The organism is Nocardia arseniciresistens (genome assembly GCF_046764875.1).
Taxonomy (GTDB): domain Bacteria; phylum Actinomycetota; class Actinomycetes; order Mycobacteriales; family Mycobacteriaceae; genus Nocardia; species Nocardia arseniciresistens.
This window is the reverse complement of the sequence record NZ_JBKORD010000012.1, coordinates 226710-284380: the sequence shown is the minus strand read 5'-3', so window position 1 is coordinate 284380 and position 57671 is coordinate 226710. Positions and strand designations below refer to the sequence as shown.

The following is a 57671-nucleotide window of genomic DNA, read 5'->3' as shown; positions in this document are numbered from 1 at the left end:
GCCCGCTGGCTGCAGTCTCCACCTCTGGATGCCCGGTTCGACATTGCGGCCGTGCTGCGTGGCGACCTCCCGTCGCCGGAGCCACGAACAGCTCCGGCCGCGGTGCCGGATATCGCAGCGCTGTATCCGTCCGTGCTGGTGACCCTGCCCGGATATTCCTGCGCGGCAGCGGGTTCCGGCGGCACCGAACCGGCGCTACTGCGGGAGACTCTGACCGCTGTGGACGCCTGGGCCGCAGCGCAGGGGGCGCGATCGGTGTCGTTCCTGTACATCCCCGAGCGGGAGGAACCACTGCGCCGGGCCCTGACCGAGTTCGGTGCCACGCAGGTGCAGCTGTACCCGACCTGCGTACTGCCGATGACTTTCGGCAGCATGGACGAATACCTGCAGCAACTGCCGCGCCCGCGCCGCAAGGGCATCGGGCGGCTGCTGCGCCGCCTCGCCGAGAAGGATATGACGGTCGGTGAGGTCGATCTGGCCGAGGTTCGCGACGACGTGCTGGAATTGCGTCTCGAGCTGCTGCGGAAGTACAACTCCGCCGCCGATCGCGATACGCAGTCCGCGGCGATGGATCGGATGCTCACGCACTATCGTCCCGAGGACATCGTGGTGACGGCGGTCCAGCGCGCTGGCCGGGTCGTCGGCTTCACCCACGGTCTGCGGAACGGAAACACGTTGCGGCAGTTGTGGTGCGGACACCTGCCCGAGGCGTACGGCGCCTATTTCGTGACGTGTTTCTACGCGCAGGTTCGTGCCGCGTTGGAGCGCGGCATCGAGCGCATCGACTATGGCACCCTCGAGTGGGGTTTGAAGACCGATCACGGCTCCCGGCTGGAGCGATTGGCCGGCTACACGTGGACGGTGACAGGCGATGGACGGTAGCCGACTATTCCTGTTCGGCCAATCCATCTCGCTGCTGGGCGACGGTCTGGCCGTGCTCGCCATTCCGCTACTGGTGTTGCAGCTGACCGGCAGCCCGGTGCTGTCGGCGCTGGCTGCCGCTCCGCGCGTGATCGGCTACCTGATCGCTGGGCTGCCCGCGGGCCCGCTGGTGGATCGCGCTGATCCGTGGCGGGTACTCATCGCCGCCGATGCGGTGCGGATGGCGGTGTTCCTGCTGCTGGCTGCCGCGGTGGCGGTGAGCGGATGCCCCGTCACGGTAATCCTCGGCCTTGCCTGCGTCGCCGGAGCAGCCGGGGTGTTCTTCGAGACCGCGCTGACCGTCGCGGTGCGGGACCTCTACACCGGACCTCGGTTGATGCGCGCCAACGGATTTCTGGAAACTTCCGGACAGCTCTCGCTCGTGCTCGGCCCGGCAACGGTGGGTGTGCTGATGGCAGCGGCAGGCCAGGAGGCGGCGTTGCTGGCGAATGCGGGAACCTTCGCGGTATCGCTGGTTACCGTATGGCGCACATATAGGCGGCTGCCGGTCGCCGAATTCGCCGGCACCACCACAACTGTGGGTGCGAAGCGTCCGGTGGTCCTCGGCGCGGGAGTTCTCGGGTCCGTCGGCGCCGAGTTCTGGAGCGGACTGCGGTATCTGGTGACCTCGCCAAGTGTCGCGAGCATCACGCTGCTGCAGGCGGTGACCTCCCTCGGTCTGGGGGCCGAAACGTTGATTCCGTTCTTCGCCCGCGAACGCCTCGACGCGTCCGCCGTCCTGGTGGGCCTCGCGGTGGCCGGAGGCGGCATCGGCGGGGCGCTCGGTGCGCTCATCGCGGCCGCCGCCGGGCCGCGCTGGTCGCCGGTTCCGATGTGCCTGACGGGGGTGCTGCTCATGGCCGTCGGGTTGGCGCTGGTGGGCCTCGCGCCGGGCGTGCTGTGCCTGGCGCTCGCCAACGCGCTGCTGGCGGGGGCGTCCATGGTGGTGGTCGTCGTGGTCCGCACGCTGCGCCAGCAGGTGGTGCCGCGGCCGCTGCTCGGTCGGGTTACCAGTGCGGCCCGATCGTTCGTGCTCGCGGCCTCGGCGGTGGGCACGATGCTCACCGGACTGCTCACCCGACTTTGCGGCGACAACCCCCGGCCGGTGTTCCTCGGCGCCGCAGTGTTCGTTGCGGTGTCCACCGCGCTTGTGTGGGCGGGTGTGCTCGGCCGTACCGCTCGCCGACTTGACGTGTTCGACAGGAGTAACCAATGCGCCCCCATATCCTCGTGATTCACCGCTCACGCGGTCCCATCGCCCCGTATCTCGAACGCATCGATCACACCACCCATAACGTGACCTACGTGTGCGCCACGCAGGTTCTGCACCGCATCCCGCAGCATGCGGCGGCCGAGGTCGTGGTCTTCGACGGCACCGAACCGGTAGCCGACGCGGTCCGCGGGCTCGCCGGCCGTCACGGTGTGCCCGAACGCATTGTGGCGATCAGTGAGACGGACCTGCTGACGGCCGCCCACCTGCGGTCGGAGTTCGGCATCGCCGGCGACCCGCCCACGCACGCACTACCGTTCCGGGACAAGCTGGTCATGTACGAGCGAGCCGCGGCGGCCGGGGTTGCAGTACCGGCATTCGCCGACGCACCGAACACCGCGGCCATATCGGTATTCGCTCGGCGAGATGGGTTTCCTGTGCTCGTCAAACCCAGGTTGGGCCTTGCCAGCCGCGACATCGTCACCCTGTCGTCCGCGGCCGATCTGGCCGATCTGCCCGATCTGCACGACGAACCCTTTCTCGTCCAACGCTTCTGCCCCGACGAGACCGGCTCGGTCGATGGAGTCTGGACCGGTACCGAACTCGGGCCCTGGCGCGGCTCGCGGTACTTCCACAACTGCCTGGACTTCGCCACCGGCGAGAACAGCTGGGGAACAGTCGAGATCGATGATCCGGCACTCAACGAGCAACTGGCGCCGTTCGCGAACGCGGTGCTCACGGCACTGAGCGCAGGTGTGCCGACGGTATTCCACCTCGAGCTCTTCCTGGGGCCAGTCGGCGCGCCGCGTCTGCAATTGCTGGAGATCGCCGGCCGGATGCCCGGTGCCGAGGCCACCCACCTCTGGCGGGAAGTGCACGGCTACGACCTGGTCGGCGCGGCGCTGGACATCCAGATGGGCCGTGCCCCGGACAACCGGCCGCTGCGGGCGGGGCAGGTCGCCGGACAGCTGCTGGTACGCCCTCCTATGCCGCCACCGTGTGTGGTGACCGCCACACGCCTCGAGGTCGCGCCCGGCCACGCGCCCTACCACCAGGCGATCCCGGCCGTCGGACAGGCCATCACCGAAACGGTCGGATATGTCGGCATCGGCGCAAGCTTCCGGTTCCGCGCAGACACCTCGCAGGCCGTCGCCGAGTCCATCCGACACACCCTGTCCGGGTTCCGAATGGACTGTGCCACCGATGAATCCGCCACGACAGCGGCACAACCGCAACGATCGTGACATCGATCCGAGAGAAGATGACCATGAAACTCTTCACGGGCGACCGGCTGGCGGGATTGGCCCGACGCCACGGGCTGCCCGACGATTACCTGCGGGACCTATGAGTCGTGTTGACTGTGGTGCCCTTCCGGGTCAACGATTATGTCGCCGACGAGCTCATCGACTGGTCCGCCGTACCCGACGATCCGATTTTCCGACTGACCTTCCCACATCGGGACATCTTGCCGCCCACTATATTCGCCGCCGTGGCGGAACTGCTGGACGCGGGGCGCCTCGCGCGATGTGCTCACCAAAGCGGCAGGAACGGCGCGGCACGCACTGAATCCGCGAGCTGCGGGAGCAGAACGCCCGTTTGAAGCGGCTTTTAGCCGATGCGGAGCTGGAGAAGGACGCCTTGGGGGAGATCGCCAAGGACGCTCCTATAGATGTCAAGCCGCCTGTGCTTGGCTTCGGAAGTCGGCGCGCAGGGCTCGGAACACTTCACGTGCGAGATATCGCTTGAGGCAGCGGATGATCTCGGGTTTGGTCTTGCCTTCGGCGGTGCGGCGGGCGACGTAGTCTCTGGTTCGCTGGTCGTAGCGCAGGCGCACGATCACCGCGGTGTGCAGCGCTTGGTTGGCTTGGCGGTCACCGCCGCGATGCAGCCCGGTGGCGGGTGGTCTTGCCGGACGAAGCGGGAATGGGTGCGACGCCGCAGAGGCGGGCGAAGGCGGCTTCACCGGTCAGGCGATCCGGGTTGTCGCCGATCGAAATCGCCAGTGCCGCAGCAGTATCCGGCCCGAGCGCGAACACGTGGAGAGTGTTCGGGGCGACCTGTTCGACCAACTGGTGCAGGTGTCGTTCGAGTTGGTCGGCTTGGTCTCGGGCCTCCCGGATCCGAGCGGCCAGTGAGCGCAGCGCCAGCTTGGTCGCCTGGACCGGGTCTGCGAGGTGGGTGGGGTCGGGCCGAAACGCGGCGCAGGTGGCTACCGGCTTGGCGCGGGACAGTCCGCGCAGCTGGCTGCGCAATATTTCCGGGCTGGTGGTGATCAGCCCGCGCAGCGCGTTCATCGCGGCGGTGGTGGCCTCACCCGCAGCGCGCGGACTGACTCGATCGCGCCGTTGCGCAGTTTCGGTGAGGTGACGCCGGATTCGTCGAGTAGCCGGCGGGCCGCGGCGTAGGCGTCGATGGTGTCGGTCTTGCCCTGCGCAGTCGCCGGTTCGGGCGCGGCACCTCAGCGACATTGTGACCGCGCTCGTGCAGGTAACGAGCCAACTCGACTCCATACGACCCGGTGCCCTACGACCTTGTCGCCGACGGCGCATAGCTCGTTCCCCGGCGCACATCTCACCGCGCCCGGATGGAAGTGCAGCCGAGCATGAAAATCCCTGCAGGCAACCTCAAACCGACAGACCGGACTACGCCCTCTTCTGTGATGAGCCCGCACTCCGTACCAGTTCCTGCCCGAAAACCATGCATGCCACCGCGATTCGCGTTCCGTTGCAGAGGACCGAACCTTTATCGTCACCACCATTCGGCCTATACACCGTCGACGTGCGCACCGACCCGGCGCTCACTCGCCGCCCCACCGATGCGGTCGGCACTTACATGCAGCTCGACGCCGCAAACGGTGTCCCAGCCGATTACCGTCCCACCCGCAGCCGGCCTTCTGGTTCCTGGTCGATCCATCAGTCAGCTACCTGACCTCGGTCGCGGTCCCGTAGCCGTGTTCCAATGCTCGTGGCGACCAGAGTCACACTGGTCTCATCGATCTCGGCGCGTGATAGCTCGGGTCAGCGCATAAAGTTCCGGGGTCGCGAGTGCGGTGGGCAGAGCGTCGATCGCCGCTTGCATTCTCGCGTCGGCATGTTTCTGGGTCTGGTGCACACCACCGGTGGTTGTGACGAGTTCGGTGGCGTATGTGATGTCCTCGGCGCCAAGGGGTTTACCGGACGCGTAGAGGTCTGCCAGTTCGGCTGCGGCGCGATGACCGGTCTGCAGGGCCGCGATTACGGGCAGCGTTCGCTTGCGTCGTGCCAGGTCGCTGCCGACTGGTTTGCCGATTACCGCGGCGTCTCCGGTGATTCCGATGATGTCGTCGGTGAACTGGAATGCCATGCCCAGTTCGCGGCCGAAGGTGTCGTACGCGGAGACGAGGCCGGCGCCGGCGCCGGCACAGAGTGCGCCGAGCGCGCAGGCGGCCCCCATCAGCGATCCGGTCTTGCCCATCGCCATGTGTAGGTACTCGTCAATATCAACATGTTTGCGAGACTCGAAAGCGTAATCCTCGAATTGTCCCCGGCACAGCTCGATAGCGGCGTCCTCGAGCCGGGCCACCGCCTGGCCCACCGCGAGCGCAGGGACATCCAATACCATGCGAATCGCCGACGCGTGCAATGCATCGCCGAGCAGTAGAGCTGCGTCGCGGCCCCAGACCTTCCACACGGTGGCGCGTCCGTGGCGGAGTTCGTCGGCGTCCATGACATCGTCGTGGACGAGGGTGAAGTTGTGCATCAGCTCGACTGCCGCTGCCGCGGGCGCTGCTGCGGCTCGGTCGCCTCGGCAGGCAGCGGTCACAGCGAACACCAGCGCGGCCCGCAGTCCTTTACCCGATCGTTCGTCGATCGGTCGTCCCTGCGGGTCCCGCCAGCCGAAGTGGTATCCGGCCATGAGTTGCATCGGTTGCGGCAGTTCGGATATCACCCGCCGCAGCAGCGGGTCACACGCCGCGCGGGCGGCGGCCAGGATGCTGGTGGTGTTGGGGTCCGGAACTGTGGTCTGGGGCACCGTCGTCATCGGTCCGGTCTCGATTCTCGCTTGGTAATCGGGACGCTGCGACTGATGATCCGGCTACGGGCCGGGGGACAGCCGGCGACCCGTTGTCTCGATCGCGGTGAGTGTACTGCGGGCCGAAGGTTTCTGCCGGTTTGCGGGTTGGCGACGGCGATGAGCTGGACCCGTCATCGGTTGGACCGGCGGGCCACAGCACCGGCTGCCGGGCTTCTCGGCGACGACCTCGGCCGGGCCGGACTCGCGCCTCCATGACGATTCGCACAGGTGAGCCCCAACAGAGTTGGGTCTGGCGGACATTCAGCTTTCGGTCATCGAGCGCGCTACCGTCGAGCGCCCTACTATGTGAAACCACCGACCGGGGGAGTACCCCGGCGTTCTTGCATCTTGGAGGAGGGCGCAATGCGCTCACCACGCACTGTGGCCAGTCACGTCGACAATGTCGTGATCATCGGCGCCGGCCTCGCCGGTCTGTCCGCCGCAGTCCACCTCGCCGGCGCGGGTCGCTCGGTCACCGTCCTCGAGCAGGGTGCGCAACCGGGTGGCAAAGCGGGCGTGTTCACCGCCGGCGGGTACTCGTTCGACAACGGGCCGACCGTGCTCACCATGCCGGACCTCATAGCCGATACCTTCGCGGCTATCGGCGAGAATCTCGGTGACCGGCTCGAATTGCTGCCGGTTCACCCGGCCTACCGGGCCCACTATAGCGACGGGTCGACGCTGGACGTACTCGCCGACCTCGATGCCATGACCGAGGAGATCACCCGCGTCTGTGGCTCCCGTGAGGCGGACGGCTATCGGCAATTCGTCTCGTTCCTGCAACGGCTGTATGACTGTGAATTCAGCGATTTCATCGATCGCAATATCGACGGGCCGTTCGATCTGCCGTTGCCAGCACTCGCTCGGCTCGCGGCGATGGGCGCGTTCCGGAACATGGACGCCAAAGTCCGCAGTTATCTTCGTGATCCGCGCACCACTCGCCTGTTCTCGTTCCAGGCGCTCTATGCCGGCGTCGCACCGCATCAGGCGCGCGCACTGTACTCGATCATTTCCTACCTTGACACCCAAGCCGGGGTATTCCTGCCCAAAGGTGGAATGCATGCTCTGCCCGTCGCACTCGCGGACGCGGCGTCCGACCACGGCGTGAGCTTCCGGTACGACACCGTCGTGGAGCGGATCGAGGTGTCGCTGCACGGACGGGCGCGCGCGGTGATCACCCAAGGAGGAGAACGTATTCCGGCCGATGCCGTCATCGTGACCGCCGACCCGGCGCTGGCGTTTCCCCGGCTCCTCGGCCGCGAGCCCCGCCGTCTGCGACGAATCAAATACTCGCCCTCGTGTTTCCTGCTTCTCGCGGGAGCCGCCGGGGGCGGCACCGGCAACCAGGCACCCGCCCACCACAACCTCCATTTCGGTGACTCGTGGCGGCAATGCTTCGACGAGATCATCCGGGACGGGGAGCTGATGAGCGATCCCTCCTTCCTGGTCAGTGTGCCCTCGGTCACCGACCCCGGGCTGGCCCCGGACGGATACGAAAGCTATTACGTGCTGTTCCCCACTCCCAATACTGCGACCGGGCACCAGGATTGGACCCGAGACGGGCCCCGCTATCGCGACCAGGTCATGAAAACACTGAACGAACACGGCTATACCGAGCTCGCGCAGCGTCCCCAATTCGAACACGTGCTCACACCGCACGATTGGCAGCAACGTGACTGCCCGGCCGGTACCCCATTCAGCGCCGCCCACACCATGCGCCAGACCGGCCCCTTCCGCACCCCGAACCTGGTCGGTGAGAACATTGTATTCGCTGGGGCGGGAACACATCCCGGCGTCGGCGTGCCCATGGCCCTGATCAGTGGTCGGCTCGCCGCCCAGCGGATCACCGGACGGTCGGCGGCGCGGACCGGTTCGGGCGTTCCTCGATGAACGCCACCGACCGCCGCCTTCTCGACGCTGCCGGAATCACCGAGCCCGCGCTCCGCGGCGCGTATGCCCGCTGCCGCCGCCTGCACGTCCGGTACGGGCGCACGTATTATCTGGCGACTCTGCTTTTGCCGCCATGGAAGCGGCCGTACGTGCACGCGCTGTATGGATTCGCCCGGTACGCAGACGAAATCGTCGACAGCGGGCCGCCCGACGCGCGCGCGGCCGAATTCGACGTCTGGTCGAAGCAGGTGCTCACACTGCTCGCCGACGGCACCGAAACCGACGCGGCTACCCCGGGTGATGAGGTCACCGCGGCGCTGCGGCATACCATGCGCCGCTGGGACATTCCGCTCGACCACATCCGTGCCTTCCTCGATTCGATGGCCGCAGATCTCACCGTGACCGACTATCCGACCTTCGAGGATCTCGCCGGGTACATGTATGGCTCGGCCGCGGTCATCGGCCTGCAGATGGTGCCCATCCTCGGACCGCTGTGCGATGAGGCCTATCCTCGCGCGATAGCCCTGGGCGAGGCCTTTCAACTCACCAACTTCATCCGCGATGTCGCCGAAGACCTCGCCCGCGGCCGGGTCTATTTGCCGGGCGCGGATCTCGAGCAGTTCGGCGTCACCCGTCATGATCTCGCCCAGTCACGGGTCAACTCGGCAGTGCGCGAACTCCTGCGGTTCGAAATCGACCGCACCCGAGGGATTTACGCATACGCCGTCGGCGGCATTCGAATGCTCGACCCCGCCAGTCGTCCTTGTATAGAGGTCGCGTATCGACTCTACGGCGGGATCCTCGAAGCGGTCGAGGACGCCGGGTACGAGGTACTCGACCGTCGCGTATCGGTGAGTCTTCCCACCCGGGTGCGGATCGCCGCGCCGGCTTATGCCCAGGCACGCAGGGCTTGGACGAGCAGCTCATGACCCGGACGGGGATCGGGGAAGAGGTATGACGTATCTGCAATTCTTGGCGATCTTCGTGCTGCCTCCCCTGATCGCCGTCGTCGCGGTCACGAGATACACACTGCGGCAACCCGATCGTCTCCGCCGCCCGTACCATGTCGGGCTACCGGTTCTCGCCCTGCTGGTGCTGGTGGCCTGGGTGTGGACGGCGCCGTGGGACAGCTGGATCATCCGAACCGGAGTCTGGACGTATCCGGAGGGCCGGGTCGTCGCCACCCTCGCCCGGGTCCCCTTCGAGGAGTACTTGTTCATGGCGGGGCAGACGTGCCTTGTCGGGTTGTGGACGCTGTGGCAATCCAGCCGCGTCGACGGACCCGTACCGGCCGTGGACTACGGCGCCCGCCATCGTGTCGCGTGGGCCATCGCATGGAGTGCGGTCGCCGGCGCCGGAGCCCTTGTCACTGTGACGAATTCACGCGGCCTCTACCTCGGTTCGATGCTGGTGTGGTTCGGTCCACTGTTGGCCGTCCAATGCGCGGTGGGAGCGGATCTGCTGCGAACACGGCGGGCCATTCGGTTGGGCACCCTGCTGCCGGTCGTCGGCTACCTGTGGGTCGCCGATCGGATCGCCATCGCCGCCGGAATCTGGCATATCTCGCCCGAATACACAGTCGGAATCACCATTCTGGGGCTTCCGGTCGAGGAGGCGGTGTTCTTCGCCGTCACGAGTCTGCTCGTCGTCAACGGTCTCGTGCTCGCCACCCATCCGGCGACGCCTGCGCGGCTGCGCGCAATTGCGCCGAAAAAGATTGTCCGTCAATAGATATCGAAGCGAGAACAGCACATGACACAGACGAGCCCGTACTACCGGGGAGCTTGGGAGCCGGTGGACAAGGAGATGACCGCGTACGACCTGCCGGTGCGCGGCACGATTCCACCACAACTCGACGGGCTGTTCGTGCGGATCGGGCCCAATCGGTTACCCGATGCCGGCCCGTCTCGCCAGATACTCGGATTCCTCGACGACGGAATGTTGCACGGAGTGCGTTTGGCCGACGGCCGCGCCGAGTGGTATCGCAGCCGGTGGGTCCGGTCCAAGGCCGTGACGAAGTCCCTCGGCGGGTCTCGCCCGCCCGGGCCGCCGCGTCGCGTGTGGAACGATGCGGTGAATACCCATGTGATCGCCCATGGCGGCAGCCTGCTGGCCCTGGTCGAAGGCGGATGTGTCCCCGCGCGGCTGTCGACCACACTGGACACCGTCGAGTACACGAACTTCGGCGGGACGCTGCCGCACGGATTCACCGCGCATCCCAAGCGCGATCCGGTCACCGGGGAGCTGTTCGCGATCGCGTACAACCCGATTCGGCCCTACGCCGAATATCTGATCGTCGACACGAACTGCCGGGTTCGCAAGGTGGAGCGCATCGACGTGCCGAAACGGCCGATGATGCACGATTTCGCGCTCACCGAGAACCATATCGTGGTACTAGACCTTCCGGTGGTATTCAAGCCGACGCGGATAGTTCTGGGGCGGGTGCCCTATTGCTGGGAGCCCAAGCACACCAGCCGTTTCGGTGTATTGCCGCGCGAGGGACGGGGGCAGGACATCCGGTGGTTCGAGGTGGCAGCGGGTTTCGTCTTCCACATTGTCAACGCCTACGAGGTCGGCCCGAAGGTGACTGTCGAAGCCATGCGGTACGACCGCATGTTCGACGACGCCCCGCCCAATCCGATCGCCCGAGGAGCCGTGTATTGGCGCTGGGTGCTCGACCTGGATACCGGCACGGTAACCGAATCCCAGATCGACGACCGCTACGAGGAGCTGCCGTCCCTGGACGACAGGCGAGTGGGCAAGCAGCATCGGTACGTGTACTCCGCCCAGTTCCGCCCCCGGGACCGGTACGACGCGGACGGATTCAGCGTCCCGGTCATGCTCGTGCAGCGCGACCTGGACACCGACGTCGTGCTCACCCACGATTTCGGCGCGGGAATGGTGCCCAGCCAGCCGGTATTCGTGCCCGACGGGCCGCAGGAAGGGCAGGGCTGGGTCATGAGCTACGTCTACGACACAGCGCGTGATGCCAGCGATCTGGTCATCCTCGATGCCCGCGACTTCGCCGGCCCACCGGTCGCGGTCGTGTCCCTGCCCCATCGGGTGCCCTCGGGTTTCCACGGCAGCTGGGTGGCCGCCGCGGACCTCGCCGCCATCGACGATCTCACCGGCGCGGGGCGCGATACCTGATTCGACCCGTCACCGCCGGCCGAACCGGGGTGTCCGACCACGCCGTAGGTCGCGCAGAACCAGGTTGGCTGCGCTGCGCCCGCTCGCCCCGGACACTCCGCCACCGGGATGGGTGGAGGCGCCGGTGAGGTAAAGTCCGGGCGCGCCGGGAACCCGTTGCCCCGACATCTCCGGCAATGGGCGCCAGAAGAACATCTGGTCCAGCGACATCTCCACGTGCATCACGTTGCCGCCGCGCAACCCCATCTCCCGCTCGAGGTCGACGGGTGTCTGCACGAACCGCTCCCGCACGGACGCGGCGAAACCCGGTGCGAGCGCGTCGACTTCGCCGATGATGCGATCACCTTCGCGGTCGGCGTGCGCGGACCAGTCGCTGCCGTCGGCGAGCCGGTACGGATGCCACTGCGCCCACAGCGACAGCTGATGCTGCCCGGCCGGCGCTATCGACGGGTCGAGCGCGCTGAAGCTCATCGCCAGCACCACCGGCCGCGGCGGCAGGTCGCCGGCCAGCGCGGCGCCGTGCGCCTGCCGCAGTTGCCGCCGGTCGGTCACCAGCAGCTGCAGTCCATGCGCCGACTCTGCGGCCGAGGCGCCGGGATAGGCGGGCAGGGCGTCGGTGGCCGCCCGGACCACCATGCCGATGCCCGGCCCGACCCGGATACGGCGGCGCCAGCCGTCCAGCGTGCCGGCATCGAATCCGCCGTTTTCCAGCAGGTCCAGCGTGGTGAGGATGTGCGCACCCGCGATCACCGTGCGGGCGTGCAGGTTTCGGCCGGACGCCGTGCGCACCTGCCAGCCGTCGCCGTCACGCCGTAGCTCGGTGACCGCGTCGCCGGCCGAGACCGTCCCGCCGTCGGACTTCAGGCGGGCGACCAGCGCCGCGCTCAGCGCGCCGCTGCCGCCCACCGCGCGCCCCGGCGGCAGGGTGTGCATGAGCGCCGCGAACCCGACCATCGGCGCGGTGCCCGGTTCCGACATCGGCGGTCCCGACTGCGCCCCGAACCAAGCCAGGGCCGCCTTCAGCCGCTCGTTGTCGAACATGCTGTCCAGCAACGCATCCCCGGCCTGCAGGAAATCCCGCGACATGGCGGCGCCACCGCGAACCGCGTCGTCGGCGCCGCGGATGTCCAGTCGCCAGAACGCGCGCATGAGCCCGCCGGGTCCCGGCCGGCTCGAGAACGACCGCATCAGCTGCCGGCTGCGTGGGCCCCATATCCGCACGAATCGCCGATACGCGTCGGCGTCCCGCGCACCGCAGGCGGCTTCGATCGACGCGCAGGTGCGATCCAGATCACGATAAAATACGATCGGCGGCTGTTCGCTCCCGGCCGGTGCTGGTGCGAAAGCCCAAGGGTCACAGTCGATATAACGCAAGCCGTAGCGATGCAGCTCCAGGTCTTCGATGATCCCTGTGTGCCGGATCATCAGGTGCGCCGACGAGCCCCGATCGACCAGATGCCCCGGGAACCGCTCGACGGTCGACACCGCGCCGCCCAGCACCTCGTCCCGCTCGAGCACCTCCACCCGCTGCCCCGCCCGAGCGAGATAGCACGCTGCTACCAGTGCGTTGTGGCCGGAGCCGACGATCAGGACGCTCATCGGACCGGCACCTCCTGCGGTAGCGGCCGGTGGTGCTGCAGGTGCTCGGTGTCGTGTGGGCAGTCGTAAACCGTTGTCAGGGTGATGGCGTCATCGATCGCGAGCATGTCAGGTGGGTTCCTCGGGTATTGCGAAGAGTCGGCGAACTCGGGAGGCAGTCAGGCTGGATTTCTACCACAATCAGCGGGTCGGAGATACCCGAGCTGCCGCGCAGGCCGACCCGACACACTCCGCCCTCACACAAGGCTCGCAGGAGATCGGGCTGGCCGTACGCGTCGACCACTCGTTGAACATCCCAGGAATCGGTCAGATACCACGATTCCTGGTTGAAGTGCTCGGCCACCGCGCTGAGTACCTCCGGTTCATCCAGAAACCAGCTCGCCGCCGGAAGCTCGCCAAAGCCAGCATCCTCCACGCCAACGGCACAAACACCCGCCGACAGCGACGACTCACCAACGACGAGGCAGGCGTCCTGAGCGAAACCCGGCTGGATCGCCGCCGCCGGGCAATTCGCCCCGGCGCAGGTCGTGAATGTCACACGACGGAATAGCGATCGAGATGGCCGACGTTCCACCTGATTGTGAGCGATACATCGCAGCCCGTGGACGGCCTGTTCGAACCGTTCGATGTGAAGTCGCTGCACCTGCGCAATCGATTCGCGATGGCGCCGATGACTCGAATGTGCTCGCCGGACGGAATCCCCACCAGGGATGTCGCCGAGTACTATCGACGGCGCGCCGCAGGCGGTGTGGGACTGATCATCACTGAGGGCACCTACATTCCTGACCCGGCCGCAGGCCCCGATACTGCGGTGCCGCGCCACTACGGGGAGCAAAGCCTCGCAGGCTGGAAAGCGGTCGTCGACGCCGTGCACGGCGAAGGCGGGCAGATCATCCCGCAGCTGTGGCATCTCGGCGTCAGTCGGGGTGACGAGCCCGAACTCAATCCCGATGTCGAATCCGTCAGCCCGTCCGGACTCGGCCTCGACGGCACCGACGCCGGCCGCGCACTGACCGCATCCGACCTCGACGCATTGCGCAACGCCTGGGTCAGCGCCGCCGTCAACGCGAAGGCCACCGGATTCGACGGCATCGAACTGCACGGCGCACATGGCTACCTGCTCGACCAATTCCTTTGGGAACGAACCAATCTCCGCTCCGATAACTACGGCGGCACACTCGAGGCCCGCGTCCGTTTTCCCGCCGAGGTCGTCGCGGCGATCCGCGAAGCCGTCGGCCCGGACCTAGCGATCGTGTACCGGTACTCGCAGTGGAAATCCAGTGACTTCAACGCGCGTATCGCGGCCACACCCGACGAACTCGCCCGCGTGCTCACCCCGCTCGTCCGAGCAGGTGTCGACGTTCTGCACCCGTCCACCCGCAGGCACTGGGAACCAGCCTTCCCTGAATTATCGGGCACAGACGGCGAAATGGGACTGGCCGGATGGACCAAGAAGATCACGGGACTGCCCACGATCACCGTCGGTTCCGTCGGCCTCGACGAGGTATTTACCACCTCCTTCACCGGCAGGGGAGATTCGAACGTCACCGGCATCGATCGACTCCTGAAACAGCACGACAACGGCGAATTCGATCTCGTCGCACTCGGCCGCGCCCTTCTCGCCGACTCCGAGTGGGTCCGCAAGCTGCAGGAAGGGCGAAGCGACGAGCACATTGCCTTCCGGCAGGAGCACCGGAAAACGCTGACGTAGAACGTGCCCGTGGGGCCGCTAGCCGAGTTCCGGGATAGCTTGCAGCACTGAGGATGCGGTGGACCTGACTGCGGCAGGTGTGGCAGTGCCCCCGGTGACGCGGAACCCCGCCACCGGCACGCTCGACCATGGTGCCCAAGCCCATTCGATCAATCGCCCGACAACACGAAGTCAGCTTCAACCACTGTCCGCTGAGAAATCCCCGGTCCATGTTCGACACGCCCCGCCGGGGGCACGAACCTGCGGCAACAGGACCAGAACCGTCACCCGTCCGCCGCTGGACGCGGCGCGATCATGCCCTTCCGAATGGATCGTGCTGGGCACCTAGTTGGCGAGATAGTTGGGGTCGGGCCGGCAGGTGAGGTCGGCGCCGGGGAGGGTGCCGTCACGGAAGTAGGTGTTGACGATGTCGTTCACGCAGGGGCTCAGGCCGACGCCGAAGATGCTGTGAACGCGAGTGTCGGCCAGTGTGACCATTCGTGACGCTGTCAGGTCCTGGTGCAGCGCAACGCCTTGCTGGTAGGCGGTGCGGGTATCGCGGGTTGCCTGCAAGATCAGGGCTGGTGTCGAGTTGTGCACGGCGGTGGGTGGCTCGATCGGTTCCGGCCAGAACGCACAGGCGGTGATGTTGTTGGCGAACGCGCCGAACACCGGTTGGGTCGCCCGGACGCTTTCGATGTTGCGGAGATACCAGGCCGGATCTCGCGGTGCGGCCTTGTCCCCGCACAGAACCGCGGCCATGCCCGAGGCGTCCGTCGGAGCGCGGCCGCTCATCTTCGTTTTCAGCTGCTCCATGTCGAAGGGCAGCCCGGACACTGCGTCGGCTATGACCCGCACGACCTCGGCGAGCTTGGTGTTCAACTGCGGATTCGACAACATCGCCAGCAGCATCATCGGTGCGGTGTGTTCATCGATGAGATACCCGTTGCCGATGACCGGATGCGCGGCGGCACGTCGGATCATGTCCTCGACAAAGGCTCGGACCTGCGGTCCGCTGCTGCCGAAGTGGTAGTCGGCGTCGTGGCGGGCCGCCCAGATCGCCCAGTCGTCGAGCCCGGCTTCGTTGGTGGCGCCCATATCCTGGTACGTGCCGATCCAGTAGCGGTCCGGGTCGATGGCGCTGTCCAGCACGATCCGGTCACTGCGCTGAGGGAACATCTGTGTGTACACCGCGCCCAGGTAGGTGCCATAGGAGTTGCCGTAATAGTTGAGCGCGCGTTCACCGAATGCGCCGCGGATGACATCCATGTCCCGGGCGGTATTGCGGGTGGTGATGTCGCGGGCCTTCTCGGGATCGGGTACTACGCAGGAAGCCGCGAGGGCGGCGGCCAGGGTGGCGTCGCGCGCGTAGCCGAAGGCATCGAAACCGGCCGAGAACAACAGGCTGGGCATCGGCAGCGCACAACTCATCGGGTCCGATCGGCCGATACCACGCGGGTCCATGCCGATCAGGTCGTACTGGGCACGTACATCCGGTGTGAGCCGATCCCGGAGTTCTGTCATCATGCTCAGGCCCGGACCGCCGGGACCGCCGGGGTTGGACAGCATGATCCCGCGCCTGCGGGCCGGGTCGGTGGCCGGGATGCGCGAGATCGCTACGGTCAGCGTGCGTGAGTCCGGTCGATTGTAGTCGAGCGGTACGACAACGCCGGCACACTGGGCACCCGCATCGTCGAGAACCGCGTCGTTGCACGGCTTCCAGTCCAGCTGCTGGTGATAGAACGACTCCAGCCCACCCGGGATGTCATCGACCGGATCGGCACTTGCCGGTCCCATGGGCAATGTGGTGAATGCGGCTGCCGATATAACCCCCAGCACCAGCCATCGAATCCAACGTATCGGCATCGTATCTCCTGCTCGCGATCTCCGTGTACACATCCTGTTTCCGCCGCACAGCCATTTTCCGGGGCCTCGAACGAGGACCCTACTGCCGTTTGCTGAAACCGGCTCGGCGAAGCAAAGGTTTCCACGGTCAGCCACTCATGCTTACACCGGTCACATCGGTTGCGCCTCCGACATGCGGTTTTGCGTGGCGCGTCGACGTCGACGTCGTCTACGGATCGCAGACTGACACGAAGCGGCGTATGCCGAGAAATTGCCCGCCATGTCGAGGCCGGCACCCGCGCCGGATTCGGCCCCGGTCCAGCGAACCTTCTCCCTTTGCGGGGCGGATGTAACAGTTGTCGGCAAATTTTCAAGCAGTGTGCGTGGATTCGTTATGCTATCGTGCATGCAGTCGTTATCTTAATGTGACCTGCAACTCAAACGAGTGTAGCGCGGGTCGGTGCGGGCCCACAGTGCCTGCGCGTCGAATAGGTGGACGCGGGAGGCGCGATGAAATCCGGAAATGCGTTATCGACATATTGGAAAAATGCTTGCCGCACAGCGTGTTCGGCTACCGGTGTGCATGGTCTGCCGGTCGCCAGCGCGCGTCGGCAACCAGTGATGTGGTGGCGGATCGGTCGGCAATGTCTGACGATCCTCGCGCTCGCCATGGCCATGCTGTCGGCAGCCTTGTCGATGCCGGTCGCGCAAGCCGCAGTGTTGTCCCCTGATGACGATCCCTTCTATGCCGCACCCGCCGACCTCGCATCGCATCCGAACGGAGCGGTGCTCGGTTCGCGGCCGATCGCACTGCTCGGTCTGCCACTACCAGTGACAACGTGGCAATTACGGTATCGCACAACCGATTCCGAAGAGCATCCGCAGTTGAACGTGACGACGGTGCTGGTGCCATCGATGCCCTCGATCGGGCCGCGGCCGGTGTTGTCGTATCAGGTACCCGAGAACAGTCTCGACTCCCGGTGCGCGCCGTCGTCCACGCTGCGTGGCGGAACCGTCGACGACATGGCGAGCACCATGCAGGATGCGCCGTTCATCGCGGACGCGCTGCTGCGCGGATGGACCGTCGTGGTCAGCGATTACGAGGGGCCGCAGTCCCGGCTCTTCGACGGCGTGACATCGGGGCGTGGAGTCCTGGACGGAATCCGGGCCGCACGGTCCTTTGCGCCGGCCGGTATCGATGCCTCGAGCCCGATCGGCACCTGGGGATACTCGGCCGGAGCCTTCGCCACGCTGTGGGCCACGCAGTTGCGTCAGGAATACGCACCAGACGTGCGGATCGTCGGCACCAGCGCCGGCGGAGTCCCCACCGATATCCCGACCATGGCACAACGCGCCGACGGCGCCGTGGGCGCGATATTGATCCTGCTCGGGCTGGCCCGCAATGAACCCGACTCCCAGCTGGCCGGCTTGCTGAACGACCGGGGCCACCGCGCGCTGGTCGCCTCGGACACGTCCTCCTGCAGTGCGGATCTGGCTCAGAAATACCCCGACGTCCACGTCGACGACTTCGCCGCAGTCCCGAACTTGCTAGCGAGTTCCGCTTTCCGCAACGCGGCCACGCCCAACGAACTCGGCGGCACGGCCCCCGACACCCCGCTTTACCTGTACCACAGTGTCGCCGACGAGAAGATCCCCGTCGCCGGCTACACCGCACTCGTCGATGCCTACTGCACTCAGGGCGCCACCCTCACCGCGATCCACTCGCTGTTCCCGACGCACATCGGAGCGGCCGCGGGCGAAGCCATCGGCGGCATGAACTTCCTCGCCGACCGCTTCGCCGGCACCCCCGAGGCCCCAGGGTGTGTGGTGCAGTAAGCGCCGACCCACCGGGCCGAATGCAATGCACATCGTCGTCGGCGGCGGTCATCGGACCAGGCCGCCGACACCGGCTCACCTCGATGGGTTCGAAACCGGTTGGGAAGGTCGATGGTGGAGCAACTCGGACTCCGAGGTTGCCGAGAGGTGCGACCACTCATCGCGTATCGCGTCGACGATCGCAGCGATGACGGGGTCGTGCTCGGCCGCTTTGATATTCCACGCGATCCCTGACAAGAACTCGAGCTCTCCGCTGGCCAGTGGAATCACCCTGAAGGCGGGGTCTGCAAATACGCTCGCTGCCCCACCGGTCGCGGGATCGTAGGTAAGTGCGAGTCCGCGGCTATGACGAATGTAGCTCGCGAGCATGGCTGGATCATTCTCATCCATCCGGTGGAAGTTGCGAATACCGGCTTCGGCAAGCTGCTGATGAAGCCTGTTCAGCGCCAACGGCTGAGGGGTGGCCGGCCGGAGAACGATCTCGCGATTCGCCAAATCCGCCAATGTGAGTTCATCGCGCTGCGCAAGCGGATCATCTGCGCGCATCGCCACCATGAGCTCGTAACGGCTGATCACGATGCTGTCCAGCGCTGGGTTGTTCAGTGGCAAGTGAACCAGTGCCGCCGAAAGCTCGCCCCTCTCGAGGGACGGAAGAAGATCAACGGATCGAGCCGATCGGTAAAGTACCGACGCATCGGGTACCGCAGCTTCGGTCACCTCGATGAACCGGTCGGCCACCGCAGGCGGCGACAGATGTGTTCCGCCGATTCGTACAGTCGGGGGTACGTCTCTGAAAGTGTCTGCGATCGTGGTCAGTTCGTCGACGTCCATCAGAATCTTTCGGACCCGCACCACAAGGGCTTCACCAAACGCGGTCAACTGGACCTCGTGATGCCGCCGAACAAACAGTGCGCCGCCAAGTTTGTGTTCGAGGTCCTTCACCATGCGACTGACCGGCGACGGTGTCAGGTGAAGTCGTTCGGCAGCCCTGGCGAAGTGCAGTTCCTCGGCGACTGTGACGAAGCACCGCAATTGGGGTAAATCCACGATCAAAGCATGGAGTCCGTCATCGTGGTCGTCAATAGACAAGAAAGACGATGCGTTCTGGCGAACCTGATCGTGTCGTAAACAGCGATGTTCAAGTCCAGATTCGGCTGCGACAGTTCTCTCATGACTTCCACGCAGCAATCCGCAGGGATCGACCCCCTGCCTTTGTCCGAGGTCAGAGTCATCGAGCTCACAGACGGCTGCGGAGAGACCGCGGCGCGGCTTCTCGCGGACATGGGTGCGGACGTTGTCAGGGTCGAGCCCGCAACCGGCGCGCTCTCTCGTACCCAGCAACCTGTGTTCGGCGCGATGAGCATCTACTTCGAAACGCACAATCTCAACAAACGCGGGGTAGCGCTTGATCTGACCCACCCATCGGGGCAGAACCTCTTTCAGCGCCTCGTGCAAAGTGCCGACATTCTCATCGAAGGTCTGGGCACCGCGAGACTCGAGGAACTGGGGGTCCATCTGGGGTCTCTACGACATCGCTTTCCAGGTCTTGTCATCGTCTCGATCAGTGACTTCGGGCGCAGTGGACCGTACCGGACCTGGGTCGGTACGGACGCCGTCCACTACGCCCTGAGCAGCCTGCTGTCGCGGTCGGGGCTTCCCGGCCGTCAACCGCTGTTGCCTCCAGGGGTGATGGCAACGGAGTCTGCCGCACTGACAGCCGCATGGGCCGCAGTCCTCGCGTACTACAACCGTCTTCACTCCGGTGTGGGAGACGACGTCGATGTATCAGTTCTTGAAAGTACCGTTCAAATCATCGACCCGGGCTTTGGGATGGCCGGTTCGGCTGCGGGTGGAACGTCGACCTCGGATGCACCACGCGGCCGGCCGGATGTCAGACACCGATACCCGATCTTTGCCTGCACCGACGGGTATGTCCGGTTGTGCATTCTGAGCCCGCGTCAATGGCATGGTGTATTCGAATGGCTGGGTAGGCCGACGGCGCTGTCCGATCCTGCGCTAGAACGTCTAGAAGAGCGTTATTCCATTGCAACGCTGCTTTATTCGATCATATCCGGATTCATCGCACCTAAGATTCGCGACGCCGTTGTCGCCGAAGCTCAGCAATTCGGCGTGCCCTGCACAGCGCTTCTCGATGTCGGCGAGGTGTTCGAAGCAGAGCACTACCGAGCGCGGGGCACTTTCGTTGATATCAAAACTGCAGAGGGTGTGCTGCGTGTCCCCAATGGCATGATCGAGTTCGACGGTCGGCGGATGGGGGTTCGTACACCTGCACCCGGTCACGGCGAGCACAACACCGACATCTTCACCGCCTTGCCCGAACTGGAGTCCGATGAGTTCCCGTCTCGGGTGCCGGAGAGGCTGCGACGTCCGCTCGAGGGCATCCGGGTACTCGACCTGGGTGTAATCGTTGCCGGAGGCGAGGCCGGCCGACTGCTCGCTGACATGGGCGCAGAGGTCATCAAGATCGAAAGCTCGCTGTTTCCTGATGGCAGCAGGCAATCCACCACAAGCGATCTCGTCAGTCCCGTGGTGGCCCGCGGCCACCGCAACAAGCAGAGCATCGGAATCAACCTTCGCTCGGCCGAGGGCCGGCAATTGATGAAGCAGTTGGTCGCGACGTCCGACGTCATTCTGTCGAACTTCAAGCCTGGCACGATGAACAAGCTCGGACTGTCATATGCCGAGCTCGCAAGAGTCAATCCGCGGATCATAGTTGCCGAGTCCAGCGCCTTCGGACGCGAGGGTCCGTGGAGTGGCCGGCTCGGATACGGCCCTCTCGTACGAGCCTCAACGGGATTGAGCGCCTTGTGGCGGTACGACGATGGGGTGGACAGCTTCTCGGACACGGCGACTACATACCCCGACCACGCGTCCGCTCGCGTCGCAGCACTCGGAGTTGTGTCGTTACTGATCCGACGCCGACGGACCGGACGCGGTGGAAAAGTCGATATTGCGCAGGCAGAGGTGATCCTGTCGCAGAGCGCCGACCTCTTGGCGTTGGAATTCCTCTTGCCCGGCAGTGCAGTTCGCTATCGGGACGGGCGGGCCGCTGATGCTCCGCGCGGTGTATATGCCGCATCCGGTGACGACGAGTGGCTCGTCATCGACATCCGCGATTCCACTGACTGGAAAAGATTGGTCGAGAGTCTCGGCCATCCTTCACTGGCCCACGATCCCCGATTCGACAAGGCCGAATGCAGAGTAGCCAACCGCACTGTTATTGACAGGCTCGTCACCCGATGGACGAAATCCCGGACTTCACGCGAGGCCACTGAGGTACTGCAGCGTGCTGGTGTCCCGGCAGGCATGATGCTGCGGGTCGCTGATCTTCTCGACGACGAACATCTGCTCGACAGAGGCGCGTTCACTGTGGCGTCACACCCTCTGGTCGACCACCTCCTGCCGAGCGAGAACACCCCTGGCCATTTCACGAATATCCCCGATGTAGAGCTACGTCCGGCTCCGCTACTCGGCCAACAGACACGCGCGATCGCCGAACGGTTGCTCAATCTGGCACCCAACCAGGTCGACGAACTCCTCGCCGCCGGGGTCCTCGAAGAGAACGTGCCACCGCCGGCGAACCGTGACGGACACATCGCCTGAAACCCGAACTCACACAACAGGAAGTGACAACGCATGACAACACCGAGCACTGAGCACACTCCGAATGCGGGAAGCCTGCCCACGCCACTACTCGAGGAACGTCGTGGACATGTACTCATACTGACCATCAATCGGCCAGAGGCACGCAACGCCATCAACAAGAGCGTCGCGGACGAGTTGGGCCGGGCACTGGCCGACGCGGACAGCGATCACGACATCCGCGCGATCATCGTGACCGGGGCGGGAAACAAGGCATTCTGCGCGGGTGCCGACCTCAAAGCCCTTGCCCGTGGCGAGAAAATCGGTTCCGATGGCCCGTGGGGATTCGCCGGGTACGTTCGTCACGCTGTCTCGGTGCCGACAATTGCTGCGGTCAACGGTTTCGCGTTGGGCGGTGGCACCGAAATAGCTTTGGCCAGTGATCTTCTGGTCGCCTCCGATACAGCGACGTTCGGCCTGCCCGAGGTGACCCGCGGGGTGATCGCCGGCGCGGGTGGCGCCTTCCGTCTCGCCGCGCAGATCCCACCAAAAGTAGCCCTCGAACTGGCACTGACAGGTGAGCACATCACAGCGGCGCGCGCACTGGAGCTAGGTCTGGCCAACCGAGTGGTGCCGGCCGACAAACTACTCGAAACCGCGCTCGAGATCGCCGAACGCATCAGCGCGAACGCTCCACTTGCGGTCCGAGCGACCAAGCGGATAGCGAGAGCGATCAGCGACGGTTCCTATGAAACAGAAGCTCACTCATGGACACGGACAAAGCATGAAGCACACGGAGTGATGAGTAGCGAAGACTCCGCCGAGGGAGTCCGCGCCTTTGCCGAAAAGCGGTCACCCATCTGGGCGGGGAAATGAATAATCGCCCACCCGAGAAAGATGGACCAGCAATGTATAACAGATCAGACCTCGAGGAGGACTGACGAATGAAAACTCGCTTCAGAACATTTACCATTGCCACCGCGATTCTCGCCTCGTTGAGCCTGGCGGCGTGTGGTACCGGCACGTCGTCGACCGGGCCGATAGACGGGAGTTGGGACGACGTCGTCGCAGCCGCAAACAAGGAAGGCAGCGTACTGCTCTATTCGAGCCAGAAGCCTGCCAACCTAGAAAGGCTGAAGGCGTCCTTCGAGGCGAAATACCCGCAGATCAGCATGCAATTCGTCCGCGGAACAGACGCCGACATCAACCCCCGCGTAGAGATCGAGAATCGGATCAAGAAGGGAATTGCCGACGTTCACATGGTGACGGACGCGGCATGGATCAAGGCCGCATCCGATTCGGGCGCATATTCGACGGAATTGGTGGGGCCGAGCCTGAATAGTCCTGCTTACAAACCCGAAAAAAGCGTGATCAAAGACCGGTTTTTCCTCACCAGCGCCGCAGTCTTCGCGCTCGGCTGGAACACCACAAGCGTTCCGCAGGGGCTCGAGAGTCCCCGAGATATTCTCAAACCTGAATACACCGGCAAAATCGGCATCGTGAACCCGGCCGGAATTGCATCTTACGTCGATCTATACCGATACTATTCCAAAACTTTCGGCGAAGACTATTGGCAGAAACTGGCAGCACTGAAGCCGCGTGTCTTTCCCAGCGCAATCGCGATCGGTCAAGCATTGGCGTCGGGTGAAGTCGTCGTCGCGCCGGCGGTCCAGCCATTGGTGACCGAGATCGCCGCCGGGGCGCCGGTCGGCTGGACACTCCCGGAAAACCCCTGGGGGACACCGTGGTACAGCCATGTTCTCGAGGTGGCACCGCACCCGAACGCAGCCCAGGTGCTTGCCGATTTTATGGTCACCCAGCAGGGCCAAACGGCATTGAACAACGGGTACGCCGCGACACTGCCTGATATTCCGGCAGCGGTCGCACGCGCGCAAGACATCAAGTCGCCGGATACGGCCGACCTGACGCCGGAGCGGATTGAACAGTACTCCCGGCAATGGGAAAAATTATTCCAGCCCTGACCGTATTTAACGAACTCGGCATCCCGGGAAGGATGGCTCTTGTGCACGACCTAGACCCTCATACCCCAGTCATAGTGGGGGTGGGCCAAGTGTCCGACCACATCGATCGACCGAACTACAGGCAGCTGAGTCCCGTGGAGCTGGCAGCGGAAGCTGCCAGAGCCGCGATAGCGGACTGTGGTGTAGATCCCCGGTCGATCACCGCGCAGATCGATACCGTGGCCGGCATAAGGCAATTCGAGAACTCGACGCCGATCGCACTCGCACCGTTGGGTCGATCGGACAACTATCCCAGATCGGTCGCGGATCGGATCGGCGCAGATCCGCGGCGCGCAATCCTGGAAGTCAGCGGCGGCCAAGCTCCCCAAAAGCTGGTAACCGAGATGGCCGGGACCATCGCACGGACAGGTTCTGGAGTAACCCTGATCTTCGGGGCCGAGGCAATCTCCACAGTCCGCCATCTCGCCCAGGCCGAGCGACGACCCGACTTCACCGAGGATCGCGGCGGGCAGCTCGAGGATCGCGGCTACGGATTGGAAGGCCTGGTATCGGAGTCCGAGACGAAGCACGGACTCATCGGCGCACCACCTCGATACGCCCTGTTCGAGAACGCTCGTCGTGCTCGGCTAGAACAAACGCGCGCCGACTACGCACTGTCCATGGGGCAACTCTTTGAACCGTTCACCGCAGTCGCGGCGAGGAACGTGCATGCGGCGGCCCCGACCGAACGGACCGCGGCAGAGCTGGCCACGGTCACCGAGCGCAATCGCATGATCGCCGATCCCTATCCGCGGTTCATGGTTTCGCGAGATCAGGTCAATCAAGGTGCGGCCCTACTCATCATGTCTGTCGGCACTGCAAGGACTCTTGGTATACCGGAATCGAAATGGGTCTTCCTTCATGGCCACGGAGACCTTCGCGAAAAGGATCTCCTGGCCCGCCCTGACCTCAGCACGAGCCCGGCGGCCATCGCGGCTATCGGCCACGCCTTGGATGTCGCTGGTATCAGGGCCACACAGCTTTCATCGTTCGACCTCTACAGCTGTTTCCCGATTGCGGTCTTCAATATCTGCGATGGACTCGGACTGAGTCCCACCGATCCACGGCATCTCACCGCAAGCGGTGGCCTGCCCTTCTTCGGAGGCGCCGGCAACAACTATTCGATGCACGCAATCGCCGAAACGGTCACCCGACTGCGATCAGCGCCCGGCTCGTATGGTCTTGTCGGCGCTAATGGGGGCTACCTCAGCAAGTACTCCGTCGGCGTCTATTCGACCAAGCCAGTGGAATGGCGTCACAATCACAGCACCGAGATCCAAGCGGGACTCGATGCGGCACTGAGTATTTCAACAGTTGACACGGCTGACGGATGGGCTGTCGTCGAAAGCTACACCACCGGGTACGGCCGCACGGACCAGACCGGCATCGTTGTCGGGAGACTTGAAGACGGCCGGCGCTTCCTCGCCAACACCATCGACGGCGATGTCGCAACCCGCGACATGCTCAGTTGCGAACAACCCATAGGGCAGCGGGTCTTCGCGCGATCCACCGGCCGCAGCAACCTCGTGTCGACGAGCGTAGAAGCCATGAACACCTTCACAACAGCGCCCTCGTCATAGTCTTCCTTCCGCGGATGAGTCTGCTGTCAACGACGGTCCGTCGAGGCGACTGCGGGAGGGATCCGTATTCGGACATCTCCGCTGGCGGCGTTCGCAGTGTGTCCGACCTGCGAGAGTCCATCCCGATGCCCTCGACGAGGGCGTCGATGTCCGCTTCGTCCCCGGCGCCACATGCCGTGAGCAGAACACTCGCCGCCGCGAGCGCAATGCGCTGCGGACGCCGCGGACGAACACGACCTCAGCTGGCTCCCTGGCTCCAACGACGAGATCGCCGAAACGGCCTGAATACTGAACACGATGTGCGGACTCGGCGACTACCGCACCACCGCCGCCGAGCGGTGGCGCGGACGCAGGGCCGGACGTGGCCGATGACTGGCGCCCGAACCGATCGACCACCTCACGCCGAGCGGAGCCGGCACAGTGTCTTGCCTGTGGTCTCGCCGGACAACATCGCCACCAGCGCGGCACTCGCCTGCTCAATACCGTCGAAAACCGATTCCCGATAGGTCAGTCGGCCGTCCGCGAGGTAGCCGGCTACCTCCTGTCGCATCGGTTCCTGGAGATGGGTGAACGAACCGGCGCGAAAACCGCGCATTCGCAACCCTTTCGACACCATGGTGAACAGGTTCGGCGGACCGGCCGTGGCGACGCCGTCGTATTCGGATACCGCGCCGCAGAGCGCGATCCGGCCCTGCGGGCACAAGGCGTCGAGGGCCGCGGTGAGATGGTCGCCGCCGACATTGTCGAAATAAGCATCGATCCCCCCGGGCGCTAGCCCGGCGAGGGATTCCGATAGGGGGTCGTCGTGGTAGTCGAACGCGGATATACCGAGATCGTCCCGCAGGAAAGTGACCTTCTCCGGGCTGCCCGCCGAACCGATGACCGTGGCGCCGCGCAGTTTCGCGAGTTGCGCGGCCAGCAAGCCGACGGCGCCGGCGGCCGACGAGACCCACAGGGTGTCCGCCGACGTCAGTTCCAAGATCTCGAACAGACCCACATAGGCGGTCAGGCCGGCGCTGCCGAGGGGGCCGAGGAACCACTGCGGCGGCAGGGCCCTGGGGTCGATCCGAGTCGGGGCGCCATAGCCGCCGATGGTCCGCGCGTCCGGCCCCACGATCGCGAACTCCCGGTACCCGAGGGTGTGGGAAACCAGGTCACCGGTGGCGAAATTGGGATTGCGGGTCTCGACGACGATGCCGAGCGCGAGCCCGGTGAGCGCGTCACCAGGTTGTAGCGGGGGCAGATACCCGTCCGGCGTCGACTCCGCCAGCTGGATCCGTATGGACGGGTCGATCGACAGCCAGGTGTTGCGTATCAGCACCTCGCCAGGCTCCAGCGATGGTATCGGCGTCTCGACGAGGGTGAGGTCGGCGCCGCTCAGCTTTCCAACCGGTCGCCGCGCCAGGCACAGGTGACGATTCATAGAAGACCCTTCTGTCTGATTGAACACGCGACCGGTCAGCACGCGAACGCGACGTTCGGAGTCCGCGCGATGAGCAGGCGCCCTCGGCGTCGATCTGCGCGGCCACTTCGAGCGACGCCTCGAATTCCCATGCCCGGGTGGTGCGGCCGAGTAGGCGATGAGATCGGTTGCGTCTAAATGCATCGCGGCGACGAACCAGCAGGTGGTCACCGTGTCGTTCTCAATGACCGCGCCGTGCACGAATTGCATATCGCCTACGGGCGACCCGGAGCAGCCGGTGTTTACGTTCGCCTTCGGCCGGCCGCTCAGCTAGTCGAACATTGCCGCCCGCCCATGGTCCCATCGCCCCCGGTGGACAGGACCATCGCGAAGTCGGCGTCTTCGGCCAGCAACGCCGTCGCGTCCTGCAACCTGCCACTGTCGACCGTCGCGCAATAGTCCCCGATCAGGTAAGTCATGAAATGAACTTAGTTCAACAAACTGCGTCTTGTCGAGAGCGTGAACGGCTGGGCTCGAGGCGTCCGGGAAGCGCCTGACCGGCTCGACCACGTTCTGGACGAGCTTGCCCTTCTTGGTCGCGATCGCGAGCGCGGCCCGGAGCCGACAGGCTCGATCAGCCGATCGGTGGTGCGAGGTATTCCAGCGCATAACCATCGCCGGAGGGGGTTACGCGGGCGATGCCGGGTGAGTCGAGGTGGGCGCCGGCCACGAAGTGGTGTGGTTGGGTCAGTTGTTCGAGGAGGGCCGCTCGCGCGGCGCGGGCCTGGGATTGGTTGCCGTCGAACTCCCAGCACACGTTCGGCTGATCGAATTGGAGCGTGGGAACGTGAACGGTGTCGCCCCAGGCGAGCAGGTGGCTGGTGCCGCTCCTGATGTCGTAGACGGTGTGACCGGGCGTGTGGCCCGGTGTCGGGATCGCGGTGGTCCAGTCGTTGATCGCGACCTTCTCCGACACGGGCACGACCCGGTCGCAGATCGGCTCGAGCCGCCCCGTGAACACCGAGGTGTCGCCCGCGCCGATCCATACGCGCTCGAGTTTGGTGAACGCCTCTGAACCGTCCGGCGCGATCAGGCCGCTCACGTGGTCTTCGTGCTTGTGGGTGATGGCCACATCGGTGACCTGCGCGCGGTCGATTCCCGCTTCGTCGAGCGCGTCGTAGATCAATCCCATGGTGGGGTCGTGCCAGGCGTTGGACGCGCCGGTGTCGATGAGAACCGACCGCGTGCCGTCGGTGACGAAGAAGGCGTTGACCGACAGCCGCAAGTTGTCGCCGGCCAGCGGCACGGCGGCTGGCAGCTCATCGAGCGTGCGGCCGTCCTCGTCGCGGAGCCGTGTCGGCGGCATGTCGATGTACCCGTCTCGCAACGAAATCACCTGCAGATCGCCGAATTCGAACGTGGCGTGGTGCTGGCCGCTCGAGATCAAACGCATGGAACCTCCGTCGTGTTATGCGCATATCGCGTGTCTCCGATAGAAGACTATATCTTCTTTGGGAGAAAGTTACACTGTGGCCAGCGAGGTACCCATCTATCGAGGAGCACGGTGGTCGAGCAAGACGGAAACGTGGCCGAACCACAGCACGGTGACGACTTGGCCGGCGCGTTCGGCAGTAACGTGCGGCGACGCCGCGAGGAGGCGGGCCTGACGCTGGAGCAGCTGTCCACACAGTCGTCGGTCAGCCGGGCGATGCTGTCCAAGGTCGAACGCGGTGAGAAGAGCCCGACGATCGGCGTCGCGTCCAGGATCGCCCACGCGCTCGACGCGTCGCTCTCGGACTTGATCGGTGGGGTAGCCGCTGCCGCGTCCGGTGTGGCTGTTGTCATGCGCAAGAACGGTCGCCCCGTTTTCCGTGACCCGGAAACCGGCTTCGAACGGCACATGGTGTCAGCGGCCCCGGGCGCGGGAGGAGCCGAGATGGTCGTCCACTACCTCCCCGCACAGGTCTCTACCGGGCTACTGCCCGCGTATCCGCCGGGTACGGAGAAACAACTCGTGGTGCTCGAAGGCACCCTCACCGTCGCGATCGGCGGAATCAGCGAGACCCTGAACGCAGGCGACTCCCTGTTCTTCCAGGCCGACGCGGACCACGGCTTCGCCAACCGAACGAACGCTGTCTGCGAATACATCATGGTCATCTCGCGCAGAACCTGAAGGAGAAGCGACAGGATTCGGGGCTTTGCAGACTGTCCGTTGACCAGTGCGGTCTTGTCGGACAGTCGCGGTAGTTTCCCGGATCAGCGAATGCCATTGTCTGGCACGGGGTTCAAGGAGTCAGATGAAAAGACAAAATTATGGGCTGCCCAACGTCGAAATACGTGGCGACGATCGAGCCAGGGGCAAACTTCTGCGCATTGGCTTGTCGTGAGAGCTGCTTGCGCTCATCAGCTTGTCCCGAAATTTCCGGGGGTTTGGGAGCGTCCAGGCCCTACTGTTGGGCGAGATGACGCTCGATAGATTCGAGTTTGGTGGTCAGGGTGTTGTTGTAGCCGGGGCGGATGTCGGCCTTGATAATGATGCTGCACCTGGTGGAGACAGCCAGCACGGCGTCGGTTGCCGCTTTGATAACCGCCATCACCTCGTCCCAGTCGCCTTCGATCTCGGTAAAGCTCGCTGCGGTCCGGTTGGGGAGCCCGCTGTCGCGGATGACTCGGACTGCCGCGGCCACCTGCTCGCCGACATCTTCTCCAACGCCAACCGGGGTGATCGAGAACGCTGCGAGCATGACGTATTCCTCCTGTCGACACGAAACCTGTCCAAGGACTACAGAGTACGCAGCAACTCTTGGGCGTTGACTCTTCCTTTGTCCGGGGCGACTCGACCCCCGAGGCAGACATCCATCGGCGCACAACGCCCAGGCGGCCGTCCTCAGGCTGCCCCACCCAACAAACCGTGCCTTTCCTGCCCTGCACTGCCGTGCTGCCGACAGTGCGTCTAGTGCTGTCGATCGTCGTGCCTGCTTTCCTCACCTACCGCGTGGTCGCCTTCGTCATCGAATACTTGCTTGCCCAGGGCTCCGCACAACGATGAGCGATCCCGAAGATGCTAGATACGATGTTCCAGCCGACGGGACTGTCCGAGTCGCGCAACCGGCACCTGGTCGTGGAGATCGAGAGTGACTGTGCGGCTGTGGCTTTCCGGCGGAAAACGTTAGTTGTCCGGGTCCGCCTCGACTGTGGCGGGTGTTTGGACCGCCGAGATCGGCTCGCATTCACCTCGAGGGGCGGGTGGTAGTCGGGTGCGAAATTCATTCCGGGGGAAGCGGCGTCGCGCGGCTGTCGTGCCCGTGGTTGCATATGGATGCGCAGGACGAGGTGGAGGACTATGGGATACGACTGCACATTGCATCTTGTGGACGAGGGCGCGATCCGGGAGCAGTTCGTGCCCCGGCTGCTCGGACGTTCCACCGGGCCGACAGCGTTGGATCGAGTGCATCCAGGCGCTGAGGACCTTTGGCGGCAGGTGCGGGAGCTGCTGCTCGGAGAGGACGCGCGGGCCGCGGCGGAGGCCGTGTCCGTTGCGGCGGTCATGTTCAGCGCTTCGATGCTGCCGTACCGGTACGAGCGAGGACTGGCGCTGAGCCTCGCGTTCGAAGCGGGGCGGGTGTTCCCGGACGCGGTGTTCGTACCGAAGGCCGCGTACGAGCCGGACGGGCTGTTCACCGAAATCGTTGCGGCGCATCCGCAACTGGGTGGGCGGTTCTCGTCGGGATGGTTCAGTGGGAATTATTCGACGGGCCTGTATGTGCCCGCCGATCATGTCGCGGAGGTGCTGGCGTGGGTACAGGAGCAGCTCGTGCCATTGCCGAAAGGCGAGCAGCGGAAGTACCGCGGGATCGTGGCGACCCTGCTGGCGGCGGTCGACCGCAAACTGGGGTATTGGGAGGCAACCGATCTCGCGGTGCCCGCGGCAGGTGAGTTCCCGGGAGATCCGGAGCTGATGTGGGCGCAGTACCTGGGCAACGACGGAACTCCGGCCGCCGCGGTGGAGACCGCGCCGTCCTCGCCGATCGCGAGCGTGCTCGATGACATCGTCGACGGATTCCTGCTGTCGCACAGCGACGGCAAGACTCCGCGGGTGGAATTGTGGGATCTCGAGGCGTGGCCTCCGCGTTTGTCGTTGCAGCGCAACGAATTCTGGGTGGCAGCGGCACGGTCACCCACCGGCGGATGGCTCGCGCACTCCACCGTCGACACGAAGGCGCGCCCGCGCGTGTTCGGGCCGATCCTCGTGGACGGCGCAGAGGATGCGCCACAAGTACTGCCGGCCAAGGGGCCGGGCGAGGCCGACCTCTACTCGCACGAGTGCTACTTCCTCGGCGCACGTCCCGTGGTGTTGCATGAGGTGAAGACCCACCTGCTGAGATTCGGCGGCCTGAATATCGGTGACCCGCTACCCGGCCCGCTGTGGCTCATGGAATCCGGTGCGTGGGAGCAGGTTCCGGGCATTCCGGATGCGGCCGTGGTTAAGAGCGTGCTCGGCGACGCCGCGCGTCCGATGACCGGGGCCGCACGGCTGGCGGACGGCAGCACCGTGTTGGTGTGGGACGGAAATGGCTACGAACTCGACGCGGCGGGCACTGGCTGCGTCCGCGCCTTCGAGATGGGCGCACAACGCTCGTTCGTCGAGTTCACCTCAGTCCCCGCGGGGGACGACGGATTCTTCTATCTGTCCGATCGCGACCTGTACGAAATCCATCGAGGTGATACACCGATCCGCCATGTTGAAGCATGGACGAATGTGATGGCCGTGCGTCCGGGACCAGACGGCGGTTTGCTGCTGAAGTTCGGCGGCAACGACGAGGGTGACGTCGGGGTGCTCTACTTCCCGGAGAACGGCACATATATCCCGCTGCCGCCCGAGATGTTCGACGACAGGTCCAGCTACTCGGCCCTGTACTGGAGCCAGGCGGCCGATCGAATCGTGGTGGTCGGCGGCGGTTTTGTCGCCGTTCCAGTGGAAGTTGTTCTGGCACAACAGAGATCGGAGGTGTCGGAGTAACTCTGATGCGTGTGACTATCTGCGCCAGTCCGACGGTGATATAAATAGGCCCAGCAAATACTCCACTTCTGAGCAATAGCCTGGTTAGCTGAATGTTCCTGCTCATTGGTCCTCTTTCTTTGCATCGGCAATCTCAATAATTTGCGTTGCTGGAGTCGGAGGTTGCGCCGAAGCGCCGGGAATCCGGTGTCGGTGCGTTGCGGTGACGGCTTCGTCATCGTGGTTCCGACCGGAACCACGTCAAACGGAGGTCGTGAGCTGATGGGCAGGTCTCCAGGGCTCGGAAACCCTCACTACGTCAGGCGTGTCGTGCGTCGCGGCCCGCTGCTTCCTCGACGGAATGGCCAGACTTCGCCGCGCGGCGTGGTCGTTTACCGCGGGCGATCTCGGTAGCGAGTGCGTCGAGTGGTTGAGCGAACTGCTCGATGGGGTCGGCCAATCTGGCCAGCCACAAGAGGGCCGCGTCCACACCCGTGCGGTCGAGCAGGTAGAGCCGTCGAGTGCCCTCGGCGCGGACGCTCACCAGCCCGGCGTCGCGTAGCACTTTGAGGTGCTGGGAAACGCCGGGCTGGGAGATTGGCGCGTGCCGTTGTACTGCGGCGACGATCGCGCCGGCCGACTGTTCGTCGGCGGCCACCAGTTCGAGGATGTGGCGGCGAACGGGATCGCCCATTGCCTCGAAGATCCTCGCCGCAGCGCCGCTCATCAGGATTCGTGACTTTCCTCGGGCGCAACCGTGTAGAAACCCACCGTCTGCCCGGCGGCCCTGTGCGCGGCAGCCGAGTCATCACCGTCTGCGATCGCCGCGTCTGCCCAGCCGACGGCCGCGGCCCGGACGAACTCGGTTCCCTCGGGTGTGGCCGGAAAGGCCATCGCTACAGCCTGGTCGACCTGTTCTTTGGTCGAGAGGTGCAGACCCAACCCCATCAGGGCAAGATCCCAGCCGACACCGATGGCACCCGGTCCGAACTGCGTCCACAGCTCGGGATCAACATGTGCTTCGTGTACCAGCTCGAGGAGGGTGCCGCCATCGGCGGTGGTGAGGCCGACCTCCAGCCATGAGACTTGCGGCCCCATCTCCCAGGTGACGGCGAACCGCTGCGGTGGCTCACACTGCTCGACCACACCGCTTGCATTGCCCTCGATCTGGTAGCGACCGCCGACGCTCAGTTCGCCGCTCACCGGCAAGAACCAGCGCGGCATCCGCTCGACATTGGTCAGCGCATCCCACAGATCGGCTTGGTCAGTGGGGTAGGTACGCCGGGCGATGGCGATCTTCGTTGGCGCGCCGTCGCGGTAGCCGGTGCGGATTTCGCGTGCCACGAGCCCGGCGATGGCGGCAGGGTCGGTCAGTAACGGCATGACAGGTCTCCTATATAAATTGTTGCTTATATTCGTGGTGGCTTAAATTAGCGGATACGTCGCACCTTGTCCACTGCATGACCATGCCGGCCGGTCGAATACGCCGCGCCACGACAACCCCCAGCATCGTTGGCGAGGCCAACGAAAATCTGCATAGTTGGCGAGGCCAACATTGGAGACACCAACAAAAAGGGATGGCATGTCCATGGATACTCTGATCGCCGACCGTATCGAAATCGCCGACTTGTTCACCCGTTTCGCCCGCCTGCTCGATGAGAAGCGGTGGGAGGATGCCGACACCGTCTTCACCGACGATGTGGAAGTCCACTCGCCGCGAATCCAGGTTCGTGGCACCGACAAAGTTGTCGACTACATGCGACAGGCCGAGGTCGAGGGCGAACACACCCAGCACATCACCACGGACGTGCTGGTCAGCGTCAACGGCGACCAGGCCGTGGCCTCGGGGAACTCGCTCGTGTACTTCTACCGCGACGACCAACCGCCCCACCAAACGAGCGGTCTGCGACTGGCTTGCACCGTAGTACGGACGCCAGCGGGCTGGCGACTTCGCGAAACCCGGATCATGCTCGCCTGGATACACAAGGAGATGGAGATGAGGACAGGAGAGGGCGCGCGCCCGGCGTCGGGGCCCCAGGCAAACTGAGTTCCCGGATACTGACATATGGACCGACGACCACGGGTAGCCGGTCCGGAAAGACGTTGACCACCGGGATATTGGCACCGACCACGGGCGTGTTCGGGTCGGCTCGTGCGCCGCATCGCCAAGCACACCGGTTACTCGGTGGAGCAGATCACCACCGACTACGACGGGACCGCTGGATCTCCGCGCCCGAGGCGGTGGCCTACGGCTTGGCCGACAAGGTGATCGGCGGTCCGGCCGAGGGGCCGGAGTCCGGTACCCCTGCGTAGTCGGGCAGCTCGACGCCGTTGATCGCTCGCTGGACCAGTTCGGTGAACCATTCGCTCTCGAAATCGATGCTCGGCTCGGCGTCCGGCCCGGGGACGATGCGGCTGCGGGCGTTCAGTCGGCCGATCTCCTGGTTGGCCTCGACGAACGAGCGCATCCGCCGCTCGTAGCCGGCGAACCCGGCCTCCGGGTCCCACCCGGCGGTGGCCAGTTCTCCGGCCAGCAGGTACGCGCCGACCAAGGCCAGCCCGGTGCCCGCCCCGGACATCGGCGACGAGCTGAACGCCGCGTCCCCGAGCAGCCCCACCCGCCCGCTCGACCAGCGGTCCATCACCACTTGCGCGACCTGGTCGAGGTAGAAGTCCGGAGTGTCGTCCAGATGCGCGAGGATGTCCGGGGTCAACCAGCCCAGCCCCGCCATCCTCTCGCGCAGCAGGCGCTTCTGGGCCGCCACGTCGCGGTAGTCGACCTCGAAATCGGCCGCGGGAAAGGAGAAAATAGCCATCGCCCGGGTGGCGTCCTGGATCGGTCGCAGACCGGCCGAACGCCCGGACTCCTGGTAGTCGATCAGCCAGCGGTCCAGCTCGAACTCGTTGGGCACACTGTAGAAGGCCAGCACGTGCCCGAGGTGGTGAACGAACCGCTCGCGCGGCCCGAAGACCATCGCTCGCAGCGCCGAGTGCAGCCCGTCTGCCCCGACCACGAGGTCGAAGCGCCGCCGGTCACCGCTCTCGAAGGCCACGTCGACCCCGTCCGCGTCCTGGGTGAGCTCGGCGATCCGGTCGCCGAAGACATACTCGACGCCGTCGCTGGTGTCGTCGTGGAGCACCCGGGACAGGTCACCGCGCAGGATCTCGATCTCCGCGATGTACCCGTCACCACCGTTGTCATCGGCGCGGTAGGTCTCCAGCACCTTCCCATCCGCGTCCACGGTGTACGCGCCGGCAGCCTCGGTGCGGGCCGCGCGCACGGCCGCGTCCAGCCCCATCCGCCGGATGACCTCCTTGGCCACCCCACGCGCGTCCACCGCCTGTCCACCGGGACGCAGCTCGGGAGCCCGCTCCACCACGGTCACCTCGGCCCCCCGCCGGCGCAGCCAATGGGCCAACGCGGGCCCCGCGATACTCGCCCCCGCCACCAACACCCTTGTACCACTCACTGAAGCCCCTTCTCGCCCGCCCGGATCACGGTCCGTGATCCTACGGCCCGGACGGTCCGGCCACGTCAGATTCAGCGCTGCCTGCACCGTGCGCCCGCCCACCCCACGACTCCCGCCCGCACGTGAGTCTCGTCGGTTGGCGGCTAGAGCTCGACCTTCGACTGACGAGGCAACGTTGACTCACTTCCAACAGGACCGCAAGCACACGCATCCTCGCCCCGCAACCAAGATCGCGACGTCGAAATTCGCCGATACGAACATCTTCCAGCTCCCACCGCCGTCAACACTGTCTGACCGGAGGCCGCTCATTGCGTAGCCCGAACCGCCGCAGACGGCCGCCGCAACGAGGAACCGAGGTCGGCCGACGTGGTTGATCAAGCCACAACAACCGATCACCCAGATCCTCACCCGAAAAGTGCGGCCGCACCCTTCATGGACGAGGTCAAGCCTGGGCGTACTCGGTCGCGACATCGACGATCCAGGTGACGCCGAAGCGGTCGGCCAGCATCCCGAAGGCAGGCGCCCACTGGGCGGGGCCGAACGGTTCGATCACGGTCGCTTCCTTGGCGAGACCCTCCCACACCGGGGTGACCTCGTCGACGTTCTCGCCGCGGACGGAGAGGAAGAACTGCTCCTTTGTGATCGTGGTGCCGTTCTCGCGGCGCGTGGTGGGCGCGCCCGGTGTGGCCGGTGTGGCCGGGCCGGGCACGTCGTAGGCCATCACCCGGAAGCCGTTGTCGGCGACGACCTGGCCGAACACGACGTTCGTGGCACCGGGCAGTTCGGCGGGCATCCCGAAGTCGGCGTAGGTGGCAATGGTGAGCTGCCCGCCGAACACCGACTGGTAGAACTCGAGGGCTTCGCGAGCCTGGCCGTGGAAGTTCAGGTGGGCGACAGCGTTGAGCGACATAGTGTTCCGATCCTTCACGAGTGGGGTCGTCGCCGGAGGCTTCCGCCGACAAATCCACGATGTCACCAGTACCGGTCAGGGAACGTCCGCTATTCGTGGCAGCCTGGAAGCGTGCCACTCGCTTCCTCGACGACGACCTCCAGCAGGTTGCTGTCGCTGCTGTCCCTGCTGCAGGCCCGCCGCAACTGGCCAGGAGGTCTGCTCGCCCGACGGCTGGGCGTCAGCGACCGGACCGTGCGCCGCGACGTCGACCGGCTGCGCGAGCTCGGTTACCCCGTCCAGGCGGTCAAGGGACCCGATGGCGGCTACCGACTCGAAGCGGGCCACCAGATGCCGCCGTTGCTGTTCGACGAGGACCAGGCGGTCGCGCTCGCGGTGGCGCTGCGGATCGCCGTGGGAACGGGCGCGGGCATCGAGGAGGCGGCCGCGCGGGCGCTGGCCACCGTGCGCCAGGTCCTGCCGTCCCGGTTGCGCCAGCGCGTGGACGCACTGGCGATCAGCGCGGCCGGGCGCGGTGCCGATCCCCAGGTCGACACTGGTGTCCTGCTCACACTGAGCGCCGCCGTCCGCGCTGGGGAGGAGCTGCGATTCGACTACCGTTCGCCGGGACGCACCGAGCCGCGACCGCCCCGCCGGGTGCAGCCACACCACCTCGTGGTCCGGACCGGGCGCTGGTACCTGGTCGGCTGGGATCCTGAGCGCGAGGACTGGCGGATCTACCGCGCCGACCGGATGACACCGCGTGTCCCGAACGGACCGAGGTTCCCTCCCCGCGAAGTGCCGGGCGGCGACGTGGCCGTCTTCCTGTCGGCCCAGTTCAAGGGTTCCGAGAGCGCGGACGCCTGGCCTTGCCGCGGCGAGGTGATCCTCGACCTTCCCGCGGCGGAGGTGGCCCCGTTCGCAGGTGACGGCGTCGTCGAGGAACTCGGCACCGCCAGGACCAGGCTGACGACAGGGTCCTGGGCCTGGGCCGCCCTCGCCGCGGAGCTGGCCCGCTTCGACACCGAGATCGAGGTGATCGCCCCACCGGAGCTGCGCGCGGCGTTCGCCGAACTGTCGCACCGCGCCGGCCGCGCCGCGGGCACCGAATAGGACGGCAGACCACTGCCGACAGACCCGGCGGCAGGGCCCCATCCCCGCAGGATCGGTTGCGCACCAGCGCTGTCCTTGCGAACGGGTCTCGGCGTTGGCAATTCGGCGACGCAGCAATGCGCGCCGGGCATCCGTATCGTCGGTGCCCCGCGCCTCCAGCGGGATCGCAACGGTTTTGGTTTCGACTCGCGATCGAAAAGGGTTGAGAGCCGACCGTCCCGCGGATCCCTATGTACTGATTCTCGAAGTTGACCGCCTTCGGATGATCGGCCACTGCTGAGCTACCTGGTGCGAGAGTTATTGCGCGGCAACGGCGGTAGACATTCTGGCCGATCCGCGGGTACCTCAGTCAGATGATGTGGTTGGACTCCTGGGCGTGCGAACGGTCCGGCGGATGGCGGTGCGGAGCCAGTGGTGGGCGCCGTCGGCTGTGTTTCGGGGGTGCCCGGCCATGCTGATGGTCAGTGGCGGCAGTGGCAGGGGGATGTCGAGCAGGCGCAGTCCGAGGGCGGTCGCGTCGTCGGTGGGGGGCGACGGGGCAGCACCGAAGTGCGGTGGGGACGAGGCAGACGATGTCGCTGCGGCGGGCGAGGCGTGCAGGCGGGCAGCGGCGCGGGTGACGCTGTGCGCGTCCGGCAGGGCGTCCAGCGCGATAGCGAGATTGGCGTCGATGACCGGATTCGGGCTGTTCACCAGCATCATTCCATTTCAGTCAATGATTCAGTGCCGAAGTTCCCATTGTGGCAACGCTTGGTTCTCCGCAGGATTCGACGGCTATTGCGGCCGAACAGATCCCGCTGCCCCGGTCGACGGGCACGGGCGTTGTTTTCGTGCGAAAGTAGGCCGGAGGTCGACGGGAGTGGTTACCAAGCGATGCCGATACTTCGGGACGTAGCGATCGGTGTCACGGTGCCGGAGCAGGACTTCCAGTGGGTGGACACCGATGTGCGCCGGTACCACCGTGCGGTGGGTTGGGCGGGTGCGGGCGACGCGATGCTGCCTACCTTCGCGATGACCGCCCCCGGCGTGTTCGGGGTGGCCTCGCCGGAGTTCTACCGGGCCGAGCCGCCTGAAGTGCGCTTTCCCGGTGTCCAGCTCGCGCTCGCCACGCTGCTGCACCGAGAGCAGGAAATCCTGGTCCACCATCGAATTCCGGTGGTGGGCACGGCGGTGTCGCGCAGCGAGATCGTCGAGGTCGAGGATCTGGGTTCGGCGGCGGTGCTGGTGCAGCACACCGCGCTGGTCGGTGCCGACGGTCGAACTCTGGTCACCGGGGTATCGCGCATCCATGCCCGCGGTGCAGGCGGTATCGGGGGCCCGCCGGCCTCGGCCGCCGCAGTGGCGACACCGCAGCGAGCGCCCGACGCGGTGTCGGATCTGCCGGTTGCGGCGGACCAGGCAGACCGGTACCAGCGGTGCAGTCGTGGTGCATCGATGCGCGACAACGTGCATACCGACGCCCACTTCGCCAGGGCCGCTGGATATCCGGGGCCGATTCTGCAAGGCGTGTGCACCTACGCCATGGTGTGTGCCGCCATCCTGGATACCGTGCCGAGCGCGGACTCGAACCGCGTGCACCGGTATGCGGCTCGGTTCTTGGGCATCGTGTTTCCTGGCGAGACACTACGCACCAGGATGTGGATCGACGACGATGGCTGCCGATTCGTCACCTCGGTCCCGGAGCGGGCCGAGAAGCCGGTGCTGTCAGGCATATTGACGATGCGATGATTCTCAACCGGTCGCCAGGAAATCGCCGATCGCCCCGGCCACCTGGTCGGCGTTCTCCATATGCAAATGGTGGCCGCCGGGCAGTGTGACCTGGCGTAGCTTCGGTACGGCACCGATCCGCTGGGGGTAGTAGGGCTCCCGCAGTGCGGTCCGCTCGGCTGTCACCAGCAGGGTGGGCGCGGTGATGTTGGCTAGGAAGGCCAGGATCTGATCTTCGTGGAAGGTCGCGGTCAGGCCGCGATTGAGTCGCACATCGTGTCGCCACGAGTAGCCGCCCTGCACCTCCTGCAAGTCGCGTTCCACCAGTGCTTGTGCGGTTTCCAGCAGAATGTCGGCCAGCTGCACCCGGGCTTTGACGGCCTGGATCCGGCTGCGGTAGACCGGATGCCGGTCACCGCGCAGATAGGTGTCGAGATAACGCGCGAGGCCGGACACCGCCTCCGTCGGCTCGGCGGAGAGCGGACCGATCGCGTCGATCAGCACCAGCCGCTCGATCTTGTCCGGGTGAATGCCCGCGACGAGCGAGGACAGCGCACCGCCGAGCGAGTGCCCGATCAGTTGGAAGCGGTCCCACCCCTGGGTGTGTGCGAGCTCGAGGACACAGGCCGCGTAGTCGAAATAGTGACAGGTGGTCGACGGCACGGGATCGGAATGACCGTGACCGGGTAGGTCGACGGCGATCAGGTCGTGGCCGGTGAGGTGCTGGGCGAGCGGGTCGAAGCTGGCGCAGTTGTCCAGCACACCATGCAAGCACAGCGTGGGCAGTCCACCGCGCGTTGCCGACCGGTTTCCGCGCAGGGTGATTCCGGCGCGGGGCAGCACGAACTCGACCGGTTCCATGGTTGTCACTGGTCCAACTGCGTGAGGATCTGAGCGGTCAGTTGCAGTACGCTCGGCCCCTTCATCAGCTCCATAATGGTCACCTTCACGCCCAGTTCCCGTTCCAGCCAGGCGCTGATCTCGACCGCGAGCAGCGAATCGAGGTAGTCCATCAGCGGCATGTTCTCGTCAAGGGAGTCGAGCGGGATGCCGAGCACACCCGCCAGGCGCACCCGCAGCGCCGTCGCAACCAACTCGCCGCGTGCTTGCGCCGATCGAGTGCGTAGCTGCACCCGCAGCGGGCTGCCCGTGCCTGCGGTGTCGGCCTGGTCCGAGCCCAAGGTGGACAGGTGTTCGTAGCGCGGTTGGTCCTGCGCGGCCAGATCGTGTTGGCGGAAGAACTGCGGCCAGTCCATCGGCAGGACGCCGACCTGGGGCAGGCCTCCACCCCAGAGCGCCTGCATCGCCTCGAAAGCCTGTGCGACGGTGAACGATTGCATTCCAGTGGTGGCCACGAGACGCCCGATGGTGTCGTGCCTGGCCACGTATCCGACATCGGAGACCGCGCCCCAGTTCACCGTGAGCACCGGCTGTCCGGCGGCGTGTCTGGCCTGGGCTAGATGGTCGAGGAAGGCGTTGGCCACGGCATAGTTGGCTTGGCCCCGGTTGCCGACCATCGACGTCGCCGAGGAGAACAGGACGAACGCCGCCAGCGGCAGGTGTGCGGTCAGCTCGTGCAGGTGCCATGCGCCGAAAGCCTTGGGCGCCAGCACATTGGTCACCCGGTCGCGGTCCATATCGGTGATCAGCGCGTCATCGAGGACCATCGCACAGTGCAGCACCCCGCGCAGCGGCGGCAGCTCATCGGCGATCCTGTCGAGCAGCGCGGCCAGCGCGGTCCGGGAACCGACGTCCACCGCCTCGGCGAGGACCTGCACGCCGCGCGCCCGAAGATCGGCCACCCTGGCCGCAGCGACCTCGGTGGACACCCCCGAGCGCCCGATCAGCACCAGGTGCCGCACGCCTGCGGTGGCGAGGCGATCGGCCATGGCCAGTCCCACACCGCCGAGACCTCCGGTGACCAGCCAGGTTCCGTCGGTGGACGGTGGCTGCGGAGTGCGGGCCACCGGAATCTCACGCTCGTCCATCGCCAGCACCACTTTGCCGATGTGCCGGGCCGCAGCCAGATGCCGGAAGGCCGACTCGGTCTCCGCGGGATGGAAGACCCGGTGTGGCAGTGGGTGTAGTTCGCCCGCGGCGAATCGCGCCATCAGCGCCTCGAATTCGGCGTGCACGGCCGCGGGCCGGTCGAGCAGCAGCTGTCGCAGGTCGAAACTGAAGTACGACAGGTTGCGCAGGAAGGGGCGAAGGCCGAGCTTGCTGTCCTGTAGCAGATCGCGCTTGCCGAGTTCGACGAAGCGCCCGTACGGCGCCAGGCACCCGAGGCTGCGCCCGACAGTCGCACCCGCGATCGAATTCAGTACTACGTCAACACCGGCGCCATTGGTGACCGTGAGAATCTCGTCCGCGAAATCCGGTGTACGGGAATCGAACACGTGTTGCACACCGATCGCCCGCAGCAGTGCCCGTTTGTCCGGACTGCCCGCGGTCGCGAAAACCTCCGCACCCGCCGCGCGCGCGATCTGAACGGCCGCCAGGCCGGTCCCGCCCGCGGCGGCGTGGATCAGTACCTTTTCGCCGGCGGTCAGCCGGGCGAGCTTGTGCAGGGCATGCCACGCGGTGAGGAAAACGATCGGCACGGCTGCCGCCGCTTCGAAACTCAGGTTGACCGGTTTGGCGACGACACCGGTGACTGGCACGGTGAGGTGGCTGCCCAGCGTGCCCTGCGCCGCGTTGACGGCCACCACGGCGTCACCGACGCCGATCCCCGTGACCTCGGCGCCCACACGAGTGACGATTCCTGCGCACTCCGCGCCGAACCGGTATCCGGTGGCCGATTCCAGCGGCGGCACCTGGCCGAGCGCCATCATGACGTCGAGGAAATTCAGTCCTGCCGCGGCGATCTGGATTTCCACCTGGTCGGCGGCCGGCTCGACCCGCGGTGTGGCGTGATAACCCAATTCGTCGAGCGAGCCGGGCGCCTCGGTGCTCAGCGCGAACCCGGTGCCGGGCGCGAGATCGCCCGCCAGCGTGGTTTCCGGGCCGGATGGGCGCGCGAGAAGTCGGCGCACGAAGCGTTCGCCGCCACGCGAGACGATCTCCCGTTCATGATCGTCGGTGCGCAACTCGGCGAGTATCGACGCCGAATCGCCTGCGGTGGGTGTGGATTCGAGATCGATGACGGTGTAGCGCAGCTGTGGAAGCTCCAGTCCGACCACCGGACTCAGTCCCCACGCCGCCGCGGCTGACAGATCTATCTCCTTGTTCCGGAAAGCGTGTGCGCCGCGCGTCACCGCGTACACCCGGGGCCACTGTTGCGACTGCTTGCCGCACACTCGGGTGAGCAGATCGATCAGCCGCAGCGATGATTCGGTCAGCGCTCGATCCAGGGCAAGATCGGCCGCGCCGCGCAGATCGATGATTCCGGCCGGTTCCAGAGCCTCGAGATCATGGTCGGTGAGGTCACGCACGAGCGTGGCGTGCCCGCCCTCGGCGTCGATGCGGGCGGCCAGGTCCGCGCCGAGCGGATCGGTGCCTGCCACGATCAGCCATTCCCCGAGCGGTAGTGCGTTGCTGCCGTGCTGCACGGCGGGCTCGGTCGCCTCCGGAGCGCGCGCCAGCAGCAGCGATTGCGATCCGGGACCGACGTGGCCGGGATCGCCGAGCGCCGCGACATCGTCGAAGTCCAGTGACCGCAGCAGATCTTGCCACTGCTCGGGCGAGAGCAGCGGGCCGTCCGGACGCAACCGCAGATCGCGGAACGACCACCAGCCCGCGGTGAGGCCGAAAGTCAGGTCGAGCCAAGGGGTGTCGGGCGCGGCCTCGATCAGCAGCAGCAGGCCGCCGGGAGCGAGCATTTCCTGGAGATACAGCAGCGTCTTCTTGGTGTCGGCGGTGGCGTGCACCACGTCGGCGGCTACCACCACATCGAACGAGCCGGGTACGAAATCCTGGTTCTGCAAGTCGATTTCGAGGTCCAGCACGCGGTAGTCGACGAATTCGTAGTCCGTGAACCGCTTCCGCGCTGCCGCCACGAATGTGGGCGACACATCGGTGAAGACGTATTCGCACTGGGTCGCGGCAAGCGCGGGCAGTAGCGTGGCGGTCAACCCGCCGGTGCCGCCGCCGACTTCGAGCACCCGCAGCGTCCGTCGCTGATCCGCCTGGGCGGCGACCCGCTGCATGGCGTGACCGGCGATCAGATTGTAGAAGCGGGCGATCGGGGAGGTGTGGTAGATGGGCTCGATGTCGGTCAGCGTTCCCGCCGGAAACAGCAACTCCAGTGGATCGACCGCGCCGCTGAGCACCTCGTGCAGCCGTGCGCCGGTTCGGCGTAGTAGCAACAGTTCCCAGGTGCAGTCGGGATGCCGGTCGAAGAGTTCGGCCCACAGCGCATCCGGGTCGAGCGCTTCGGTTCGTTCGATCCGATACCGGTCACCGTGTTCGCGCAATGTCCCGTCGGCGACGAGCAGCCGCAGCAAACCGTGCAGAGCCCGCTGGTAGCCGGGCAGCAACTCGGATAGCTCGGGGACGGTGAACTCGGTGTCCGGCGCGAAGGACCGCAGGCAGGCGGCCACATAGGCGGCACAGAGCCTGCGCACTCCCTGTTGATAGGTGGTGGCGTAGGTGCGCCGGTCGAGGCGGTCGGACATCCTCTGGCACAGTGGTTCCAGTGCCGCCGCGAGCTCGGACGGTCCGAGGGTGACCGCGCTCGGTCCGAGGGTGGACGTACGCTCGCTCGGTTGCCAGTGGAAGTGGTACATGTGTTCGGCGAGGGTGCCCGCGGCACGTGGGTGTTGCCGCATCGCCTTGCCGGTCAACGGAGTGAACTCGGCGATCGGCTGCCCGTGCGCGTCGAGCAGATAGATATCGACGAGCAGGCCGCTGTGGTCGTGCTTGCGTAGGCGGGTGTAGCACCACACCGGAAGAACGTCCTGCTGGTAGCGGCGCACCCGTTCGATGCCCGTCGGCAGATAGTTGGTCGGCAGCAGCTCATCTGGCCGTTCGGCGGAAGGATGCAGGATCGCGCTTTGGAAGCAGGCGTCAAGTACCGCCGGATGAAGTAGGTAGCCCGTCAGGCGGTTGCGCAATACCCGTGGCGGGGCGATCTGGGCGAGCGCCTCGCCCGGCCCGACGTGCAGCCGGGTGATCCCGCAGAAGGAGGGGCCGTACGCGTAACCGTTTCCGGCCATGCGGCCGTAGATGTCGACGGGCTTGAACGTGTTCGTACACCGCGCGCGGATCGCCTCGAGGTCGAGGCCTTCGCGCTGTTCCAACGGCGCAGCATGGAATCGGCCGCGAGCATTACGCACCCAGGTGTCACCGCGGATCGCCCGTTGATGGAACTCGAATGTCCCCGTGTCCGGGTCCAGCTCCAGTCTGCTCACCTGTGGCTCGTCGGACAGGATGCAGGCACGCTCGAATTCGACGAACTCCAGCGCGCTCGGCTTACCGGTCAGCGACTGCGCGGCATATAGTGCGGCTTCGATATACGCCGCGCCCGGCACGATCACCGAGCCGAACACGTCGTGCTCACGCACCCACGACAGCCGATGGTCGTCCCAGCTGATCTCCCACGTCGGGCGTGGGCCGTCGACCCGCTTGAGCATCGGATGTGCCTGACCGTCGGTCCGGTACCGGCGGGAAAGGGCGCTCTCGTTCCAAAATGGCTGGCGCATCCAGGGATTGGTGGCCAGCTCGAGCACCGGCGCCCCCGCCGGGTAGCGCAGTGGCCAGGCCACCGTGCCGGCGTTGACATAGAGCGTGGCGAAGGAGCCGAGCAGACTTTCCCAGTCGTCCTTCTTCCGGGCCAGAGAGGTGACGACGGTGGCGTCGGCGGTGATCTCGTTGAGCGAATTCGCCAGCACCGGATGCGGACTCAGTTCGACGAAGGTGTCGAAACCGTCGGCCAGCAGGGCCCGGACGGCGGGTTCGAACAGTACCGGCCGACGGAAATTGCGCCACCAATAGTCAGCACCGAGTTCGATGCCGTCGATCCGCGCGCCGGTGGCCGTCGAGTACATCGGAATCGTCGATTCGCCGCCGACGAGGCCGGCCAGCACGTCCATGAGCTCGTCGTGCAACGGGTCCATGTCGGGGCTGTGGCAGGCGCAGTTCACCCGCAGCATCCTCGCGAACACACCGGTGTCGGTGAGCTCTGCGGCCAGCGCCGCCAAGGCGGGCCTGCGTCCGGACATGGTGGTGGCCTGTGGACTGTTCACGGCGGACACCCACAACTCGTCCGGGTTGCGCGCGCACAGCTCTTGGACGCTGGCTTCGGGCAGCGCGACGAACATCATCGCGCCGGTGGCGTCGGCCTTCTCCTGGATGCGGGCGCGATGGCAGATGATTTTCAGCGCGTCGGGCAGACTCAGCGCCCCGCTGATGTGGGCGGCCGCGATCTCGCCCATGCTGTGACCGAGGACCGCGTCAGGTTCGATGCCCCAGGATTTCCACAGCTCGACCAACGCCACCTGGAGGGCGAACATGGTCGGCTGTAGGCACTGTGTCTCGCCGATCCGGGAGGTTGCCTCGTCGGCGGTGAGTTCGCCGAGGATCGACCAGTCGAGATACGCGCGCGCCAGTGCGTCGCACTGGAGTATTTTCGCGCGGTAGACCGGCGAGGTTTCCAGCAGCTGCCTGCCCATGGCGTACCACTGTGGTCCCTGGCCGTTGAACAGAAAGGCCACCCTCCCGGTCCGGCCGCGCTGGGTCTGGCCTCGAATCGTCTGGCCTGCACGCAGTTTCGTGGCCGCCTCGGCGGCGTCGGCGGCGATCACGGCAAGGCGGTGCTCGTGATGACTACGGCGCAGGGCGAGCGCGGCGCCGAAGGATTCCAGGTCCGGGGAGTGGGTGTCGAGCAGTTCGGCGTAGGTCGCCGCGAGGGCGTCCAGCGCCTGTTCGCTGCGTGCGCTGATGGTCAGCACGGTGGGCCTGTCGGTGGTTGAAACCGGCTCGGCCGCAGCAGGTTTCGCGGGATCTGGCTCGGTGAGCACCACGTTGGCGTTGGTGCCGCCGAAGCCGAAGGAGTTGACGCTGGCCGCCGCACGGGGGTAACCGGCAGGCCAGGGTTGTGCCTCGGTGGCCACAGCCATCGGCAGACCGGCGAAGTCGATGTCGGGGTTGGGCTGCTGGTAATGCAGGCTCGGCGGAATCTGTCGATGCCACACCGACAACGCGGCTTTGATCAACCCGACGATGCCCGCGCCTGCTTCGAGATGCCCGATATTGGTCTTGATGGACCCGAGGAGTGCGGGCATCCCGTGGTCGCGGCCGGTGGCGAGAACCCGGCCGAGGGCATTGGCCTCGATGGGGTCCCCGACCGGGGTTCCGGTGCCGTGCGCTTCGACGTAGCCGATGTCGGCGGGCGCGATCTGCGCGGCGGCAAGGGCGGCACGGAAATTGGCTTCCTGGGCCTCACCGCTGGGCACAGTGATGCCCTGGGTGCGACCGTCCTGGTTGACCGCGGTGCCGCGGATGACCGCGTAGATGCGATCTTCGTCGGCCAGTGCGCGCGAGAGCGGCTTCAGCACGACGACGCCGACGCCCTCGCCGCGCACGTACCCGTTGGCCCCGGCGTCGAACGCCCGTGACCGGCCATCGGGCGACAGCATCGCGGCCTGACTCAGTGCGATTCCGAACTGCGGGGTCAGCATGAGGTTCACGCCACCGGCCAGCGCCAGCTCGCTTTCGCCCTGCCGCAGGCTCTGCACCGCGAGGTGCACGGCGACCAGGGAGGAGGAGCAGGCGGTGTCGAGGGTCATGCTCGGTCCGCGCAGATCCAGCGTGTAGGACAGCCGGTTGGACACGATGCTCATGAAGGTGCCCGTGGCCGAATGCGGGCCGAGACCCTCGAGTTCGCTCGGCGCCGATTGCAGCCCGCCGTAGTCCTGACTACAGGCCCCGATGAAGACGCCGGTGCGCCCGCCTGCCAGCTCGGCCGGGATGATGCCGGCATCCTCGAGCGACTCCCAGGTCACCTCGAGGAGCTGGCGTTGCTGGGGGTCCATCTGTTCGGCCACCCGGCCGGAGATGCCGAAGAACGCCGCGTCGAAGGTGTCGACCTCGTCGAGGAATCCGCCCTGCCGGGAATTGAGTCTGCCCGGCTGCTGCGCCTTCGGCGAGTAGTAGTGCTCGACGTCCCAGCGATCCTCGGGAATGGGCCCGATCGCGTCGACTCCTGCCAGCAACGACCTCCACAGCGACTGCTGATCGGTGATACCGCCGGGCAGTCTGCACCCGATGCCGATGACGGCGACGGGTTCGTCGTCTGTGTGTGTCATGCCCTCTCCAGCTCTTTGAACGCGGCAAGCACCTGCGCGGTGGTGAATACGTCCTGGGTTGCCCGGAACGCGGAATAGCTTTCGGTCTCCGGGTACGGGTATCGGCCGCCGAACCAGGAGCCGTCCGGCCGCCTGCGGTCGAGTAGCCACCCGATCGCCAGCCGTACCGGTGGTTCATCGGCGGACATGCCCGCGTGGGCGAGGGTGGCCAGGGCGAGTGCGGTGTGCTGTTCGGCGGCCGCCATGTCACCGAAGCCGTCGACCTCGCTGAACCAACTGCCGTCGGCCCGCTGTTGCGCAAGCACGAAGTCGCGGGCCGCGGCGACCGCTGGGTAGTTGCCGAAACTTGCCAGCGCCGCGACCGCGGGTCGCATCAGGTAGTAGTGCGTGCAGTAGTAGTACCAATTGATCCCGAAATGGCCCTCTACATGCTGTTTTTCAGCCAGGAAGTCCAAGGCCGCATCGAGGTGGATCGGTTCGAGATCCAGGCCGACCAGTGCGAGCAGCGCGAACCCGGTTACCGAGGGTTCAGTCTGGAATGCCCTCGGAATGTGGCTGTGCACCTCTTCCCACGGACCGCTCGCCAGCTGCTTGCGGCGCAGGAATTCCGCTCGCTCATGGGCTTTTTCGAGTTCGCCGAGCAAGGTGAGCGCGGTGATGTACTCGCTGCTGGTCTCCGTGCAGTATTCGGCATTTCCGACTTCGATCGCACCCCAGCTCAGCATTCCCGTGGGCTTCTCACTGACGGAAAGGAATGAAAGTATTGAATTGACAGTCGATGTGGTAGAGATCGTCGTCTCGGCGCTCCACAACGCAATTGCCTTGAGGGCATTGACCGAGTCCCACTCCTGGAACACCACGGTCGCCGGATCCTCGGCTATCGAACCATCTGGCTGTTGACAGCGTTGAAAATAACCGATGGCATCGTCGATGATCCGACTGAGCGATAAGCCGTGCTGTCCGACAATCGACTCGAGCAATGGGGAGTCCTCCGTGGCGTGCCTTGCATGGTGAAGTTGACGCGTCCCCCAGACGCACACGATCACACAGCCAATGCCATGACGCAACATGTATCGTCTCGTCTCACGTAATCCATCCCCTTCCGGTACTGTCCCGAAAATAGGTGGGGGAGCGATTATCGACAGTGTTGCCAGGGAGTTGCCATGGGTCGCAATGATTTACGAGAAAGCCAATGGGTCACCGTGACGACTCTCGGCGACCTGCTCGACAGGCGGGCTGCCGAGCATCCAGACGGCATAGCCCTCACATTTCCGGACTCCGAGGTCACCTATGCCCAGCTGGCAGCGCGGGCCGAAACGGTTGCCAAAGGGCTGCTGTCGCTGGGCATCGCGGCCGGCGACACCATCGGCATCCTTTTGCCGAACTCCATGGACTCGATCGCAATACTGTTCGGCGCCATGAAAATCGGCGTGCTGCCGGTGCCGATCAACGCGCGCTTCAAGAGCTACGAGTTGACCGAGGTGGTCGCGCATTCGCGGATGCGCGTCCTGTTCACCACCGCGCCGGTGCCGGATTACCTGCCGACGCCGGAGACCAGTGCCGGTCTGCGACACGTCGTACTGCTCGGCGCGGACAGTGCACCGGTCGGCTTCGTCTCGGAGCAGGAGTTCCTCGCCGATGCGGTCCGTATCGACCAGGCGCAGGTTCGCCGCCGCCAGGAGTTGGTCCGCGTGCGTGACACCGCGATGGTCATGTACACCTCCGGCACCTCCGCCAGCCCCAAGGGGGCGATGATCAGCCACGAGGCATTCAGCCGATTCGCCGCGGCCACCGCCGATGTCAGATTCCTGCTCACAGAGCACGATCGGATCTGGACCGCGCTGCCCCTGTTCCACATCGGCGGTATCGCGTTCGCGATCGCGAGCATCTACGCGGGTGCGCGCTACTGCCACGTCGGTTTCTTCCAGCCCACTGCCGCGCTCGACCAACTGGAGGCCCAACAGTGCACCGTCGCGCTGCCCGGGTTCGAGACGATCTGGCTGCCGGTGGTGAATCAACCCGATTTCGTCGCTCGTGACCTGTCCGCGCTTCGGCTGGTGCTGGCGGTCGGCGTTCCGGAACGCCTACGAGACATGGCGAGTCGACTGCCACAGGCGGTGCAGGTGTCCTGCTATGCGATGACCGAATCCACGTCGTTCCTGTCGTTGAACCATCTGACCGACACCCTCGAGCAGCGCACGACCACCGGGGGACACCCGTTGCCCGGGATGGAAATCCGGGTGGTGGATATCGACACCGGAGATGATGTCGCGCCGGGCACGGAGGGCGAACTGCTGCTGCGTGGAGCGAATTGTTTCGACGGATACCTCTACGACGCCGAACTCACGGCGCGCAGTTTCGACGCTGACGGCTGGTTCCACACCGGCGATATCGGCACCCTGGACGCCGACGGCCGGGTGACCTTCGTCAGCAGGCTCAAGGACATGCTGAAGATCGGCGGGGAGAACGTGTCCGCAGCCGAGGTGGAGAACTACCTGCTACGCCATCCTGCCGTGCACATCGTGCAGGTGGTCGGTGCACCGGACAGTTACTACGTCGAGGTGCCCACCGCGTTCATCGAGTTGAAACCCGGTTCGACCGCGACCGAACAGGAGATCATCGACTTCTGTCTCGGCAATATCGCCACCTACCGGGTGCCGCGCTATGTGCGGTTCGTGCAGGAGTGGCCGATGTCCGGTACCAAGATCAAGAAATACATACTGCGCGAACGCATCCGAGACGACCTACTGGACCGAGGCATCACCGAGGCCCCGAAGTTGCGCTCACCGCAGGACGCGCAACGATGAGCACGGTCGACGAACTACGCACCGTCGCCGGACTCTACCGAGCTCGACTGCGTCTGGGTGCGTCCGTCGCCGTCGGCGACCCCGTCGCGCGGGTGCTGCACATGCCGCGCGGCGCAGACGGCTATGCGAACTACGAAAAGATCAGGGCCAGAGGTGATCTGGTTCGAGGACGCAGCGGGCTGTGTATGACCGCCTCCTACGCGGTGTGCAACGAGGTGCTGCGTAGTGACCGGTTCTTCGCCGCACCGACCTCAGCGGTCCGGCTGAAACTGACACCGCCGTCCTGGCAACGCAGCGACGTGCTCGTACACCCGCTCGACGACTCTTTTGCCTCCGCGAACCCGCCCGAGCACACCGCCCTGCGCCGGATCGTCGCACCGTTCTTCAGTCCGCAGCTCATGCGCGCGCGCCACGCCTATATCGAAAAGGTGGTCGCCGAACAGCTGGATCGGCTGGACCGGGACGAACCGGTCGATCTCATCGACGAATTCGCGATCCAGGTACCGAGCAAGGTGATCTGCGAGATCCTAGGACTTCCCGAAAGCGATCACCCGCTGTTCGTCCGCTGGGGTATCGAATTCGGCGCCACCGTCGACGGTGCCCGAAGCGCAAGCGAACGCCGCCGCACTCAGGTCCTGCTCGCCGAATTGACCGACTACTTCGACGCCGTGGTCGCCGACCGGCAACGCCGCCCAGGTGAGGACCTGATCAGCAAGCTGGCCACTGCGGTGGCCGAGGGCGCGATGACCAGGATCGGCCTGCTCGCCACCTGTCAGGCGTTGCTCATCGGCGGCTTCGTGACCACAGCCAACATCATCGGCAACGCCGTCGTCGCACTGTCGGAGAATCCGGAACAGCGCGAGGCCTTCGCCTCCGATCTCGATCTGACCAACCAGGTCGTCGAAGAAGTATTGCGATTGCAAGCCCCCGCGCAATACAGCGTGCGAGTGGCCAGGGAACCGACCCGGCTGGCAGGCCAGGACCTGCGTAAAGGCACTCCGGTGGTGACGCTGCTCGCCGCTGCCAACCGCGACCCCGAGGTATTCACCGACCCGGAACGCTTCGACATCGACCGGGCGAACGCCCGCGACCACCTTTCCTTCGCGGCGGGCCCGCATTACTGCATCGGCGCTGGACTTGCCCGGCTGGAAGGTCAGATCGCGCTGCGCGCTCTGCTGGAACGGTTTCCGCGGATACGAGTTGCCGGGCCGGTGCGCTACTGCCCGTCCCGGGTCATCCGGGGACCTGAGCACGTGCTGGTCCACTGCCGCTGATCGCGGTTGCTCCTGTGACAGTGAGCGCTATCGGCCGTTGAAGGCGGGTGGTCTGCGTGCGAGCACGGCCGCGACAGCTTCTCGGTGATCCTCGGTGTGGTGGGCGGCGGCCTGCATCGCCGCCGACAGTTCGAGGTTGCTTTCCAGGCTCTGATGCCGGGCTTCACGCAGCAGTCGCTTGGTCATCCGCAGCGCGTGCGGCGGATTCGCGCAGATCCTGGCAGCTAGGCGATGTGCGGCCTCGAGGAGGGCGTCGGGTTCGACGACCTGGGAGATCAGACCCCATTCGAGTGCGGTGTACGCGTCGATCGGTTCACCGGTGAAGGCCATCTCGCAGGCCCTGGCCATGCCGATCGCCTTCGGCAGCAGCCAGGCGCCGCCGTCGCCGGGAATCAGGCCCACCTTGATGAAGCTCTCGGCGAAGACCGCGGTGCTGGCGGCTATCCGGATATCACAGAGCAGTGCCAGATCGCAGCCCGCGCCGACCGCTGGGCCGTTGACGGCGGCGATAGTCGGGATTTCGCAGTGGTACAGGGCCTTCGGGATGGACTGGATGCCGTGCCGATACCCCTGCCGTAGCTCCGCCGGTGTGCCACCGAACATTCCGGTCCGGTCGCGCATGTGTTTGATGTTGCCGCCCGAAGAGAACGCCGACCCCGCACCGGTGAGGATCGCCGCGCGCAGGCTGTGGTCCCGATTGGCCGCTGTCACGGCGTCCTGTAAGGCGGCGATGGTGTCGGCTTCGGAGATGGGGTTACGCGCTGCCGGACTGTTGAGAGTCCAGACGACGACGTCCTCGGTGCGGTCGATCAGGATCGCTTCACTCATCATGGTCTCCAGTTATCTTCTCTGACAGCACGATTCGGACATCGACCGGCACCATCTCGGAACCGCGGGCGATAACCGGGTTGAGATCGAGTTCGGATATCTCCGGGTGCGCGGCGACGAAATCGCCGATACGGACAAGGAATCGGGCCAGCTGGCCCCTGTCGACCGGCGGCAGGTGACGATGGCCGTCGAGTAGGCGGGAGACGAAAGTCTCGTCGATCATTTCCCCGGCCTCGAGTTCAGTGAGCGGCGCGGCCCGAAATGCGACGTCGCGCACCGCTTCGACCATCACCCCGCCGCTGCCGAACGCAACCACCGGCCCGAAATCCGGATCGTGCGTGGCGCCGACGAGCAGTTCGACCCCGGCCGCAGCCATCGGGGTGACGATCATCCCGTCGATGCGGGCTTCGGGCACGTTGGTACAGACGGCGTCGATGATCGCTTCAGCGTGCTCGCCCGCATCGGCGGCCACCACCCCGAGCCGGACTCCGCCGACATCGGACTTGTGGACCACCTGTTGAGAAACGACCTTCAGGGCGCACGGTCGCTCGTAACCGGCGACCGCGGCGACCACGTCCGCGACCTCACGTGCGAGAGTCCAAGCGCCGATTTCGATTCCGGCTGCCTCGACCGCCCGCCGTGCCGCCGGTTCGTCGAGCAGTCCCGAGCCGTGAATGGGCGGGGCGGCCGGCGGCAACGCGAGCGAGGAGCGTCGCGCGGTGTCGGCCAGTCTGCGGCCACGCCGCTCCAGTGCCGCCGCGATCCGCACAGCGTGATTGATCGAGCTGAGCACTGGTACGCCGTGTGACCGCAGGCGGTCGTGGTTGGCTATCTCCACATCGGCGTAGCAGCTCTGAATCACCAGGGGGACAGCGTGTTCGGCGTTGAGCGCGAGCAGCACCTCAGCGGCGGCGTCCTCGCTCTCGCGCAGCGATGGGTCGAATCGCAGGTGGTATCCACCGAAAAGGCCGACGATCAGCACGAGGCCGACCTCGGGATCACGCACGAGGATGTCGAAGGCGTGGGCGAACACCATCGGATCGGTGTCGGTGGCGCCGGCCACATCGACCGGATCCGCCACTGCGGCGGCGCTGCCCAACAGCTGTCGCAGTCGCAGCTGCGTCCGCTCACTGAGCTCGGCCAGTTCGATGCCGACTGCGGCAAGGGCATCGGCGGCCAGTGCGGCGTGACCACCGCCGTCGCTGAGGATCGCGACCTTGCGGCCGGGCACAATCGGCGCACAGGTGGCAAGCGCCCCCGCGACAACGGCGAGCTCGTCGGGGCGGTCGAGTAGCTCCACTCCGGCCTGCCGTAGCACGGCCGTCGCCACGGCATCATGGCCTGCGATCGAGCCGGTGTGCGAGAGTGCGGCGCGGCGGCCCACTTCGGATCGACCGCCTCGCAGCATGACAATCGGCGTATCCCGCACCACGTCGGCGGCGGCGGCGAGGAACGATCGTCCGTCGACGAATCCCTCGGAATGGATGGCCACCACGCCGGTGCTCGGATGGCGGGCGAGCTCGTTCAGGCATTCGTCGTAGCGGACGTCGACCTGGTTGCCCAGCCCCACATAGGCGTGGAAACCGGGCCCTCTGAACGCGCGATTGTCGTTGACCACCGAAAGCAGCATGTTCCCGCTCTGCGTGATCACGCTGATCGGACCTTGTGGAATATCTTGGAGACCAACGAGATTCGCGCCGGAGGTAACGTTGATCAAGCCCGAGGTGTTGGGGCCGATGACACGTATGCCGGTCTCGGCGACCGCCGCGGCCAGCTCCGCGGCGAGTTCGGCACCGACGTCACCGATCTCGCCGAATCCGTTGGCGAGAACGACAGCCCCGCCGATGCCTACCGCGGCACACCGACGCAGCGCGTCGGCGACCGCGGCGGCGGGCAGCACGATCAGCGCGACGTCGACACCGTATGGGAGCCGGTCGATCGATGCGCACACATCGAGGCCGAGGATCTGTCCTGCCGCGGGATTGACCGGATGGATGGGATGGGCGTAGCCGGCCTGTTGCAGCGCCCGGATGGCATGGAATCCGCGCTTGGCCGGGTTGGCGGACGCACCGACGATGGCGATCGAATGTGGGTCGAGCAACCGCGTGAGTGCGGCGCGGGCGGGCGGACCGAAGACGGAGGTGCGTTCGTCGATACTGGTCATGCTTATTTTCCTTCGAAACTGGGGGAGCGGCGTTCGGCGAAAGCCGCGACGCCCTCTGCCCAGTCCCTTGTCCCCATCAATTCGAGGAGTTCGCGAGGCTCAGTGGACAACGCGACTTCGATGGAGTCGTCGCGGTACAGCGCCGCCTTCATCTTGGCCAGCGCGAGTGGCGCCTTGGCCGCGAGGGTTTCGGCAAGCGCGCCTGCCGATTCCAGCAACGACTGCTCTGGCGCCGTGGAATGGGCCAACCCCCATTCGAGTGCTTGCCTGCCGGTGAATCGGTCACCGAGAATCAGCAGATCCGTGGCCCGACGCAGGCCGACCAGACGCGGAAGCCTGCTGGTCACACCACCGCCGACGAAGGTGCCGATACTCACCTCGGGGAAACCCATCTGCGCGTCCTCGGTCATGACGAGGAAGTCCGCGCTGATGGCGATTTCCGCGCCCGCACCGAGGGCGTAACCGCTGACCGCCGCGACCACCGGAGTGCGCATCGTCTGGATCTGCGCGCAGGCACGCTGGCCGAGATCGACGTATTGCGCCTGCTCCGTGGGGGTTCTGGTGCTCGATCTGTGCGCTTTCAGGTCGGCGCCGACGCAGAACGCACGGCCCGCACCGCTGAGGACGACGCAGCGGATATCCGGATCGGCGTCGGCGGCGACCAGTTCGTCGATCAGCGTTCGATACATCTCTTCGCTCACCGCGTTGAGTCGTTCTGGGCGATAGAGAACGAGGTTCGCGGTATAGCCGGATCTGCTCATCAGCACGGTGGGCATGGGCCTCATTTCCTAGCGGTCGATGATTGAAATGTCTTGCTGGGCAGTCAGTTCGGTCGAGCCGACAGCGCCTGATCCGCGGCGCGCGGTCCCCACCGTGACAACTACAGGATGCCACAAATATTGCAATATCGGCCAAATATGCAGTTTTCATTGCACACGCGCGGGCGGCGGTGTTTCATGACTCACTAACCAGTTGTCGGGTCACGGCCCGCGGTCCATGAAAGAAGGCATCGTGCCCACCTCGGGGAATCTGAAGCACAGCATCAACACTCGTCAGCTGACGATGATCGGCATCGGCGGAGTCATCGGCGCCGGGTTGTTCGTCGGCAGCGGTAAGGCGATTTCCGCGGCGGGTCCCGGCATCGTCTTCGTCTACCTGCTCACCGGCCTTGTCATCATTCTGGTGATGCGCATGCTCGCCGAACTGGCCACGGCCAGCCCCGAGACCGGGTCGTTCGCGAGCTACGCCTCCAGAGAGCTCGGCTCATGGGCGGGATTGTCGGTCGGCTGGGTCTATGCCTATCACTGGTGCGTCACAGTCGCTTTCGAGGCGATCGCCGGCGCGGCGATAGCCCATCAACTCCTGCCGCTAGTGCCGACCTGGCTCTATTCCCTGATCTTCATGAGCGCCCTGACCTGCGTTAATCTCGCGGCCGTCACCTCATTCGCGCGATTCGAGTTCTGGTTCGCGATGATCAAGGTGGTCGCGATCGTCGCGTTCATCGGAATCGGTATCGCGGCGGTCGGCGGACTGCTCCCGCGCTACCACGCGCCAGGAACGGCGAACCTACTCGGATACGGCGGCCTGTTCCCGAACGGGCTCACACCATTGCTCGTGGCGTCGCTGACGGTCTTCTTCTCCTACTTCGGCACCGAACTGGTGACGATCGCCGCGGGCGAGGCGCAGGATCCGGTCACGGCGGTGCGCGTGAGCATGCGCAGCGTCGCGGCCCGCATTCTCATCTTCTACGTCGGCTCCATCCTCGTGATCGTCACGGTATTGCCTTGGAACGCAACACAAGTCACCCAAAGCCCCTATACCGCGGTATTGGGCCTGCTCGGGGTTCCCGGCGCGCAGACCATCATGAACCTGGTCGTGCTGACAGCGGTGTTGTCGTGCCTGAACTCGGGTCTCTACTCGTCCTCGCGGATGCTGTTCGCGCTGTCGCGCCGCGGCGAAGCTCCACGCATGCTGGGCAAGACGGCACCGTCGGGGGTTCCGGTCGCCGGTGTCCTTGCCGCGTCGAGTGCTGGATTTCTCGCGGTGGTCGCGAACTACTTCCTGCCCACCGGAGCGGTTTTCAGCTTCCTGCTCAGTTCCTCTGGCGCGATCGCGGTGGTGGTCTACCTGTGTATCTGTGCCACTCAGATCGCCGGGCGTCGCACCAAGACCGCGGCGCAGATCGAGGTCCTGCCAGTCAAGATGTGGGGCGGCCCCTACCTGTCCTATACGGTGGGAATCATCCTGCTGGCCATCGTCGTCGGGATGGCGCTGACCGCTGAGACTCGGACTCCGCTCGCCCTGACTCTGCTGGTTACCGCCATCGCCGTCACCGCGGGTCTGATCCATCAGCGGCGGGCGGTCGCGGTAACGGCGAGCGCCGAGTAAGCGAGCTCCCGCGCTATTCGCTGGGTGTGTCGGCGTAGACACCGAACTCATCCAGCAGTTTCTCCTCCTCGGCCAGTGTCGGACGCACCTCATGCCCGAGGATCTGCGCGACCGCACCCGTCATTGCCTGAACAAGGGAGGTGAAAGCCGTCATCGATCGCAGCACGCTCGCACTGGACGCCTCGATGTAGAACGTGTCGTGCGACGACGTCGCCAGCGGTGAGACGGCGGTATCGGTCAATGCGATGACATGGGCGCCGCGCTGCCGCGCCCACTGCGCGGCACGCACGGTGTCGAGGCTGTAGCGATGGATCGACATCGCCACGAAGCAGTCACCCGGCTGCACCCGGCGCAGTTCATCGGTCAGCGATCCGGTGCCCGCGTTGATCGCGACCACGTTCTCGCGCAGCATGCCGAGCAGATAGCTCAACAGGTAGGCCGGTGCGTGACACTTGCGCATGCCCATCACGTGCACCCTGGGCGCTCGGGCCAGTCGGTCGACCGCAGACTGCCACATCACGCCGTCGATGCGCGCGAAGGTTCTGGCGATATTCGCCTGGTCGAGCCCCACGGTCTGCTCGAGCAGCCCGGCGCCGTCGGCTGCCAGGTGCGCGAGACTGTCGAAGCGGTGCAAGAGTTGCGCTTGCTCCTGAAGTCGTGCGCGACACAACCGCGTCAGCCCGGGATAGCCCTTCAAACCCAGACCATTGGCAAACCGCACGACGGTAGCCTCGTTGACCCCGACGGCGCCCGCGAGGTCGGATACCGTCATGAACGCCACCGCTTCAGGATCCGACAGCACGCGTTGAGCCAGCTTCTTGTGCGAGGCCGACAGCGAATCCATCCGACCGCGAATTTCGGCGACCAACCCGTCGAAGGTCGCGGGGCCCGCTGCGCCTTCAGTGTCGGTATCCACCCGAGCCACCCTTCCTGTCCACAGTCGCCGTTACTCGGTTGAGCAAGACTCTGCCAACTTAGCCGACTCGGCC

At 65.6% G+C, this 57671-nt stretch carries 43 protein-coding genes (1 of these 43 only partly in view); 21 read left to right on the top strand and 22 right to left on the bottom strand.

Going from position 1 to position 57671, the window contains the following annotated elements:
* The 3 genes in view from ACLMAJ_RS23375 to ACLMAJ_RS23365 are tightly spaced (each overlapping or abutting the next) and all read left to right on the top strand, a layout consistent with a single transcriptional unit that may run on beyond the window.
* Nucleotides 1–882: the 3' portion of a GNAT family N-acetyltransferase gene (locus ACLMAJ_RS23375; RefSeq protein WP_412015936.1), read on the top strand. It extends 177 nt beyond the left edge of the window; the window shows 882 of its 1059 coding nt (coding positions 178–1059); the start codon falls outside the window, past its left edge; its stop codon occupies nt 880–882.
* Nucleotides 872–2155: an MFS transporter gene (locus tag ACLMAJ_RS23370; RefSeq protein WP_412015934.1), complete on the top strand. Its 1284-nt coding sequence runs from the start codon at nt 872–874 to the stop codon at nt 2153–2155. The genes ACLMAJ_RS23375 and ACLMAJ_RS23370 overlap by 11 nt, the downstream gene beginning before the upstream one ends.
* The gene (locus ACLMAJ_RS23365; protein ID WP_412015933.1) at nt 2134–3375 is read left to right on the top strand and encodes an ATP-grasp domain-containing protein; all 1242 of its coding nucleotides are present in this window, start codon (nt 2134–2136) and stop codon (nt 3373–3375) included. The genes ACLMAJ_RS23370 and ACLMAJ_RS23365 overlap by 22 nt, the downstream gene beginning before the upstream one ends.
* A gap of 428 nt (nt 3376–3803) precedes the next feature.
* Here ACLMAJ_RS23365 and ACLMAJ_RS23360 read toward each other — a convergent pair whose 3' ends face one another.
* The 3 genes from ACLMAJ_RS23360 to ACLMAJ_RS23350 all read right to left on the bottom strand — a co-directional run bounded on the left by ACLMAJ_RS23360 (nt 3804) and on the right by ACLMAJ_RS23350 (nt 6151).
* A complete protein-coding gene (locus ACLMAJ_RS23360; RefSeq protein WP_412015932.1) occupies nt 3804–3971 on the bottom strand; it encodes a hypothetical protein in 168 nt (55 codons plus the stop codon).
* A gap of 31 nt (nt 3972–4002) precedes the next feature.
* Nucleotides 4003–4425 carry a transposase gene (locus tag ACLMAJ_RS23355; RefSeq protein ID WP_412015931.1) on the bottom strand — a complete coding sequence of 141 codons (423 nt, stop codon included), beginning with the start codon at nt 4423–4425 and terminating at the stop codon, nt 4003–4005.
* Between the two features lie 694 nt (nt 4426–5119).
* The gene (locus ACLMAJ_RS23350) at nt 5120–6151 is read right to left on the bottom strand and encodes a polyprenyl synthetase family protein (protein WP_412015930.1); all 1032 of its coding nucleotides are present in this window, start codon (nt 6149–6151) and stop codon (nt 5120–5122) included.
* 396 nt (nt 6152–6547) lie between these two features.
* Between ACLMAJ_RS23350 and crtI the strand changes: the two genes are divergently transcribed.
* The 4 genes from crtI to ACLMAJ_RS23330 are packed head-to-tail and all read left to right on the top strand — an operon-like array spanning nt 6548 to nt 11224.
* Complete coding sequence (gene crtI / locus ACLMAJ_RS23345; protein WP_412015929.1) at nt 6548–8074, top strand: phytoene desaturase family protein; 1527 nt, start codon at nt 6548–6550, stop codon at nt 8072–8074.
* The gene (locus ACLMAJ_RS23340; RefSeq protein ID WP_412015928.1) at nt 8071–9003 is read left to right on the top strand and encodes a phytoene/squalene synthase family protein; all 933 of its coding nucleotides are present in this window, start codon (nt 8071–8073) and stop codon (nt 9001–9003) included. Before crtI ends, ACLMAJ_RS23340 begins: the two co-directional genes overlap by 4 nt.
* Nucleotides 9004–9028: 25 nt before the next feature.
* Nucleotides 9029–9805: a lycopene cyclase domain-containing protein gene (locus ACLMAJ_RS23335; protein ID WP_412015927.1), complete on the top strand. Its 777-nt coding sequence runs from the start codon at nt 9029–9031 to the stop codon at nt 9803–9805.
* A 21-nt stretch (nt 9806–9826) separates the two neighbouring features.
* A complete protein-coding gene (locus ACLMAJ_RS23330; RefSeq protein ID WP_412015926.1) occupies nt 9827–11224 on the top strand; it encodes a carotenoid oxygenase family protein in 1398 nt (465 codons plus the stop codon).
* 9 nt (nt 11225–11233) lie between these two features.
* On the opposite strand, the gene ACLMAJ_RS23325 is transcribed toward ACLMAJ_RS23330, so the two are convergent.
* Complete coding sequence (locus tag ACLMAJ_RS23325; RefSeq protein ID WP_412015925.1) at nt 11234–12823, bottom strand: phytoene desaturase family protein; 1590 nt, start codon at nt 12821–12823, stop codon at nt 11234–11236.
* 574 nt (nt 12824–13397) lie between these two features.
* On the opposite strand from ACLMAJ_RS23325, the gene ACLMAJ_RS23320 reads away from it, so the two are divergent.
* Nucleotides 13398–14534 (top strand): NADH:flavin oxidoreductase, encoded by a 1137-nt coding sequence (locus ACLMAJ_RS23320; protein ID WP_412015962.1) that lies wholly within the window; start codon nt 13398–13400, stop codon nt 14532–14534.
* 324 nt (nt 14535–14858) lie between these two features.
* Here the strand turns inward: ACLMAJ_RS23320 and ACLMAJ_RS23315 are convergent, their stop codons facing one another.
* Nucleotides 14859–16379, bottom strand: coding sequence for an alpha/beta fold hydrolase (locus ACLMAJ_RS23315; RefSeq protein WP_412015924.1), 1521 nt, complete (start codon nt 16377–16379; stop codon nt 14859–14861).
* Between the two features lie 558 nt (nt 16380–16937).
* Between ACLMAJ_RS23315 and ACLMAJ_RS23310 the strand changes: the two genes are divergently transcribed.
* Complete coding sequence (locus ACLMAJ_RS23310) at nt 16938–18194, top strand: lipase family protein (protein WP_412015923.1); 1257 nt, start codon at nt 16938–16940, stop codon at nt 18192–18194.
* Between the two features lie 75 nt (nt 18195–18269).
* Here ACLMAJ_RS23310 and ACLMAJ_RS23305 read toward each other — a convergent pair whose 3' ends face one another.
* The gene (locus ACLMAJ_RS23305; protein WP_412015922.1) at nt 18270–19283 is read right to left on the bottom strand and encodes a LysR family transcriptional regulator; all 1014 of its coding nucleotides are present in this window, start codon (nt 19281–19283) and stop codon (nt 18270–18272) included.
* Between the two features lie 81 nt (nt 19284–19364).
* Here ACLMAJ_RS23305 and ACLMAJ_RS23300 point away from each other — a divergent pair, with 81 nt between their 5' ends.
* The 4 genes from ACLMAJ_RS23300 to ACLMAJ_RS23285 all read left to right on the top strand — a co-directional run bounded on the left by ACLMAJ_RS23300 (nt 19365) and on the right by ACLMAJ_RS23285 (nt 25398).
* Nucleotides 19365–21818, top strand: coding sequence for a CaiB/BaiF CoA transferase family protein (locus ACLMAJ_RS23300; RefSeq protein WP_412015921.1), 2454 nt, complete (start codon nt 19365–19367; stop codon nt 21816–21818).
* A gap of 33 nt (nt 21819–21851) precedes the next feature.
* A complete protein-coding gene (locus ACLMAJ_RS23295; RefSeq protein ID WP_412015920.1) occupies nt 21852–22673 on the top strand; it encodes a crotonase/enoyl-CoA hydratase family protein in 822 nt (273 codons plus the stop codon).
* 68 nt (nt 22674–22741) lie between these two features.
* Nucleotides 22742–23779 (top strand): ABC transporter substrate-binding protein, encoded by a 1038-nt coding sequence (locus ACLMAJ_RS23290; RefSeq protein WP_412015919.1) that lies wholly within the window; start codon nt 22742–22744, stop codon nt 23777–23779.
* Nucleotides 23755–25398 (top strand): acetyl-CoA acetyltransferase, encoded by a 1644-nt coding sequence (locus ACLMAJ_RS23285; RefSeq protein ID WP_412015918.1) that lies wholly within the window; start codon nt 23755–23757, stop codon nt 25396–25398. The genes ACLMAJ_RS23290 and ACLMAJ_RS23285 overlap by 25 nt, the downstream gene beginning before the upstream one ends.
* Nucleotides 25399–25795: 397 nt before the next feature.
* On the opposite strand, the gene ACLMAJ_RS23280 is transcribed toward ACLMAJ_RS23285, so the two are convergent.
* From ACLMAJ_RS23280 to ACLMAJ_RS23270, 3 genes are all read right to left on the bottom strand, one after another.
* Complete coding sequence (locus tag ACLMAJ_RS23280) at nt 25796–26821, bottom strand: NADP-dependent oxidoreductase (protein ID WP_412015917.1); 1026 nt, start codon at nt 26819–26821, stop codon at nt 25796–25798.
* Between the two features lie 305 nt (nt 26822–27126).
* Nucleotides 27127–27279: a hypothetical protein gene (locus tag ACLMAJ_RS23275; protein ID WP_412015916.1), complete on the bottom strand. Its 153-nt coding sequence runs from the start codon at nt 27277–27279 to the stop codon at nt 27127–27129.
* A 155-nt stretch (nt 27280–27434) separates the two neighbouring features.
* The gene (locus ACLMAJ_RS23270) at nt 27435–28253 is read right to left on the bottom strand and encodes an MBL fold metallo-hydrolase (RefSeq protein WP_412015915.1); all 819 of its coding nucleotides are present in this window, start codon (nt 28251–28253) and stop codon (nt 27435–27437) included.
* A gap of 111 nt (nt 28254–28364) precedes the next feature.
* Here ACLMAJ_RS23270 and ACLMAJ_RS23265 point away from each other — a divergent pair, with 111 nt between their 5' ends.
* Nucleotides 28365–28973: a helix-turn-helix domain-containing protein gene (locus tag ACLMAJ_RS23265; RefSeq protein WP_412015914.1), complete on the top strand. Its 609-nt coding sequence runs from the start codon at nt 28365–28367 to the stop codon at nt 28971–28973.
* A 274-nt stretch (nt 28974–29247) separates the two neighbouring features.
* On the opposite strand, the gene ACLMAJ_RS23260 is transcribed toward ACLMAJ_RS23265, so the two are convergent.
* On the bottom strand, nt 29248–29544 hold the full coding sequence (locus ACLMAJ_RS23260) for an MTH1187 family thiamine-binding protein (protein WP_412015913.1): 297 nt from the start codon (nt 29542–29544) through the stop codon (nt 29248–29250).
* Between the two features lie 599 nt (nt 29545–30143).
* On the opposite strand from ACLMAJ_RS23260, the gene ACLMAJ_RS23255 reads away from it, so the two are divergent.
* A complete protein-coding gene (locus ACLMAJ_RS23255; RefSeq protein ID WP_412015912.1) occupies nt 30144–31820 on the top strand; it encodes a hypothetical protein in 1677 nt (558 codons plus the stop codon).
* A gap of 298 nt (nt 31821–32118) precedes the next feature.
* On the opposite strand, the gene ACLMAJ_RS23250 is transcribed toward ACLMAJ_RS23255, so the two are convergent.
* Nucleotides 32119–32526 (bottom strand): ArsR/SmtB family transcription factor, encoded by a 408-nt coding sequence (locus tag ACLMAJ_RS23250; protein WP_412015911.1) that lies wholly within the window; start codon nt 32524–32526, stop codon nt 32119–32121.
* Nucleotides 32526–33182 carry an SRPBCC family protein gene (locus ACLMAJ_RS23245; RefSeq protein WP_412015910.1) on the bottom strand — a complete coding sequence of 219 codons (657 nt, stop codon included), beginning with the start codon at nt 33180–33182 and terminating at the stop codon, nt 32526–32528. Before ACLMAJ_RS23245 ends, ACLMAJ_RS23250 begins: the two co-directional genes overlap by 1 nt.
* 205 nt (nt 33183–33387) lie before the next feature.
* Here ACLMAJ_RS23245 and ACLMAJ_RS23240 point away from each other — a divergent pair, with 205 nt between their 5' ends.
* Nucleotides 33388–33846 (top strand): nuclear transport factor 2 family protein, encoded by a 459-nt coding sequence (locus tag ACLMAJ_RS23240; RefSeq protein WP_412015909.1) that lies wholly within the window; start codon nt 33388–33390, stop codon nt 33844–33846.
* 199 nt (nt 33847–34045) lie between these two features.
* On the opposite strand, the gene ACLMAJ_RS23235 is transcribed toward ACLMAJ_RS23240, so the two are convergent.
* Both ACLMAJ_RS23235 and ACLMAJ_RS23230 read right to left on the bottom strand, forming a co-directional pair.
* Nucleotides 34046–35269, bottom strand: a complete 1224-nt coding sequence (locus ACLMAJ_RS23235; RefSeq protein WP_412015908.1) for an FAD-dependent monooxygenase — start codon at nt 35267–35269, stop codon at nt 34046–34048.
* Nucleotides 35270–35711: 442 nt separating this feature from the next.
* The gene (locus ACLMAJ_RS23230; protein WP_412015907.1) at nt 35712–36179 is read right to left on the bottom strand and encodes a VOC family protein; all 468 of its coding nucleotides are present in this window, start codon (nt 36177–36179) and stop codon (nt 35712–35714) included.
* A 111-nt stretch (nt 36180–36290) separates the two neighbouring features.
* On the opposite strand from ACLMAJ_RS23230, the gene ACLMAJ_RS23225 reads away from it, so the two are divergent.
* Nucleotides 36291–37271, top strand: coding sequence for a helix-turn-helix transcriptional regulator (locus tag ACLMAJ_RS23225; RefSeq protein ID WP_412015906.1), 981 nt, complete (start codon nt 36291–36293; stop codon nt 37269–37271).
* Nucleotides 37272–37616: 345 nt separating this feature from the next.
* Here the strand turns inward: ACLMAJ_RS23225 and ACLMAJ_RS23220 are convergent, their stop codons facing one another.
* Entirely contained in the window at nt 37617–37964 is a 348-nt protein-coding gene (locus ACLMAJ_RS23220; protein ID WP_412015905.1) for a hypothetical protein, read from the bottom strand.
* Nucleotides 37965–38144: 180 nt separating this feature from the next.
* Here ACLMAJ_RS23220 and ACLMAJ_RS23215 point away from each other — a divergent pair, with 180 nt between their 5' ends.
* Nucleotides 38145–38999, top strand: coding sequence for a MaoC/PaaZ C-terminal domain-containing protein (locus tag ACLMAJ_RS23215; protein WP_412015904.1), 855 nt, complete (start codon nt 38145–38147; stop codon nt 38997–38999).
* A gap of 3 nt (nt 39000–39002) precedes the next feature.
* On the opposite strand, the gene ACLMAJ_RS23210 is transcribed toward ACLMAJ_RS23215, so the two are convergent.
* The 3 genes from ACLMAJ_RS23210 to ACLMAJ_RS23200 are packed head-to-tail and all read right to left on the bottom strand — an operon-like array spanning nt 39003 to nt 47946.
* Nucleotides 39003–39839, bottom strand: a complete 837-nt coding sequence (locus ACLMAJ_RS23210; RefSeq protein WP_412015961.1) for an alpha/beta fold hydrolase — start codon at nt 39837–39839, stop codon at nt 39003–39005.
* Between the two features lie 5 nt (nt 39840–39844).
* A complete protein-coding gene (locus ACLMAJ_RS23205) occupies nt 39845–47221 on the bottom strand; it encodes an SDR family NAD(P)-dependent oxidoreductase (RefSeq protein ID WP_412015903.1) in 7377 nt (2458 codons plus the stop codon).
* The gene (locus tag ACLMAJ_RS23200) at nt 47218–47946 is read right to left on the bottom strand and encodes a prenyltransferase/squalene oxidase repeat-containing protein (RefSeq protein WP_412015902.1); all 729 of its coding nucleotides are present in this window, start codon (nt 47944–47946) and stop codon (nt 47218–47220) included. Before ACLMAJ_RS23200 ends, ACLMAJ_RS23205 begins: the two co-directional genes overlap by 4 nt.
* Before the next feature lie 438 nt (nt 47947–48384).
* On the opposite strand from ACLMAJ_RS23200, the gene ACLMAJ_RS23195 reads away from it, so the two are divergent.
* Together ACLMAJ_RS23195 and ACLMAJ_RS23190 are read left to right on the top strand one after the other, a co-directional pair.
* Nucleotides 48385–50028, top strand: coding sequence for a class I adenylate-forming enzyme family protein (locus ACLMAJ_RS23195; RefSeq protein ID WP_412015901.1), 1644 nt, complete (start codon nt 48385–48387; stop codon nt 50026–50028).
* The gene (locus tag ACLMAJ_RS23190; protein ID WP_412015900.1) at nt 50025–51302 is read left to right on the top strand and encodes a cytochrome P450; all 1278 of its coding nucleotides are present in this window, start codon (nt 50025–50027) and stop codon (nt 51300–51302) included. Before ACLMAJ_RS23195 ends, ACLMAJ_RS23190 begins: the two co-directional genes overlap by 4 nt.
* Before the next feature lie 27 nt (nt 51303–51329).
* On the opposite strand, the gene ACLMAJ_RS23185 is transcribed toward ACLMAJ_RS23190, so the two are convergent.
* From ACLMAJ_RS23185 to ACLMAJ_RS23175, 3 genes are read right to left on the bottom strand one after another with little or no spacing between them, the layout of a single operon-like run.
* On the bottom strand, nt 51330–52130 hold the full coding sequence (locus ACLMAJ_RS23185) for a crotonase/enoyl-CoA hydratase family protein (RefSeq protein WP_412015899.1): 801 nt from the start codon (nt 52128–52130) through the stop codon (nt 51330–51332).
* Complete coding sequence (locus ACLMAJ_RS23180) at nt 52123–54294, bottom strand: acetate--CoA ligase family protein (RefSeq protein WP_412015898.1); 2172 nt, start codon at nt 54292–54294, stop codon at nt 52123–52125. Before ACLMAJ_RS23180 ends, ACLMAJ_RS23185 begins: the two co-directional genes overlap by 8 nt.
* Nucleotides 54295–54296: 2 nt before the next feature.
* Complete coding sequence (locus ACLMAJ_RS23175; RefSeq protein WP_412015897.1) at nt 54297–55070, bottom strand: enoyl-CoA hydratase/isomerase family protein; 774 nt, start codon at nt 55068–55070, stop codon at nt 54297–54299.
* Between the two features lie 235 nt (nt 55071–55305).
* Here ACLMAJ_RS23175 and ACLMAJ_RS23170 point away from each other — a divergent pair, with 235 nt between their 5' ends.
* Nucleotides 55306–56682 (top strand): amino acid permease, encoded by a 1377-nt coding sequence (locus tag ACLMAJ_RS23170; protein ID WP_412015896.1) that lies wholly within the window; start codon nt 55306–55308, stop codon nt 56680–56682.
* Nucleotides 56683–56695: 13 nt separating this feature from the next.
* On the opposite strand, the gene ACLMAJ_RS23165 is transcribed toward ACLMAJ_RS23170, so the two are convergent.
* A complete protein-coding gene (locus ACLMAJ_RS23165; protein WP_412015895.1) occupies nt 56696–57598 on the bottom strand; it encodes a MurR/RpiR family transcriptional regulator in 903 nt (300 codons plus the stop codon).
* Between the last annotated feature and the right edge of the window lie 73 nt (nt 57599–57671).

Bases quoted from the DNA above. Each gene is read 5' to 3' on its own strand.
- ACLMAJ_RS23335 (WP_412015927.1), top strand. From the start codon at position 9,029: ATGACGTATCTGCAATTCTTGGCGATCTTCGTGCTGCCTCCCCTGATC.
- ACLMAJ_RS23300 (WP_412015921.1), top strand. From the start codon at position 19,365: ATGACTTCCACGCAGCAATCCGCAGGGATCGACCCCCTGCCTTTGTCC.
- ACLMAJ_RS23195 (WP_412015901.1), top strand. From the start codon at position 48,385: ATGGGTCGCAATGATTTACGAGAAAGCCAATGGGTCACCGTGACGACT.
- ACLMAJ_RS23315 (WP_412015924.1), bottom strand. From the start codon at position 16,379: ATGCCGATACGTTGGATTCGATGGCTGGTGCTGGGGGTTATATCGGCA.
- ACLMAJ_RS23295 (WP_412015920.1), top strand. From the start codon at position 21,852: ATGACAACACCGAGCACTGAGCACACTCCGAATGCGGGAAGCCTGCCC.
- ACLMAJ_RS23260 (WP_412015913.1), bottom strand. From the start codon at position 29,544: ATGCTCGCAGCGTTCTCGATCACCCCGGTTGGCGTTGGAGAAGATGTC.
- ACLMAJ_RS23250 (WP_412015911.1), bottom strand. From the start codon at position 32,526: ATGAGCGGCGCTGCGGCGAGGATCTTCGAGGCAATGGGCGATCCCGTT.
- ACLMAJ_RS23290 (WP_412015919.1), top strand. From the start codon at position 22,742: ATGAAAACTCGCTTCAGAACATTTACCATTGCCACCGCGATTCTCGCC.
- ACLMAJ_RS23340 (WP_412015928.1), top strand. From the start codon at position 8,071: ATGAACGCCACCGACCGCCGCCTTCTCGACGCTGCCGGAATCACCGAG.
- ACLMAJ_RS23275 (WP_412015916.1), bottom strand. From the start codon at position 27,279: ATGACTTACCTGATCGGGGACTATTGCGCGACGGTCGACAGTGGCAGG.
- ACLMAJ_RS23230 (WP_412015907.1), bottom strand. From the start codon at position 36,179: ATGTCGCTCAACGCTGTCGCCCACCTGAACTTCCACGGCCAGGCTCGC.
- ACLMAJ_RS23365 (WP_412015933.1), top strand. From the start codon at position 2,134: ATGCGCCCCCATATCCTCGTGATTCACCGCTCACGCGGTCCCATCGCC.
- ACLMAJ_RS23255 (WP_412015912.1), top strand. From the start codon at position 30,144: ATGGGATACGACTGCACATTGCATCTTGTGGACGAGGGCGCGATCCGG.
- ACLMAJ_RS23285 (WP_412015918.1), top strand. From the start codon at position 23,755: ATGGGAAAAATTATTCCAGCCCTGACCGTATTTAACGAACTCGGCATC.
- ACLMAJ_RS23175 (WP_412015897.1), bottom strand. From the start codon at position 55,070: ATGCCCACCGTGCTGATGAGCAGATCCGGCTATACCGCGAACCTCGTT.
- ACLMAJ_RS23355 (WP_412015931.1), bottom strand. From the start codon at position 4,425: ATGAACGCGCTGCGCGGGCTGATCACCACCAGCCCGGAAATATTGCGC.
- ACLMAJ_RS23370 (WP_412015934.1), top strand. From the start codon at position 872: ATGGACGGTAGCCGACTATTCCTGTTCGGCCAATCCATCTCGCTGCTG.
- ACLMAJ_RS23330 (WP_412015926.1), top strand. From the start codon at position 9,827: ATGACACAGACGAGCCCGTACTACCGGGGAGCTTGGGAGCCGGTGGAC.
- ACLMAJ_RS23240 (WP_412015909.1), top strand. From the start codon at position 33,388: ATGGATACTCTGATCGCCGACCGTATCGAAATCGCCGACTTGTTCACC.
- ACLMAJ_RS23200 (WP_412015902.1), bottom strand. From the start codon at position 47,946: ATGCTGAGCTGGGGTGCGATCGAAGTCGGAAATGCCGAATACTGCACG.
- ACLMAJ_RS23190 (WP_412015900.1), top strand. From the start codon at position 50,025: ATGAGCACGGTCGACGAACTACGCACCGTCGCCGGACTCTACCGAGCT.
- ACLMAJ_RS23185 (WP_412015899.1), bottom strand. From the start codon at position 52,130: ATGAGTGAAGCGATCCTGATCGACCGCACCGAGGACGTCGTCGTCTGG.
- ACLMAJ_RS23270 (WP_412015915.1), bottom strand. From the start codon at position 28,253: ATGCGTTTGATCTCGAGCGGCCAGCACCACGCCACGTTCGAATTCGGC.
- crtI (WP_412015929.1), top strand. From the start codon at position 6,548: ATGCGCTCACCACGCACTGTGGCCAGTCACGTCGACAATGTCGTGATC.
- ACLMAJ_RS23180 (WP_412015898.1), bottom strand. From the start codon at position 54,294: ATGACCAGTATCGACGAACGCACCTCCGTCTTCGGTCCGCCCGCCCGC.
- ACLMAJ_RS23215 (WP_412015904.1), top strand. From the start codon at position 38,145: ATGCCGATACTTCGGGACGTAGCGATCGGTGTCACGGTGCCGGAGCAG.
- ACLMAJ_RS23325 (WP_412015925.1), bottom strand. From the start codon at position 12,823: ATGAGCGTCCTGATCGTCGGCTCCGGCCACAACGCACTGGTAGCAGCG.
- ACLMAJ_RS23280 (WP_412015917.1), bottom strand. From the start codon at position 26,821: ATGAATCGTCACCTGTGCCTGGCGCGGCGACCGGTTGGAAAGCTGAGC.
- ACLMAJ_RS23210 (WP_412015961.1), bottom strand. From the start codon at position 39,839: ATGGAACCGGTCGAGTTCGTGCTGCCCCGCGCCGGAATCACCCTGCGC.
- ACLMAJ_RS23205 (WP_412015903.1), bottom strand. From the start codon at position 47,221: ATGACACACACAGACGACGAACCCGTCGCCGTCATCGGCATCGGGTGC.
- ACLMAJ_RS23245 (WP_412015910.1), bottom strand. From the start codon at position 33,182: ATGCCGTTACTGACCGACCCTGCCGCCATCGCCGGGCTCGTGGCACGC.
- ACLMAJ_RS23350 (WP_412015930.1), bottom strand. From the start codon at position 6,151: ATGACGACGGTGCCCCAGACCACAGTTCCGGACCCCAACACCACCAGC.